50 protein-coding genes and 1 riboswitch are annotated in these 48882 nt (G+C 40.3%); of the genes, 16 read left to right on the forward strand and 34 right to left on the reverse strand.

Annotated features, from left to right (window positions below; all coding sequences use genetic code 11):
• The first annotated feature begins 5 nt into the window (after positions 1-5).
• Positions 6-1361, forward strand: a complete 1356-nt coding sequence (locus tag ACEQ1T_RS04015; protein WP_370221841.1) for a hemolysin family protein — start codon at positions 6-8, stop codon at positions 1359-1361.
• A gap of 45 nt (positions 1362-1406) precedes the next feature.
• Here ACEQ1T_RS04015 and ACEQ1T_RS04020 read toward each other — a convergent pair whose 3' ends face one another.
• Both ACEQ1T_RS04020 and ACEQ1T_RS04025 read right to left on the reverse strand, forming a co-directional pair.
• The gene (locus tag ACEQ1T_RS04020; RefSeq protein ID WP_206834905.1) at positions 1407-2828 is read right to left on the reverse strand and encodes a cell wall metabolism sensor histidine kinase WalK; all 1422 of its coding nucleotides are present in this window, start codon (positions 2826-2828) and stop codon (positions 1407-1409) included.
• The gene (locus ACEQ1T_RS04025) at positions 2818-3519 is read right to left on the reverse strand and encodes a response regulator transcription factor (protein WP_206834903.1); all 702 of its coding nucleotides are present in this window, start codon (positions 3517-3519) and stop codon (positions 2818-2820) included. Before ACEQ1T_RS04025 ends, ACEQ1T_RS04020 begins: the two co-directional genes overlap by 11 nt.
• Before the next feature lie 183 nt (positions 3520-3702).
• On the opposite strand from ACEQ1T_RS04025, the gene ACEQ1T_RS04030 reads away from it, so the two are divergent.
• Positions 3703-4341 carry a hypothetical protein gene (locus ACEQ1T_RS04030; protein ID WP_206834901.1) on the forward strand — a complete coding sequence of 213 codons (639 nt, stop codon included), beginning with the start codon at positions 3703-3705 and terminating at the stop codon, positions 4339-4341.
• An 82-nt stretch (positions 4342-4423) separates the two neighbouring features.
• Positions 4424-4741 (forward strand): helix-turn-helix transcriptional regulator, encoded by a 318-nt coding sequence (locus tag ACEQ1T_RS04035; RefSeq protein WP_206834900.1) that lies wholly within the window; start codon positions 4424-4426, stop codon positions 4739-4741.
• Between the two features lie 244 nt (positions 4742-4985).
• Here the strand turns inward: ACEQ1T_RS04035 and ACEQ1T_RS04040 are convergent, their stop codons facing one another.
• The gene (locus ACEQ1T_RS04040) at positions 4986-5909 is read right to left on the reverse strand and encodes a cation diffusion facilitator family transporter (RefSeq protein WP_206834899.1); all 924 of its coding nucleotides are present in this window, start codon (positions 5907-5909) and stop codon (positions 4986-4988) included.
• Between the two features lie 209 nt (positions 5910-6118).
• Positions 6119-7414 carry an NCS2 family permease gene (locus ACEQ1T_RS04045; RefSeq protein WP_206834898.1) on the reverse strand — a complete coding sequence of 432 codons (1296 nt, stop codon included), beginning with the start codon at positions 7412-7414 and terminating at the stop codon, positions 6119-6121.
• 318 nt (positions 7415-7732) lie between these two features.
• Positions 7733-7834, reverse strand: a riboswitch (purine riboswitch).
• Positions 7835-8124: 290 nt separating this feature from the next.
• Between ACEQ1T_RS04045 and ACEQ1T_RS04050 the strand changes: the two genes are divergently transcribed.
• Positions 8125-8439, forward strand: coding sequence for a DUF948 domain-containing protein (locus ACEQ1T_RS04050; RefSeq protein ID WP_282142010.1), 315 nt, complete (start codon positions 8125-8127; stop codon positions 8437-8439).
• Positions 8440-8471: 32 nt separating this feature from the next.
• Here ACEQ1T_RS04050 and ACEQ1T_RS04055 read toward each other — a convergent pair whose 3' ends face one another.
• Positions 8472-9374 carry a YihY/virulence factor BrkB family protein gene (locus ACEQ1T_RS04055; protein WP_221877258.1) on the reverse strand — a complete coding sequence of 301 codons (903 nt, stop codon included), beginning with the start codon at positions 9372-9374 and terminating at the stop codon, positions 8472-8474.
• 351 nt (positions 9375-9725) lie between these two features.
• Here ACEQ1T_RS04055 and ACEQ1T_RS04060 point away from each other — a divergent pair, with 351 nt between their 5' ends.
• Positions 9726-10619 (forward strand): YitT family protein, encoded by an 894-nt coding sequence (locus tag ACEQ1T_RS04060; RefSeq protein ID WP_282142008.1) that lies wholly within the window; start codon positions 9726-9728, stop codon positions 10617-10619.
• Between the two features lie 170 nt (positions 10620-10789).
• On the opposite strand, the gene ACEQ1T_RS04065 is transcribed toward ACEQ1T_RS04060, so the two are convergent.
• The 14 genes from ACEQ1T_RS04065 to ACEQ1T_RS04130 form a co-directional block, all read right to left on the reverse strand.
• Positions 10790-11566 carry a sulfite exporter TauE/SafE family protein gene (locus tag ACEQ1T_RS04065; RefSeq protein WP_370221816.1) on the reverse strand — a complete coding sequence of 259 codons (777 nt, stop codon included), beginning with the start codon at positions 11564-11566 and terminating at the stop codon, positions 10790-10792.
• Positions 11567-11628: 62 nt separating this feature from the next.
• Positions 11629-11856, reverse strand: a complete 228-nt coding sequence (locus tag ACEQ1T_RS04070; protein WP_206834891.1) for a sulfurtransferase TusA family protein — start codon at positions 11854-11856, stop codon at positions 11629-11631.
• Between the two features lie 57 nt (positions 11857-11913).
• Complete coding sequence (locus ACEQ1T_RS04075; RefSeq protein WP_206834887.1) at positions 11914-13035, reverse strand: MBL fold metallo-hydrolase; 1122 nt, start codon at positions 13033-13035, stop codon at positions 11914-11916.
• Between the two features lie 40 nt (positions 13036-13075).
• Positions 13076-13654, reverse strand: a complete 579-nt coding sequence (locus tag ACEQ1T_RS04080) for a sulfurtransferase TusA family protein (RefSeq protein ID WP_370221817.1) — start codon at positions 13652-13654, stop codon at positions 13076-13078.
• A gap of 30 nt (positions 13655-13684) precedes the next feature.
• Positions 13685-14161, reverse strand: a complete 477-nt coding sequence (locus ACEQ1T_RS04085; protein ID WP_206834881.1) for a DsrE/DsrF/DrsH-like family protein — start codon at positions 14159-14161, stop codon at positions 13685-13687.
• A gap of 153 nt (positions 14162-14314) precedes the next feature.
• The gene (locus tag ACEQ1T_RS04090; protein WP_370221818.1) at positions 14315-14608 is read right to left on the reverse strand and encodes a rhodanese-like domain-containing protein; all 294 of its coding nucleotides are present in this window, start codon (positions 14606-14608) and stop codon (positions 14315-14317) included.
• 15 nt (positions 14609-14623) lie between these two features.
• Entirely contained in the window at positions 14624-14983 is a 360-nt protein-coding gene (locus tag ACEQ1T_RS04095; protein WP_206834876.1) for a rhodanese-like domain-containing protein, read from the reverse strand.
• Between the two features lie 81 nt (positions 14984-15064).
• Positions 15065-15295, reverse strand: a complete 231-nt coding sequence (locus tag ACEQ1T_RS04100; RefSeq protein WP_370221843.1) for a metal-sensitive transcriptional regulator — start codon at positions 15293-15295, stop codon at positions 15065-15067.
• Positions 15296-16036: 741 nt separating this feature from the next.
• Positions 16037-17449 (reverse strand): SpoVR family protein, encoded by a 1413-nt coding sequence (locus ACEQ1T_RS04105; RefSeq protein ID WP_206834872.1) that lies wholly within the window; start codon positions 17447-17449, stop codon positions 16037-16039.
• Positions 17450-17577: 128 nt separating this feature from the next.
• Positions 17578-18123: a PepSY domain-containing protein gene (locus tag ACEQ1T_RS04110; protein ID WP_370221820.1), complete on the reverse strand. Its 546-nt coding sequence runs from the start codon at positions 18121-18123 to the stop codon at positions 17578-17580.
• A 95-nt stretch (positions 18124-18218) separates the two neighbouring features.
• A complete protein-coding gene (locus ACEQ1T_RS04115; protein ID WP_370221821.1) occupies positions 18219-18911 on the reverse strand; it encodes a PepSY domain-containing protein in 693 nt (230 codons plus the stop codon).
• A gap of 70 nt (positions 18912-18981) precedes the next feature.
• On the reverse strand, positions 18982-20334 hold the full coding sequence (locus ACEQ1T_RS04120) for a HAMP domain-containing histidine kinase (RefSeq protein WP_206834865.1): 1353 nt from the start codon (positions 20332-20334) through the stop codon (positions 18982-18984).
• Positions 20331-21026: a response regulator transcription factor gene (locus tag ACEQ1T_RS04125; protein WP_206834862.1), complete on the reverse strand. Its 696-nt coding sequence runs from the start codon at positions 21024-21026 to the stop codon at positions 20331-20333. The genes ACEQ1T_RS04120 and ACEQ1T_RS04125 overlap by 4 nt, the downstream gene beginning before the upstream one ends.
• 126 nt (positions 21027-21152) lie before the next feature.
• A complete protein-coding gene (locus tag ACEQ1T_RS04130) occupies positions 21153-21470 on the reverse strand; it encodes a DUF3889 domain-containing protein (protein ID WP_206834861.1) in 318 nt (105 codons plus the stop codon).
• Between the two features lie 204 nt (positions 21471-21674).
• Here ACEQ1T_RS04130 and ACEQ1T_RS04135 point away from each other — a divergent pair, with 204 nt between their 5' ends.
• Positions 21675-21929 carry a YhdB family protein gene (locus ACEQ1T_RS04135; protein WP_206834859.1) on the forward strand — a complete coding sequence of 85 codons (255 nt, stop codon included), beginning with the start codon at positions 21675-21677 and terminating at the stop codon, positions 21927-21929.
• Positions 21930-21987: 58 nt separating this feature from the next.
• Here ACEQ1T_RS04135 and ACEQ1T_RS04140 read toward each other — a convergent pair whose 3' ends face one another.
• The 6 genes from ACEQ1T_RS04140 to ACEQ1T_RS04165 form a co-directional block, all read right to left on the reverse strand.
• On the reverse strand, positions 21988-22524 hold the full coding sequence (locus ACEQ1T_RS04140) for an NADPH-dependent FMN reductase (protein ID WP_370221824.1): 537 nt from the start codon (positions 22522-22524) through the stop codon (positions 21988-21990).
• Positions 22525-22664: 140 nt separating this feature from the next.
• A complete protein-coding gene (locus tag ACEQ1T_RS04145) occupies positions 22665-23312 on the reverse strand; it encodes a response regulator (RefSeq protein ID WP_370221825.1) in 648 nt (215 codons plus the stop codon).
• Positions 23313-24446 (reverse strand): GAF domain-containing sensor histidine kinase, encoded by a 1134-nt coding sequence (locus ACEQ1T_RS04150; RefSeq protein WP_370221826.1) that lies wholly within the window; start codon positions 24444-24446, stop codon positions 23313-23315.
• 145 nt (positions 24447-24591) lie between these two features.
• Positions 24592-25314, reverse strand: coding sequence for an SDR family oxidoreductase (locus ACEQ1T_RS04155; RefSeq protein ID WP_370221828.1), 723 nt, complete (start codon positions 25312-25314; stop codon positions 24592-24594).
• Positions 25315-25356: 42 nt separating this feature from the next.
• Positions 25357-27102 carry a phospho-sugar mutase gene (locus ACEQ1T_RS04160; protein ID WP_370221829.1) on the reverse strand — a complete coding sequence of 582 codons (1746 nt, stop codon included), beginning with the start codon at positions 27100-27102 and terminating at the stop codon, positions 25357-25359.
• A 168-nt stretch (positions 27103-27270) separates the two neighbouring features.
• On the reverse strand, positions 27271-28773 hold the full coding sequence (locus ACEQ1T_RS04165; protein WP_009331513.1) for a bifunctional GNAT family N-acetyltransferase/carbon-nitrogen hydrolase family protein: 1503 nt from the start codon (positions 28771-28773) through the stop codon (positions 27271-27273).
• Between the two features lie 371 nt (positions 28774-29144).
• Between ACEQ1T_RS04165 and ACEQ1T_RS04170 the strand changes: the two genes are divergently transcribed.
• The gene (locus ACEQ1T_RS04170; RefSeq protein WP_009331514.1) at positions 29145-29585 is read left to right on the forward strand and encodes a disulfide oxidoreductase; all 441 of its coding nucleotides are present in this window, start codon (positions 29145-29147) and stop codon (positions 29583-29585) included.
• Complete coding sequence (locus tag ACEQ1T_RS04175; RefSeq protein ID WP_370221830.1) at positions 29585-30055, forward strand: thioredoxin family protein; 471 nt, start codon at positions 29585-29587, stop codon at positions 30053-30055. Before ACEQ1T_RS04170 ends, ACEQ1T_RS04175 begins: the two co-directional genes overlap by 1 nt.
• A 39-nt stretch (positions 30056-30094) precedes the next feature.
• Here the strand turns inward: ACEQ1T_RS04175 and ACEQ1T_RS04180 are convergent, their stop codons facing one another.
• A complete protein-coding gene (locus tag ACEQ1T_RS04180; protein WP_206834842.1) occupies positions 30095-30493 on the reverse strand; it encodes a YhcU family protein in 399 nt (132 codons plus the stop codon).
• 342 nt (positions 30494-30835) lie between these two features.
• Here ACEQ1T_RS04180 and ACEQ1T_RS04185 point away from each other — a divergent pair, with 342 nt between their 5' ends.
• Positions 30836-31756, forward strand: coding sequence for an RluA family pseudouridine synthase (locus ACEQ1T_RS04185; protein ID WP_370221832.1), 921 nt, complete (start codon positions 30836-30838; stop codon positions 31754-31756).
• A 113-nt stretch (positions 31757-31869) separates the two neighbouring features.
• On the opposite strand, the gene ACEQ1T_RS04190 is transcribed toward ACEQ1T_RS04185, so the two are convergent.
• The 3 genes from ACEQ1T_RS04190 to helD all read right to left on the reverse strand — a co-directional run bounded on the left by ACEQ1T_RS04190 (position 31870) and on the right by helD (position 35720).
• Positions 31870-32130 (reverse strand): GlsB/YeaQ/YmgE family stress response membrane protein, encoded by a 261-nt coding sequence (locus ACEQ1T_RS04190; RefSeq protein ID WP_206834835.1) that lies wholly within the window; start codon positions 32128-32130, stop codon positions 31870-31872.
• Positions 32131-32337: 207 nt separating this feature from the next.
• The gene (locus ACEQ1T_RS04195; RefSeq protein WP_280516049.1) at positions 32338-33165 is read right to left on the reverse strand and encodes an aldo/keto reductase; all 828 of its coding nucleotides are present in this window, start codon (positions 33163-33165) and stop codon (positions 32338-32340) included.
• 287 nt (positions 33166-33452) lie between these two features.
• The gene (gene helD / locus ACEQ1T_RS04200; RefSeq protein WP_370221833.1) at positions 33453-35720 is read right to left on the reverse strand and encodes an RNA polymerase recycling motor HelD; all 2268 of its coding nucleotides are present in this window, start codon (positions 35718-35720) and stop codon (positions 33453-33455) included.
• Between the two features lie 387 nt (positions 35721-36107).
• On the opposite strand from helD, the gene ACEQ1T_RS04205 reads away from it, so the two are divergent.
• The 4 genes from ACEQ1T_RS04205 to ACEQ1T_RS04220 all read left to right on the forward strand — a co-directional run bounded on the left by ACEQ1T_RS04205 (position 36108) and on the right by ACEQ1T_RS04220 (position 38968).
• Positions 36108-36371: a CD3324 family protein gene (locus ACEQ1T_RS04205; protein ID WP_206834829.1), complete on the forward strand. Its 264-nt coding sequence runs from the start codon at positions 36108-36110 to the stop codon at positions 36369-36371.
• Positions 36372-36511: 140 nt separating this feature from the next.
• Positions 36512-37150, forward strand: a complete 639-nt coding sequence (locus ACEQ1T_RS04210; protein WP_206834827.1) for a FusB/FusC family EF-G-binding protein — start codon at positions 36512-36514, stop codon at positions 37148-37150.
• Between the two features lie 189 nt (positions 37151-37339).
• Complete coding sequence (locus ACEQ1T_RS04215) at positions 37340-37957, forward strand: DUF47 domain-containing protein (protein ID WP_206834824.1); 618 nt, start codon at positions 37340-37342, stop codon at positions 37955-37957.
• 12 nt (positions 37958-37969) lie between these two features.
• A complete protein-coding gene (locus ACEQ1T_RS04220; RefSeq protein WP_206834821.1) occupies positions 37970-38968 on the forward strand; it encodes an inorganic phosphate transporter in 999 nt (332 codons plus the stop codon).
• Between the two features lie 42 nt (positions 38969-39010).
• On the opposite strand, the gene gntK is transcribed toward ACEQ1T_RS04220, so the two are convergent.
• The 3 genes from gntK to gnd form a co-directional block, all read right to left on the reverse strand.
• Positions 39011-40555: a gluconokinase gene (gene gntK, locus ACEQ1T_RS04225; protein WP_206834819.1), complete on the reverse strand. Its 1545-nt coding sequence runs from the start codon at positions 40553-40555 to the stop codon at positions 39011-39013.
• Positions 40556-40657: 102 nt separating this feature from the next.
• Positions 40658-42001: a GntP family permease gene (locus tag ACEQ1T_RS04230; RefSeq protein WP_370221836.1), complete on the reverse strand. Its 1344-nt coding sequence runs from the start codon at positions 41999-42001 to the stop codon at positions 40658-40660.
• A gap of 106 nt (positions 42002-42107) precedes the next feature.
• Entirely contained in the window at positions 42108-43004 is an 897-nt protein-coding gene (gnd, locus tag ACEQ1T_RS04235) for a phosphogluconate dehydrogenase (NAD(+)-dependent, decarboxylating) (RefSeq protein ID WP_370221837.1), read from the reverse strand.
• A 195-nt stretch (positions 43005-43199) separates the two neighbouring features.
• Between gnd and ACEQ1T_RS04240 the strand changes: the two genes are divergently transcribed.
• Positions 43200-44054, forward strand: coding sequence for a MurR/RpiR family transcriptional regulator (locus tag ACEQ1T_RS04240; protein WP_370221838.1), 855 nt, complete (start codon positions 43200-43202; stop codon positions 44052-44054).
• 12 nt (positions 44055-44066) lie between these two features.
• On the opposite strand, the gene ACEQ1T_RS04245 is transcribed toward ACEQ1T_RS04240, so the two are convergent.
• A complete protein-coding gene (locus tag ACEQ1T_RS04245; RefSeq protein ID WP_206834808.1) occupies positions 44067-44726 on the reverse strand; it encodes an HAD family phosphatase in 660 nt (219 codons plus the stop codon).
• A gap of 82 nt (positions 44727-44808) precedes the next feature.
• Positions 44809-46479, reverse strand: coding sequence for a M20 family metallopeptidase (locus ACEQ1T_RS04250; protein ID WP_370221839.1), 1671 nt, complete (start codon positions 46477-46479; stop codon positions 44809-44811).
• Positions 46480-46759: 280 nt separating this feature from the next.
• On the opposite strand from ACEQ1T_RS04250, the gene ACEQ1T_RS04255 reads away from it, so the two are divergent.
• Together ACEQ1T_RS04255 and ACEQ1T_RS04260 are read left to right on the forward strand one after the other, a co-directional pair.
• A complete protein-coding gene (locus ACEQ1T_RS04255; RefSeq protein ID WP_370221840.1) occupies positions 46760-48061 on the forward strand; it encodes an NCS2 family permease in 1302 nt (433 codons plus the stop codon).
• Positions 48062-48195: 134 nt separating this feature from the next.
• On the forward strand, positions 48196-48777 hold the full coding sequence (locus ACEQ1T_RS04260; protein ID WP_206834799.1) for a YitT family protein: 582 nt from the start codon (positions 48196-48198) through the stop codon (positions 48775-48777).
• The last annotated feature ends 105 nt before the right edge of the window (positions 48778-48882 follow it).

A 48882-nucleotide genomic window follows, 5' to 3' on the forward strand; every position in this document is an offset into this window, starting at 1 on the left:
CTTATTTGGACATATTAAACTTGGTTTTTATAGCCATTTTAATTGCTTTAACGGCTTTTTTCGTTACATCGGAATTTGCCATTGTTAAAATACGAAGTTCCAGGATTGATCAGCTAATTGAAGAAGGCAATAAAAATGCAATTGCTGCGAAGAAAGTCATTTCGAATTTGGATGAATACCTTTCAGCCTGCCAGCTGGGAATTACCATTACAGCCCTCGGCCTTGGCTGGCTGGGTGAACCGACAATTGAACACCTGCTGCGGCCAGTGATCAACAGTATCGGATTGCCCTCTTCCATTTCGCATATTATCTCATTCAGCATTGCTTTTGCTTTTATCACATTCCTGCACGTAGTTGTGGGGGAATTGGCTCCAAAAACCCTGGCGATACAAAAGGCAGAAGCGGTTACACTCTTAACAACACGTCCTTTAATCTGGTTTTACCGGGTTATGTATCCGATTATCTGGGCGCTGAATGGTTCTGCCCGCCTATTGACCAGCATGTTTGGATTAAAGCCTGCTTCTGAACACGAACTGGCACATTCTGAAGAAGAACTTCGCATTATTTTATCAGAAAGCTATGAAAGCGGCGAAATCAACCAATCTGAGTTTAAGTATGTAAATAAAATCTTTGAGTTTGATAATCGCATCGCGAAAGAAATAATGGTTCCGCGTACAGAAATTGTCTCTCTCTCAAAAGATGATACACTTGAAGACTTCCTGCAAATCGTTCAGGAAGAGAAATTCACACGATATCCCATTATAGATGGAGATAAAGATCATATCATTGGCATGGTCAATATTAAAGAAGTCATGACAGATCTCATTATGAACAGGGAATTATCATCAAGCACCCTTGAATCTTACATTCGTCCCATCATCAGGGTCATTGACAGCATACCTATCCATGAGCTGCTGCTTAAAATGCAGAAAGAACGCATTCACATGGCCATCTTAATGGATGAATACGGCGGAACCTCAGGCTTAGTCACTGTTGAGGATATCATTGAAGAGATTGTTGGTGAAATCCGTGATGAGTTCGATATGGATGAAGTGCCCATGGTCAGAAAGACGGAAGAAGGCCAATATATCATCGATTCCAAAGTTCTTGTCAGCGAAGTTAACGACTTGCTGGGTACCGATATCAATGATGAAGATGTCGATACCATCGGCGGATGGATATTGACTGAAAACTACGAAGCCAAACAAGGCGACATGATTGAACACGAAAAATACCGGTTCAAAATTCTGGATATGGAAGAACACCATATTAAGTATATTGAAGTAACAGCAGTACCAGAAACAGAAGAGCCGGCACCCGCAAAAGAAGTGCCTTTTACTGAAACAGAGGTATTGTCATAAATGATTAAAAGGAACAGCCTATCAGAGTGCTGTTCCTTTTTTGCCTTATTGCAAAGATTGTTTTTTCCGGGGAAACCTAATCGTAAATTTAGTCCCTTCCCCTCTATCACTGCTGACAGCAATCTCTCCGCTGTGCAGCTGAACAAGCTGTTTAACAATGGAAAGCCCAATGCCAAATTCACCAAATGAATGATTGGTCCTGGATAGATCAGCTTTATAAAAACGCAGCCAGATAGACTCGATTTCTTGAGGATCGATGCCAATTCCCGTGTCTTCTATTTCGATCACTGTTTGGTCAGGATCTTCCCTTCCCCTTAAAAAGATGGAGCCTTGATCGGTGAATTGTATGCTATTCTTTACAATATTAACTAAGATTTGAATAAGCCGGTCATAATCTGCATGAACTGAAACCCCTTCTTCAGCCTCAAGATAAATCCTGTTGCCTTTTTCTCCTGCCTGAATTTCCAGCTGGTCCTTAACAATTTCAAAGGCTTCCATGAGATCAATATCCATTTTATTCAGCTGCAGCTGATTGGACCGGATCTTTTCATAATCCAGATTTTCGTTTACCAGACGAATAAGTCTTTTTGCTTCCCTGTCAATCAGGACCATCCCTTTTTCTTTTTCCGCCTCCGGGATCAGCCCCCCTTTAATGCCTTCAGCCAAACCGCTGATGGTGGTCAAAGGAGTCCGCAGCTCGTGCGAGACATCAGCAATGAATTTCCTCCTTCTATTCTCCAGTCTTTTAATTTCTTCATTAGATTCCCTCAATCTGGCTGCCATATCGTTAAAGTCTTTAGCCAGTTCGCCGATTTCATCCATATAGGTGTATGGAACATTTACATCATAATTCCCGGATGAAATCATAGAAGCAGCATTCCTGAGGTCCGTTATCCTCTTGATCAGATTTTTAGAGAGAACCAGGCTTAACAGGATGGTCGCAGAGAGCGAAATAAAAATAGTATATAATAAAAATCGATTTAATTGGCTGACAACCTCCATAGCTCCAGTTATAGGAGACAGAAGCAAAACTCCGCCAACCAGAGTGCTCCCCTGCATATAAGGCATTGCAACCAGAGTCACCTCTTGGCCAAAGCGTTCTATATCATGTTTTACAGTTACTTTACTTCCTTTCGAAATTTCTGCCCACTCAGATTTGGTCAGCTGAATCATCGGATCTGATTTAAGCTCCGGATACAAGACCCTCCCTTTATGATCAAAGAGAATATATTTTATATTCCTTGCATCGAGCAGCTGGCTGTATTCTGTTAAAAATTGTTCATCCCCCTCTATCCTGACTGTTAAATCAGTCAGGATCTGTTCCCCATAGGAATCGAGCTCTTCCACTTTATTTTCAAAAATATAATTCTCAACAAACTGGGAGAAAAGAAGGCTTAATAGCAGGAATGCCAGAATGAGGATGCTGACATGGCTAATCAGCAGCTGATAAAAATATTTAACTTTCATTTTCAGCTGCCGTTTCATCAAATTTATAGCCCACGCCCCATACCGTATGGATAAAAGGCTGCTCATCCGTACCTATTTTTTTCCTGAGCCTTTTTATATGTACATCGACCGTTCTTTCATCTCCATAAAACTGATAACCCCATACACTATCAAGCAGCTGCTCTCTTGTAAAAACCTGTTTTGGATGTTTTACAAGATAATACAGCAAGTCAAATTCCTTTGGGGTCAAATTCTTGAGAAGCTGCCCATTGCAATAGGCCTCTCTGGCATCTTTGCTGATTTTGAAGTATTCACTGGCAACATAGTGTGGGTCATCCACTGATCCTGCTTCAGCCTGAAACCTGCGTGTTACCGCTTTGATCCTGGCCATTAGCGTCAGGGGACTGAATGGCTTGGTCACATAATCATCAGCACCCATTTCAAGTCCCAGAACCTGATCGGACTCGCTATCTTTAGCCGTCAGCATAATGATCGGGACCTTGCTCAATTCCCTTATTTTACGGCAGAGAGTCACTCCATCCATGACAGGAAGCATCCAGTCGACGATAATTAAGTCCCATCTTTCTTTATTAAAATGCTCAAACCCCTGCTGTCCATCATGGACAAAGACTCCCTGGTATCCTTCTTTCATAAAGAACATCCCAAGCATTGAACAGACACTTTCATTATCTTCCACAACAAGTATTTTCATTTTCCCATCACCGTCCCCGAACAGTCTTCTTTTCTTAATGTAATCGAAATGAGTGTTTTTTTTCAATGAATATCTCTGTCCTTAATGTTTTCGTGAAAAAGATAGCCAATTTTATTCATGCTTTCGTTATATCTTGGGAAATGCTATATACGAATTATAATTTTGAAAGGAGTGCAGTGCATCATGAATAAAAAATTACTATTAGTATTGTCTTTTTGCATTATTTTAATGGGGGCCGCTATATCCGTTAACGCCGAAACCGCACCAAAGGAACAATCACCGGCACAAGAGCAGAAGCATGAACACCATCACAGAATGATTGATGAATCCCAAATGAAATCCCTTCTGGAGCAAGGATTCACCAAAAAGGAAATCTTCATAGCTGCCCACATTGCAAAGTTTTCAAATAAACAGGTTGCAGACGTATTGGCATTTTATAAAAAAAATAACTCTTCCTGGGAAAAAACAGCACAGCAGTACGGAGTGGATTTAGACAAAATAAAAAAGCATCCTCATCACATGGATAAGTTCCTTGAAACTAATAAGCAAGTTGTTATGCAAAAGGTCTCCGAGTATTCCGGCAAGTCCCCTCAAGTACTGCAGGGGTATCTTGACAAGGGAGTCCCTCTTCGTTTCCTTATTTCCGGTGCAGCCATGGCAAAGGCGGCAAATAAGGATTTAAACGAAATAATTCAAATGAAGGAACAAGGAAAATCAATGCCTGAAATAAAAAAGGAACTGAACCTGGAAAAAGAACAAATCCATGCAGAAATGAAAAAACTGGTTGATGAGATTCACAAGGAAGTCAGAAAGACAAAATAAAATGTTAAAACCGCAGAGGCCACACCTCTGCGGTTTCGTTTTATTTAAAACAGAACTATAATGAAGGGCAGAGGTGAACAAAATGACAGAAGAAAACCCGTCGTACCCAGCCGATCTGGATGAAGAAACCTTATTCATGGTTTCCCAGACATTCAAAGCATTATCAGATCCAACCAGGCTTAGAATTCTTCATTTATTATTTCACGGAGAGTATTCGGTAAATGAGATTGCCGAAAACCTATCACTGCTTCAGTCTACGGTTTCTCACCAGCTGCGCTTTTTGAAAAACCTGCGGCTTGTAAAATTCCGCCGTGAAGGAACCACTCTTTACTACAGCCATGATGATGAACACGTCATTAGTTTATTGAACCAGGCAATCGAACATAGCCAGCATTCATAATAAAAGCGGAAGCGCCTTGCCCACGAAGGAACGCAGACTAAGATCGCCACGTCCTGTGGCAACGTCTGCATGACCCGCATCCTGCGGGCCTCAAGCATAAGACGAGCCTCACGGTAAGGCGTCCTTTGCCTTGCTGGGAGGATTGGCTTATGACCTCGAGGGGGTAGGCTCTAGAGCTAGACAGTTATCGTTGTTAAAGATTAATACTTTCTTATTTCATGAATAAGCTGTCCTTTAGCCCCTATTAATTGCAGCTTTCATTATGGCCGGGGCAGCCCTTTCTTTCTCCTTCCACTTGAATTGTGCTATGCTCAATGCCATATTCATCATGAAGTACCGATTGCGCCGCATGAAGGACTGCATCGTGGCCGCCTTCATGTTCAATCACAAGATGGCAGCTAAGGGAAGGGAACCCAGAAGTAATCGTCCAAATATGAAGATCATGAACATCTTTTACATGTGCAAGGCCAAGGAGTTTCTTTTTTATATCCTCAGGGTTCAGGTGGGAAGGCGTCCCTTCCATTAAAATATGAAAAGACTCTTTTACCACCCTCCATCCGCTTATTAGGATGAGAACTGCTACCATTACACTGGCTATCGGGTCCGCAATGCCCCAGCCGAAGAAATAAATTAGAAGCGCAGCTGTAATAGCTCCAACAGAACCAAGCAAGTCACCAAGCACATGAAGAAAAGCGCTCCTAACATTTAAATTGTGATCCTTATCCCCACTCATTAATATAAATGCTGCTGCGATATTTACGAGAAGTCCGATTGATGAGATTACCAGCATACCCATACTTTGAACAGCCGGTGGTTCAAGAATGCGGTGGTAAGCTTCATAGAAAATATAGAGAGAAATCAAGAGCAGTGTGATTCCATTAATTGAAGCAGCAATAATTTCAAATCGTTTATAGCCAAATGTTTTTGAATTTGTCGCTTTTTTTTCCCCTATTTTGATGGCCAGAAAACTTAAACCAAGCGCAGCTGCATCACTCAGCATGTGTCCGGCATCCGATAGGAGCGCAAGGCTGTTAGTCCATATGCCTCCAATTACTTCTACAATCATAAATGAAGCAATCAAAATAAATGCCCACATTAAAGCCTTTTTATTGCCTGTGTGATGGTGATCATGTGAATGCCCTTGCCCATGGCCATGACTGTGTCCCATTCATTCAACCCCTTTATATGAATATATGCTCATATATATTATGTATGAATTTGGCTTATTGTTCAATGATTTTTTATTGTATTCTTTTTATTTAGACTAAAAGAGTGGAGTCAAACATTTTTTGATGATCTCCAGCAGAAATGCATTTTCTTCAAAGCAACTTTAGGATTCACAAAAAGGCTGCCTGAGTATACAGGCAGCCCTTTTCCTTATGCAAGATAAACAAAATAACCCATAAATGCAATACATAATCCATACATGATCGGATGAATTTCTTTTGGCCTTTTCAATGCCAGCATTGTGATTGGGTATAAGATGAAGCCAAGAGCAATCCCAGTTGCTACACTGAAAGTCAGCGGCATCATTAAGATGGTTACAAATGCCGGAATAGCAATCTCCAGTTTCCCCCAATCTATGTGTTTCACTTCCATAGCCATCAGTGCTCCGACAATGATAAGTGCCGGAGAGGTAACTTCGGCCGTAATGACACCGAGCAATGGAGAAAAGAATAATGCAATAGCGAAGCATGCAGAGATGATAACAGAAGTAAAGCCTGTCCTTCCTCCGGCCGCAATCCCAGAACTGGACTCAATCATGGAGGCAGTTGTAGAAGTTCCTAGCACAGAACCGACTACAGTAGCACTTGAGTCCGCCAGAAGCGCTTTTCCTGCATTAGGGATTTCATTATTCTTCATCAACCCCGCCTGGCTTGCAATGGCTATTAAGGCTCCAGCCGTATCAAAAAAGGCAACAAATAAGAAAGTGAAGATGACTGCCAGCATTTCCGGCGTAAAGATTTGATCAATATTCAGAAAAACTTCACCAAATGTCGGTTCAAGGCTCGGAATGGCCCCAACAATTTTTTCCGGTTTATCAATAAGACCAATTAACATCCCAGCTGCAGCTGAAATGACCATACCATAAAAAATGGCACCTTTAACTCCCCTTACCATTAAAACGATTGTTAAGATAAAACAGAAAACAGCCAGCAGCGTGACTGGGGATTTAAAATCGCCAATCGCAACAAATGTCGCCTCATTACCTACAATCAGGCCTGCATTCTTCAATCCGATAAAAGCAATAAAGAAGCCTATGCCGCCTGCTATAGCATGCTTTAAATCCTTGGGTATAATGTTAATAATTTTTTCCCGTATCTTTAATAAGCTTAAAATCACAAATAAGATCCCTGAAACAAATACACCAGTTAAAGCCGTTTGCCATGGAATGCCCATGCCGATGCAGACAGAAAAAGTGAAAAAAGAATTGAGGCCCATGCTTGGTGCAATCCCAATTGGATAATTGGACAGCAAGCCAATTAATAAAGAGCCAATAATTGCTGACAGCGCCGTAGCCGTAAAGACAGCTCCTTTATCCATTCCAGCCTGGCTAAGTATAATTGGATTTACAATTAATATATATGCCATTGATAAAAATGTCGTTAAACCTGCGATTGTTTCCTGTTTGTACGATGTTTCTCTTTCACGAAAACGGAAAAAAGATGACATGCCATTCCCTCCTTAATTAATAAGACTGTTTTCGCAAGGTTTGTTGCTATTTTTGTATTATTTGCTGAGTTGATTGCAGCGGAAGGTGCGAGGCTCCTGCGGGAGTAGCGGGACAGGTGAGACCCCGCAGACGCGGAGCGTCGAGGAGGCTCACCGCCCGCCCCGCGGAAAGCGAGCAGTCTGGAGCGGAAATCAACGGACAACATTGATAGGCGAAAAACAACAATTTATACGAAAAGAGCCATTAGTAAACAATAAAAAAAGCTCCGCAATGTGCGAAGCTGCCATAAGTTAACAGAAGAAAATAGCATGCCGATTCGAACAAGCTATATCCCCTGTAGTCAAGCTATTTACGGCAGCCCGGTAGAAACGCTCAGACCCTATCTCTGAACATATACAGGTTAAAATGTATGGCCTCAGAAAACCAGTCGATCAATGTCCTGTGCCAACAAAATTATATATTGATATAATGAAAACAATTCTAGCAAACTCAAATATGAAGGTCAATTCTTTAATTTATTCTGAGAATTCCCCTTTATCCTGGAGTTGGTTAAAGGGTTTTAATGTTAATTTTTTGTTGTAATGGGTAAACAATAAGGAAGACATAGGCGCCTTGGTTACCCCGACACCTCGAGGGGAGAGGCGGCGGGACTAGCAGTAATTGCAGTTCGAAAATTTTCTTAAAAACCAGCATGAGGAGGCAGGTCACAATGTTCATTGTATATGCAAGCTTGATTCTTATTGCAGCGTCCCTGATCTTTCTGGGCATCTATGCTTTTAAAGCATACAAGGATGCCAAACCGGCAATTAAGAAACTGACAGCTATAAGCACTGTTATGCAGCTAAAAGCAGATCAATTAAAAAATGGGGTTGACGAACTGACAGCAACCCAGAAAGAAATTCAAAGAGATATCAATTATAAGAAACAGACCTTAAATAATACGATATCCGCTGTAAAAGAAACACCGAAGAAAATAAAGAAATGGTGGAACATCAAAATACCTTTTATCCACCAAATTAAATAAAAACGAGGGCTGAGCCCTCGTTTTATTTTGTCCTATTTTATTGAAAGTGTACGATATGCTTCTGCATCTGTTTGCACCTTGGAATTTTCTTTGTCATCTTTCTTTCCTCTGCCCGGCTTGAATGTATTATTTCTGTGATAGAGGGCACTGATTTCCCCGCCAATAACAAGGGCAAGTCCGGTTAAAAAGAACCATAGCATCAATACAATGACTCCGCCAAGGCTTCCGTATGTGGCGGAATAATTCCCAAAATTGCTTACATAAAATGACAAGCCAAATGATATAAGCTGCCACATAACCGTTGCGGCTATGGCGCCTGGCAAGACCTGTTTGAAAGGAAAATGTTTATTTGGTGCCACCTTATAAAGAATAGCCAGGACTGTAACCATGATTACAAAAGCAATGGCCCATCTCAATACATTGATCAGTATCTGCATCCCATCAGGTATATTAATAAAATTCTCAACAAAGTTCATGATGACTTTTCCGAACACGGGAAGAACCATAGCAATGATGAATGCTGCGAGCAAACCAAGAGTCAAACCTATGGATATTAGTCTTGATTTTATAAATGACCTCGTTTCCTCCACATCGAAGGCGTCATTCATGGCTCTTATGAATGCCTGCATTCCATTAGAAGCGGACCATAAAGTACCTATGATACCGAACGTCAGCAGGCCGCCGTTCGGCTTCGTAATGATATCCACTACATTATCTTCAATAACATTAAATGAATCTGACGGCATTACACTCTGCAAGTATGATAAAGCTTTTTGAGGATCCAGTGAAAGATATGGAACAATGGAGATAAGCAGAATTAACAAAGGAAAAATGGAGAGCATATAATAATATGCTTGTTCGGCTGCAAGCCCGGTTGCCCGATCTTTCTTAAATTCCTTTCCGAGCTTCTTGCCAAATTGAATAACCTTATGCATTTTACTACTCCTCCCTTAATCAGCTTATAGCTTGTATGTGTTTATTTCCCCTAAGACCTTTGAGCTAATCGTATTTTAATAAAATATTCATTCCATTTTGATAGATAAATAAAAAAGATACCTTTCCACGGAACGGAAATTATCCTAATTAAGGGCTCACATCTTATCATTATGAAACTCGATATCCCTCATTTAATATAAGAAATGTTATAATTAGATATAGTTTTTATCAAACTTATCGAATAATTAATTTGAGCTAAATTGGCACAAGCTATCATATTATGTTATTAGCTCATTAAAGATGCTCGTTCAGTTTGACAGATTTTTCATCAATTTAAATGGGGGTCATTTATGAACGTTTCACTTGAGACTGCTGTTGAAGCAAATGTACATAAAGGGTTGACTAAAGGCAAGCTTGCAAAAAGAATTTTCTTCATCATACTTGGAGCCATACTTATGGGGGTCGGAATCGAAGAATTCCTAGTGCCCAATAAAATTCTGGATGGCGGAATAGTAGGAATCTCCATTATCCTCTCCCACATGTCCGGCTGGAAACTCGGCTGGTTTATTTTTATCTTAAATATTCCATTTTTTTACATAGGGTACAAACAGATAGGGAAAACCTTTGCTTTGTCTACATTGCTGGGCATTGCGGTATTATCAGCCACTACCCTCCTCTTGCATGAGGTTCCCGTATTTACAGAGGACTTGCTGTTAGCTACTGTATTTGGCGGTATCGTTCTTGGCGTTGGGGTCGGAATGGTGATTAGGTATGGAGGATCTTTAGATGGGACAGAGATACTGGCCATTCTGGTAAATAAAAAGCTTCCGTTCTCTGTCGGCGAAATTATTATGTTTTTCAATATCTTCATTTTTGCTACTGCAGGCTTTGTTTTTGGCTGGGACCGTGCCATGTACTCAATCCTTGCATATTTCATTGCTTTCAAGACTATTGATGTTGTCATCAGCGGGCTGGATGAATCCAAATCCGCCTGGATCATCAGCGACCAGCACAAGGTTATAGGCGAAGCGATTCTGGCCCGGCTTGGACGAGGCGTAACCTACTTAAATGGGGAAGGTGCATACACTGGGGATGACAAAAAAGTAATTTTTTGCGTCATAACCAGACTTGAAGAAGCAAAATTAAAATCAATTGTCGAAGAATTAGATCCGAGTGCTTTCTTAGCAGTAGCTGATATTGCTGAAGTCAGAGGCGGCAGATTTAAAAAGAAAGCCATTCACTAAGAATGGTTTTAATGGTCTTATGAAAACCTCTCTTCAGTAATATCCTTTGTTGCTAAACCGGCTGGATGCGGCAGTTAAATCAAATAACAAATAAATATGTTAGCAATACGATAAATATCAAAGAGGTTAAAATTAAAAGGGAACAGCACCCGCTGCCCCCTCCCTCTTAATTATAAAATATCCATCCAGATTTTGATTGATGTTGTCAGAATTAAAACAGCCAATATGACTTGGAGGATTTTTGTATTCACTCTCTTTCCTGCAGCTGCTCCTAATGGTGAAGCAATTAAGCTGGCAATGATCATTATGGCAGCAGGAATATAGTCCACCTGTCCGGTTGCCAATTTGCCAGCTGTAGATCCAATCGATGAAATAAATGTAATGGCCAGTGATGTCGCAATCGTCATCCTTGTAGGGATCTTCAATACAACCAGCATAATAGGAACCAGTAAAAACGCACCTGCTGCACCTACGATTCCAGCTCCGATGCCGACGATCAAAGCAAAGAAGGCTGCAAGCCATTTATTGAACTTTACTTGATCCAAGGGTATATCATCCAAGCCTTTTTTCGGCACGAACATCATGACTGCCGCAATTAAAGCCAATACTCCATATACAAGATTGATGCCGCCTTCAGTCAAAAACCTTGAACCGTAGCTTCCGATTAAACTTCCGATTAGTATTGCTGAACCCATATAAATAATAAGTTTTTTATTCAGGTATCCTCCTTTTCTGTAAGCCCAGACACCCCCGATTGTTGCAAAAAACACCTGTACTGCACTGATTCCGGATACTTCGTGAGCAGAAAAAGCAGCTAATCCAAATAATGGCGGAATGTATAAGAGCATAGGATATTTAATGATTGAGCCTCCAATTCCTACCATGCCGGAAATGTAAGACCCGATAAAACCAATTAAAAATATAACGAGTAAAAAGGTCAAATCCATGTGGCTATCTCCTCCTTTTAGCGATAAAAGGGAGTAGAAACCCCCTTTTACCTTTCAATAGATTAGCCCTTTTTTATCCAGAACTTTAAAATTCCGTTGTCATCCTCATGTTTTAAAAGTTCATGTCCTGTTGACTCTGTCCAGGCAGCCAAGTCTTTGACTGCGCCTTTGTCGGTTGTATGAACTTCAAGCACCTGGCCTGATTCGATTTCCCCTATCGCTTTCTTTGTTTTTACGATTGGCATTGGACAAGCTAAACCTTTTGCATCCAGTACTTTTGCCGTGTTCATGTTTTCATTCCTCCAGTTTTTTAAATTATCTATGCTAAAGTTTTTGAATTCAGGTAATTATCTTACAGCACAGCGGTTAGGACCGATTTCCATCTCTCTCTGTTTTTCTTCATCGGGGCTGATTTTCCCCATATTTGTTTCGCGGATTTCCTGATAAGCATTTGGCTGAGGTGGAAGATTTTCAGAAACTAATTTTCTGAACTCTCCTTCGTCATCAATATTTAAACCATGATTTTCAGCAAATAATGTGCCAAGTTTCCCAGAAACACTGCCATCTTCATTCAACTCATCAATGATCATGAAGTGTGCAGGCATAACAACTAATTCACTTGATAGCTCCTTATAGCGCTTATAAAGTGTCTCTCTTAAATCGCCAGCCCAGTCACCGGCTTTTCCTGCAAGGTCCGGTCGGCCAATTGAATCGATGAATAGAATATCGCCTGATAGAAGGTACTGATCATCTACCACAAATGATGTTGATCCAATTGTATGGCCTGGTGAATAAACAGCTTGAATGCTGATCTTAGCAGAACCAATCATTACCTCATTTTCATCTTCAAGACGGCTGAATTCAAATGTTACTTCTTCTGCATCCTTAGGAGGAAGCCAGTAAGAAGCACCCGTTTTTTCAGCAATTTTGCGTCCGCCTGAAATATGATCTGCATGCAGGTGTGTATCAAAGACATGCTTGATCTCCGCATTCTTTTCGGCAGCAAAATCAGTAAATACGTCTGTCATTCTTGTTGCATCCACGATTGCAGCTTCACCGTTTGAAATCACCATGTAAGATAGGCAGCCTTTTCCGATGCGGACGAATTGATAGATTTCTCCGCCACCCTTCAAATCGCCCACTTTAACTGGCTCAAGGTGCTCACTCCATGATTTCATCCCGCCTGTCAGATAGGAAGCATCGCGTCCTGCTTCTTCAAGCATTTCTGCGACCATTACGGAAGAACCTTCTTTTGCACACACTACTAAAATCTCTTTATCAGCTGGAATTTTATCAAGAATAGGCTCTACTCCATCAAGAAGATCGAAGTAAGGAATGTTAAGATGTTCGAAATGTTTACCTTCGATTTTCCAATCATTAAAGTCACTTTCATTGCGCACATCTAGTATAAATAGCTCTTCATTTTGAATAACCTTCCTTGTTACTTCTTTAGCAGTCATTGCTTTCATAAACTTATACCCCCTGATGTATATTTTATTATAAAATTTTTTAATTCACTTTAGTTTCTGTCGGTCCATTCCAGCCAGACATTCCCGGCACTACATTAATTATGTTCGAGAAGCCTTTTTTGGTTAATGCCTGTGAAGCCATATCACTGCGGCTGCCTGTACGGCATACTACATATATCTTTTTATCTTTATCCAGCTCGCCTATTCGTTCTTCAAGTTCGCCAAAAGGAATGGAAACAGCGTTTGGAATATGTCCAAATGCATATTCAGCGGGTTCCCTTACATCAAGTACAACAATCTCTGAATTTGATTCAAGTTCTTTTTTAAGATCTTCGTTAGAAGCAATAGTCTCAAAATTTGCTGCTTCTCGCTCTTCATTTTCACTTGCTTTGCGGATATAGTGCATAAGTACATCACCTTCTTCGATTGTCCCAAGATATTGATGTCCCGAACTTTTTGACCAGGCCAGAATATCTACCTTTGAACCTTTATCCGTTGCTAGTACCTCAAGTACTTCACCAGGGTTTAGATTATTAATTGCCTTTTTTGTTCTTACAATTGGCATTGGGCAAGCAAGGCCTTTTGCATCTACCGTAAAGTTTGCTTTTAATGTTTTCATTTAGATATCCCCCTATTTTAAAAATTTGGTTTAGATGAATAAATTTACATTTCCATCTTCTGCATCTGCCAGGTACGCTGCTACACCAGCATATTCAACGCCATCAATAATTTCATCTGGTTTAAAGCCCAGAAGATCCACTGTCATCTGACAGGCTACCAGCTTAATATCCTGTTCTTTTGCCATATCAATCAAATCTTTTACTGGCATCGTGTTGTGCTTTTTCATTATATCTTTAATCATTTTTGGACCCATGCCTCCCATATTCATTTTTGAAAGACCCATTTTTTCAGGGCCCCTAGGCATCATTTTTCCAAACATTTTTTCCAAAAATGATTTTTTCACTTGAATAGGCTCATCTTTCCTTAGAGCATTCAGTCCCCAAAAAGTGTGAAAAATTGTTACCTCATGGTCATAAGCAGCTGCTCCGTTCGCAATGATATAAGCTGCCATCACCTTGTCATAATCTCCGCTGAATAGAACAATCGTTGTCTTCTTCTTATCCATTCTTCTTCCTCCTTTTACCCTAATGGGTATTCATATAATCAAAAAAAATAAAGTTTATATTGTTATTGGTAACCATGTCTACATACCTTGTGGGGTATATATTAAAGTATGCTTTACTTTCTGTCAATACCCCTTTTCTTTTCGAACATCAAGTTATTCTATGGGACCTTCCCAGTTCATCATACCGCCGCTCATATTGATCACGCTAAAACCCTGGCTTTCAAGAAAACGGGCAGCTAGTCCACTGCGGCTGCCTGATCTGCAAACCATTACATATTCTTTATTATCCAGTTCATGCATGCGGAATTCAATTAATCCAAGCGGAATATGAATGGCTAATGGAATCTTCCCTTCCTTAATTTCATCCACCTCACGCACATCGATTAAATTCAAAGGTTTCCCGGCAGCTATTTTCTGCTCAGCATCCTTTGCAGTCATAGTTTTCATATGAAATATCCTCCCTTATCTCCAGGCGCTCAGTCCGCCTCTGATATTTGTTATATTTTTAAAGCCTTCTTTCTTCAGGATTTTGCTCGCTTTGCTGCTTCTCATTCCACTTTGGCACATGACAACTACTTCCTGATCCTTTGATAGCTGGCTCTTTTTCTGGTGAAGCTGATGAAGAGGCATATTGACAAATCCCGGAACATGGAATCGTTTATACTCTGCAGGTGTTCTCACATCAATATATTGCTTGTTATTATCCTTTTGTTCGTTTTGCAGCTGAGCAGGTGTCATCTGCCTGACTCCTTTAACTGGAATCATTTTTCGAACTAAAAAGATAATAAGAAGAGCAATAATAACTCCATTTACAATGGTCATTTGATAACCTCCAATTACAGATTTCATTAATACCCCACAGGGTATATACTAACTAAAAAAAATGAGGAAGTCAACAGTCTTTTATCTGCTTTTAACAAGTAAGTTGACGGCCTCTTCAATAATACTTGAGTTTGCTGTACCCTTTTCAGCATTTTCTATAATGCACTGTTCAAGATTTTGACTGACAATAACCGCGATTGCTTTATCAATCGCAGAACGGGAAGCATTTAGTTGAGTAGTAACAGATTTGCAATCCTTCTCATCTTCCATCATTTTTAAAATACCCCTAAGCTGCCCCTCAGCTCTTTTGATTCGGTTTTTTTATCCTTCATCGTATACCATATTTTTCACCCCATTTATTTGGTGGAATGACAATCAGGGATTGAGAATGACTACTTATTCAAAACCCTTTTTGCGCAGCAACCTCGTAATATCATCTGCAATATTAATTCATTACAACTCACACTATATACCCCAAAAGGTATATAGTCAATATTTGAATTTTTTCAAAAGAAAAACACCCAAACGGGTGTCTTTTGTTTTTGCCTTAGCAGCAGTCGCTTTCATTGCCTAACAAAACCAGTCTTTCATTTTCCTTATCATGGTCCAGAATCATACTTACTGTATGCGGCTTGATTTCCGGGTCAAATGCAACCTGGATTTCACTGATTGTTTCGATTATATCGTCTGCTTCCGGCTCATCCAGAGCCAGTCCAATTTGTGGGCCTCCTCAGCCATAGCCCGCGAAGTATACTCTAATGCCGGCCGCATCTTTCTCTTGAAACACTTGCTTCAATAGGTCCCGAGCTGAATCTGTAATTTTCAAGATTATCACCCTTCCTGCAGTTTCTGAATGGATCCAAGCTAAATATCAGTAACTGGGAATTCAACAAATAGCCTATTCCCAATACCCCCGCTTGTACTCGTTAATATTACTGCAATACTCCCCAGGAAGAAAGTATTTAGTTTATATCGTTCCCATTTCTTTATAAACATGTTTATTTTAAATACCCAAAAAAACGAACCACTTCAGATGTGGTTCGTCCTCCATTATTATAAGTATTTTCTATGAATGCTCTTCCCATCGTAAGTGAAAAGCATATTCTTGCCTTCAACAATGGTTTCCATATGGACTCCTCTTCCCCAAAGCTGGTATACGTATGGGAGTACTTTTTCAAGATATTTAAGATCCAGCTCAACTCCTTCAAACCAGTGCTTAAGGTAAAGCTCTCCATTCTTCATATAGTCGCCGTCATTAACCGTTAAATATGGGAATCCTCCATTTACACGCATGCTGACAAGCTGATCGCGAACATGCTCCCACTGTTTATCAACAATTTTATAATCCTTCCCCTGCTTTTGGAAAAGGTACATATCTTCTCTCATGACAAGGTCTTTTGTTAAATAATTTCTCAAAAATGAAATGTCTGATTCGATTTCACGTACCTCAAACATTTTTTCCCTGCCTGAACCTGGCACTACACCGCGTCTCTTCATTTCCTCCGACGGATTGTTATACCTCTCTTCAATATCCTCAAAAATTTTCAGTCCCAGATAATATGGATTGATTCCTGTTCTGGACGGCTGAACCACTCCTGCATTCAATTTGGCAAATTCAAGAGCTTCTGCAGATGTCAAATCCATTTCCCTTAAAATACGCTGATGCCAATAGGAAGCCCAGCCCTCATTCATGATTTTTGTTTCGAGCTGCGGCCAAAAATAGAGCATTTCTTCCCGCATCATAGTTAATATATCCCGCTGCCAGTCGGTGAGCTCCCTGCTGTAGCTTTCAATGAATAACAGTAAATCCTTTTCGGGTTTTGGAGGGAATTTCTTTTTCTTCTTCTTTGGCTCATGCTTTTTGTTCCTTTCATCCAACCCCCATAAATCATCATAAGGGCTAGACGCTGCCGTATCACCGCTGCTTTCATATTCATCTTCCGTACTCCATGAGAGCTTCGGCCTCATAAGAGACGGATCAATATGTTCTTCAATTGCCAGAACTGCATCAAGGAAAGTTTCCACTTCCTTCTTCCCAAACTCAATTTCATATTGCCTGATTCTTTCGGCAGTTGCAGCCATGCTCTCTACCATGTCCCTCTTTGTGTTTTGAAAACGGACATTATTTTTAAAGAAATCGCAGTGTGCTAAAACATGTGCAACAATTAATTTGTTCTGAATAAGGGCATTGGAATCGAGCAAAAACGCGTAGCAAGGATCCGAATTGATTACAAGCTCATAAATTTTTGATAATCCTAAATCATAATGCAGCTTCATCTTATGAAACTGTTTTCCAAAGCTCCAATGCGAAAACCTGGTCGGCATGCCATAAGCCCCGAATGTATAAATGATTTCTGCAGGACAGATTTCATACCTCATCGGGTAATAGTCCAAGCCAAACCCATTTGCAATTTCAGTAATTTCCTGAATGGCATATTCCAATGACTTATTTTCTTCTTCTCGCATTGCCACTCCCCCTTTTAGTCCTTACCATAATCTATGAACCAACAAGAGGATTGATGAGTAGTCTCTTCATAAGCTTGTTACAAATTACAGCAAAAAGCGGAGCATTCCGCCCCGCTTTCCACTTAGAATTAGTCACCCAATTCGACTTTTAATACTTTTCCTGTTTCAGCATCAATATCAACATCTGCTTCGCCTTTTTTTGTTTGCAGTTCAACTTCATATAGGATTTGACCATCGTCTTCATCTATTTCAATTTCTTTCATCGTTCCATTAACCTCTTTTTCAGCTATTTCAATAGCCTTTTGTTCGGAGATTATATTTTCCCCATATACCTCTTTTTCAGACTGATCATTGTCATCATCTCGCTCTTTATTAAATGATATAACTTTTCCATCTAAGGCATTAATCTTAATATCGAAATCTTCTGTCCCGTTCTCAATATCAATTTCATAATACTGATTGCCATTTGCTCTTTCCAATTCAATGCTCTCTACTCTTCCCTCTGCTTCAGAAAGAGCAATCTTCTTCGCTTCTTCTACAGTAATCAAATCCTGTACTGCTTCTATTTTACTCCCGGTGCTTCCTTTTCCATTCGTATCTGCTGCACCTGCTGCAACAGCACCACCCAGCAATACAGCTCCTGCCAAAGAAATAACTGCAAATTTTTTGTTCATTTTATTCTTCCTCCTTTTTCTTTTCTACATGTTCAATATAACCGGTGAAAATGAGAGAAAAAGGATAAGAAAATTAAAATTTGATGAGAAAGGGATTAATCATCCCAGGTAACCGACAACACTTTTCCTGTAATAGCATGGATCTGGACAGCTGCTTCCCTGCCATCATCCTTTTCTATCTCAATAAGATAATAAGATCCCTTGTCTGTTTCTCCAAAGCTGATATCATCCACTTCCCCAGGTTCATTTTTTAGAGCAATCTGGACGGCTTCCTCTTCGGTTAGATTTTTGACAGGGACCTTAGTTTTCTCAGCAGCACGAGATAAAATTTCACCATTCAGAGCATCAACAATAATCTTAATCTTCTCTTCATCTTTCTGAACGATTGCCTCAAAGGCTGGCTTTTCTTTCTGAGTCACTTTTTTCAGGGAGAGTAATTCACCAGATTCTTCTGCCTGAATAATTCCCTTTATTTTTTCTTCATCAAGCTGTTTCTGTTCACCATTAGAAGTCTGATCCTTTTTTTCAAATGAAAGAATTTCTCCCCTGTTTTCACTCAGCATTATTTCATAGAACCCTTCTCCTCTTTTCATTTCAATCAAATAAGTGCTATTCACTTTTTTCAAATTCAGAATTTCTCCCTGATATCGGTCTTTTATTAATTCCCTGGCTTCACTTTCAGTGATGGATTCAGAAGCAGAGACATTAATGAATTGTATTACAGCAAATACAAGGAGCGCAGCAAGCAGAAGCCCCGAAGCTGAAATTATTATAAGTTTATGCTTCATTTCCTTACACCTCTTTACTTATCTTATTTCTCCATTATCTGATAATAAAATGAGAAAATGATGAGAATGGTTAAGTTATTTTGATGCTTATGGATGCTGCAGTTCCTAATCCTTCAGTACTTTCGAGTCTGATCTCAACCCCTAGAGCATCAGCGATTTCTTTGGCAAGAGCCAGTCCCAGTCCCGATCCTCCTGTTTTTCTGTTTCTTGCCTCATCTACCCGGTAAAAACGGTCAAACACCCTTGACAGATCCTTCTGGGGAATACCCATACCGCGATCTTCAATCCGGATATAAACTTCACTTTTCTCTATCCCAGCATTAACCCTTATGACATCATCACTGTATTTCCTGGCATTATCCAGAAAAATAAACAGGAGCTGCCTTAACTTATTTTCATCCGTTTGAATAAAGGTATTATCAGCCAATCTGAATTCCAACTGTATAGTCCTTTTAAAAGCATCTCCGTAAGTCCGAATAACTTGGGTTAAAAAACTGTTAAGATCTATCAATTTCAAATCGAGCATCCACTGGTCATCATGCCGTGCAAGCAAAAGAAGCTGTTCTGTCATTTCCTTCATTCTTAATGCCTCTGAATGAATGGCTTCTATTGATTCATTAAATAATTCAGGTTCTTTCAATCCTCTTCTCTTAAGCAGGCTTGAATAACTCTCAATAACAGTTAATGGGGTTTTTAACTCATGGGAAGCATTTGATATAAAAAGTTTTTGCTTTTCATAATTGGATTCAAGAAGATCTATCATATGGTTGAAGGTTTCACCCATTTGATGCAGCTCATCCTGAGATTTTTCCTCCAGTTCAAGACGTTTGAATTGGCCGCTTTTTCTAATTTCTTTCATGGTGGCTGTCATTGTTGCAACAGGCCTTGTAATAAACTTACTAAGGATAGCGCTGGAGATTAGAACGGGAATCATTGCCAGGACTGTGACAATCCCTAGAACGAAGCGTAGAGTCCTTAATATTTTTTCTGCACTTTCCATGCTTCTGGTCAGCTGAAAGCTCCCTATTTCACCATCTGGAAGGATCACTGGTGCAGACGCAAACATATAGGCCTTCTTATCACTTTCCATTGTTTTTATCAATTCATTGCTGATATACTCTGCAGGAATTTCACTGAGCGCCTTTTCATCCGCAGATGTTGAGGTTACTGCCTTTTTATCCGGCTGAACCAGTCTTACCATCCCACTTGAAGGAACAAGGGCCCTAAGCAGTTCAGCTTCCGGAACATTCCCGATTGAACTTTGTGCAATTTTTGTTATATTAGCCATTTCATTTGAAATGGCCGCCTGCTCATTTTCATATATTAATTTGCTGAAAACAGCATACACAGCGATATTCATGACAAGCAGCAATACGGCAAAGAGAACGGTTGTATACAAATAAATTTTCTTCCTAAGATTCATTTCGTCTCCTTTAATACATACCCTACTCCGCGGATTGTATGGATAAGAGAAGGCATCTCAGGCAAGTCTATTTTCTTGCGCAAATATCTGATATAGACATCCACGACATTTGTGTCCCCCAAAAAGTCATATCCCCAGACGGCCTCCAAAATCTGTTCCCTGTTCAGGACCTGTTTTTTATTTGTCATTAAATACACAAGTAAATCAAATTCTCTGGGCGTCAGTTCTATGAACTGATCTCCCCTGCTGACTTCTCTTGTTTTTTCATTGAGCTTTAAATTTGACACTTCCAGACAATCATTAGCTGCCGTTTCTTTGGCAGCCGCTGACTTAACCCTTAATGCCGCCCGAATCCTCGCAAGCAGTTCCTCAATTTGGAAAGGTTTTGTTATGTAATCATTCGCACCCAAATCTAAACCAGATACTTTATCTTCCACTGAGCTTTTAGCCGTCAGCAGCAAAATGGGGGTCTGTTTATCCTTGCTGCGAATTCTTCGCAGAATTTCAATTCCGCTAAATCCCGGCAGCATGATATCCAGAATAATTAAGTCCCAGCTGCCAGTTCGATAAAACTCCATTGCCTGAAAACCATCCATTGCCTTTGTCACTTGATAGCCCTCGAATTCAAGTTCAATTTCCAGAAGCCTGGCGATCTTAGCTTCATCTTCCGCAACAAGAATTGATTCCTTCATAAAACTCACTCCCCATATTTGACGCTTATATTCATAATCCAAGATTATCAGAAAGATTTGTTTTTATCATTATTTTAAATAAGGGGTTTGCTGGCCAAATTCAATGAAAAAAGCCCCCGAAGGAGCTTACTGAGTCTTTCTCTCTACAGATAGGCTAACCGCTTTGTTATCCTTGAGATTATGTGTGACCAAAACCAGCACAGTTACAGGCTTCCCATCTTCTTTTACTGTAAATGTGAAGGTGTCTGTCACATCTGTTTCGGTAACTTTTTTCCTTCCTCCGTACTGATAATCCACTACCTCTTCCCCAGGATAATCTTCCTTTACAACTGCGATGGCAATTCTTCCATACTTTTCATAATCCGGTTTTTGGACAGCTCCTGCTAAGGAGCCTCCCCCGGCTAATAAACAAACCAGCATAAACATCGTTAAATACTTTTTCATATATCCTCCAAAGCATGTGTCGTTAATTATATTTTTGGCTCAGTTTTCAATTTTATGTATGGGATTGTGTTATAAATGCATGTGGCCAATATACAGGTAAATGATGATAACCCTTTGAAATCAACAAGTCCAAGATTTACTTCGAAATAAAATTCTGCATCATCATAAACTATAATCAACTCCTGAAAGAGGAGGAGAGGATAAATGAATAAAGTGGATTATGACCGTGCGCTATATTACACGCACCGGTCAGAATGGGATAACCTGCTGATCCTGATGGTCAGAACAGATGATCAATTTCTTTCGAAGAAGATCGAACATTTCCTTCATGCCTACAACTTCGAAAAAGACTATTCTGTTATTGAGAAACATTTATATTCACTCTTGAGATATATTGACCATGCCAATGAATTATCGGAAAAACTGCTGCCAAACACAGTATTTTATGAACTAACTTAAAAAAGAATTCCACCAATAATAAAACACGGATTTTTGGGTCCGTGTTTTTGTATTTGTTTTATTTTAATTCCTGCTTAATTTGACCATACGCCTTCATATAAAGCTGAAGTTCTTTCATTAATCCCTCAACAAGCTGGGCAGGTTCCTCAAAAAGGCCATCATTTTCATAATCGAAACAATGCGGGTCCAGGACCAGCTGCTTAGGAATGACATTGGCGTATACACCCCTGCCCGCAATTCTCAAATTATTAAGGGCATTGATGCCGCCTTTTCCGCCTCCTGCCACAACCAGCAAGCCGACTGGCTTATGGGCAAATTGCTCGCTTCCGAGAAAATCCAGCGCATTTTTTAGAGCTCCGCTCATAGCACTGTGATACTCAGGGGAAGCAAGAATAACCCCATCAGAATCTGCAATCTGCTGGCGCAGCTTTTTAACGGCAGACAGCTGATATTGATCTTCTGTTCCATTATATAAAGGAATTTCTCCAAGACTTAAATCGATCAGTTCAGCATTATATTTCCTTGCAATATAACGAGAGGCTATTCCCGTTCTTCCCTTAGCTCGCGGGCTTCCATTAATAATCGTAAGCTTCATTCTAAACTCTCCTTTTAGTTCCTATATTCTTTAGTATATAGAAATATGCGCTTTTAAACATCGTCAGTATGGCTGAGTTTTATAAAGCTTATCTTAGGACTAATTCAGTAAATATCTTCTGCAACTTTAGGATGATTTTTTCAATTTGAATCTGCAATACCATGACGCACTGCATATAGTGCTGCCTGTGTTCTGTCAGCAAGTTCCAATTTGGACAATAAGTTGGAAACATGTGTTTTGACTGTCTTTTCTGTTATATAAAGGGATGAAGCAATTTCTTTATTGCTTTTCCCTTTTGCAATTTCCCGCAGAACCTCCAGTTCTCTTTTTGTCAGTTCTTCCAGCGGCTGCCTTTCTATACTGTTTTTATTCGTTAAATGTGTGAGCAGATGGGAGGTGGCTTTTGGATGCAGCTGGTTCTCCCCTTTCATCAGCTGGATAATTGCCTGAACAAGAATATCCGGCTCAATGTCCTTGAGCTGATACCCTGAGGCCCCCGCCTCAATTGCCGGAATCACATGATCCTGGTCTGAAAAGCTTGTGAGTATCATGATCTTCACTTCAGGGCAGCTCGCTTTAATTTGCTTTGTGGCTTCAATACCATTCATAACAGGCATATCCAAGTCCATTAATACAACATCAGGCTGGTTTGTTTGCATCATCTCTACAGCTTCACGGCCGTTTTTTGCTTCTCCGATAATTTCTATTTCCGGCTGTGTTTTCAGAAAGAATACAAGACCCCTTCTTACAACATGATGATCGTCCGCTATTAAAACCTTGATGGCCATCTATTTCATCCCTCCCTTTTTCAAAGGAATGATAATTTCAATTTTCGTTCCTTTGTTTGGCTCTGTTTTTATTTTAAATAAACCATTCAGTGCTTCCGTCCTTTTCTTCATGCTTTTGAGCCCGAGAGAAGGGATATCATTTTCACGATAATGAAACCCTCTGCCGCAATCGGAAATCACCATTTCAACTGTTTTTTCATCCACTGTCAGTTCTAAATCTGCTGTTGATCCACCAGAGTGTTTTTTGCAATTGGCCAGTGCTTCCTGGCCAATTCTCCATAGTGTCTCTTCCACTTTTCCGGGCAGACAGATCACACCATTTACTTTTGAATTGAGCTTCAGGCCAAGCATTTGGCTGTAGGTCTGCATAGCACATACAATCCCATTTTCCAGGCCGCGGGGTTTCAGCTGCCAGATAAGTGCCCTCATCTCGCTTAAAGCTTCCTGTGCGAGATCCTGCATGTAAGAAAAGGTCTCTTTAATTTCAGGGCTATCAGTCATTTCAGCCCCTCCTCTTGCCGTTAAGCTTAAGGAGAATAATAGCTGGTTAACTGAATCATGCAGGTCCCTTGCCAGCCTATTTCTTTCCGCAGCAAGAGCCGTCTCCTGTTCCAGCTGCGTCAGTTTGATTCGTTTTATAGCCGTTCCAATTTGAAAAGCTACCGATTCCAGCAATGCCAATTCTTCAGGTGAAAAATGGGTTTTATCAGGTGAGCCGATATTAAGGATCCCAAACTTTTCTTCCCCTGCTCTCAGCGGTACGGAGGCATGATGGGTAAGCCCGTTGGTATCCTTTCTTTGCTCGGCAATGGCATCTTCTATTCTTTTGCATTCAATAATGTTCGAAGCTTTGTTTAATCTGCCGTCATTATAGCGGTCAATACACCAGCAGTCTCCCTTGCACATCGGTCTGCAGTTATCCGCTGAAAGAGCAGGCGGCAGTTTCTCTTCTGCTGCCAGGCGAAACTCCCCTTGGCTATCGATTAGAAATACCCATCCCGTTTCAAGACTGGTAATATGAAGCAATTTCTGCAGAACCTCTTTTAAAAGGGAATCAATTTCTGTTCCTTCATTCAACAGTTCTGCTATTTCTTTTAAAATTCTGATTTCAGATTGCCTTTTTTCCCCTAACACCCTTATCCCCCTTGGAACTTTCATATTATGTACTTTTATTATATAACTTTTATTCCCTTTCTTCCTTGGCATTTTGGAGGAAGCGGCCTGCGACTAAAGTTGTAGACAGAAAAACACCGAAGAGGAGGCCTCTCCGGTGCATATATTATGCAATTGGATAGTTTTGAACAAATGGATGAAGGACGATTTCGTCTATCAGCATGTGTTTCGGCGCAGACGCCATGTAAACAACAGCATTGGCGATATCTTCGACCTTTAGCCAATCTCTTTTCTCTTCAAGCCCCTGCTTAGATTCCGCAAAAAACGTATCTACCATGCCGGGATTAATGGTTCCGACGCGGATACCGTATTCTCTGACTTCCTGAGCTAAAGATCCCGAAAAGCCCTGCACTGCATATTTTGTAGCTGTATAGGCTGATCCATTGGGGATGGTGTATCTGGCTACGTCTGAAGAAATGGTAATGATTGTACCGGATTTACGCTCTTTCATGTACGGCAGTACTGCCTTGCATCCGAGGAAGACTCCCTGCACATTTACTTCAAAGACCTTTTTCCACTCGTCCAGTGTTGTTTCATCAACCTGCTTAAAAAAGCCCACCCCTGCATTGTTCACCAGAAGATCAAGCTGTTTGTACTTCTGAAGAGTTTTTTCAACTGCATCCTTTACTTGGGCTTCATCTGAAATATCTGCTTGAATGGGCAGTACATCTGCAAATCCCATTTTCTTGAGATCTTCAGCAGATTTATGAACTTCCCCTGAGCTTCCAATCAGGGTAAGCTTCATGCCCTGCTTGGCCAGTTTAACAGCAATTTCCTTGCCGATCCCTCTTGATGCACCTGTTACGATTGCCGCTTGTCCCTTTAACATCGAATCTTCCTTTCCGGATAATAACTTTCTGGATATTAAAAGCTATTTTAATACTGAACTGCCCATTCTTTCTTCTACGATTTGCATAAAGTCTTTTTGAACAGATTCCAGTTTTTCCTTGCTGCTGACTAATGAGGAGGCACTGATTCCAAAGTAGAATTTAATTTTCGGTTCTGTACCTGATGGCCTTAGGCAGATCCAGGTCCCATCTTCGAAGAAATACTTAATAACATTGGACTTCGGCAGGTCTATTACTTTCTCCATTCCATCTTCTTCTGTTCTTATTCCTGTTAAGTAATCTTCAACTGCCTGGACCTTCATTCCTTGAAGGTCTTTTATCGGATTGGCACGGAAGGATGCCAGGGTCTGCTGGATTTTTTCTGCTCCTTCAATTCCCTTTAGAGTCATTGATTTTAACCCTTCAAGAAAATAGCCATACTCGTCAAATAAGCTGAGCAATGCATCATAAAGGGACATGTCTTTCTTTTTATAAAAAGCAGCCATTTCCGCAGAAAGCAAAGCTGCCTGGATAGCATCTTTATCCCTTGCAAAGTCGCCGATAAGATAGCCATAGCTTTCCTCATATCCAAACAGGAAGCTGTATTCTCCAGTCTCCTCGTATTCCTTGATTTTTTCTGCAATAAACTTAAAGCCTGTTAAAACATCGATGGTTTCTACACCAAAAGATGAAGCAACCTTGCGTCCAAATTCAGATGTAACGATCGTTTTTAGCATAATGCCATTGTCGGGCAGTGTATTCTTCTCTTTCTTCTGAGAAAGTATATAGTGAAGCAGCAATGCACCTGTCTGATTTCCTGTCAAAAGGACATACTCACCATCTTTGTTTTTTGCAGCAATGCCAAGACGATCAGCATCTGGGTCTGTAGCAATTAAAATATCTGCATTTGTCTCTTTTCCATCTCTCATGGCCAGCTCAAATGCAATTTTCTCCTCTGGATTAGGACTCTTTACTGTTGAAAACTCAGGATCCGGGAGCTCCTGTTCCTTTACTACATGCACATGTTCATAACCCAAAGCAGCCAAAGCCTCTCTAATTGGCTTATTGGCTGTACCGTGCAGAGGTGTGAAAACCACATGAACATCTGTTTCATTTGCAGCATCAGGGTTTTCGGAAATGGTAAGGAGCTGCTTCTGATAGGCCTGATCAACTGTAGTTCCAATCATTGTGATAAGCCCTTTTTCCTTTAAATTGTTCTCGTCCATCACTTCAATAAGCAGTTCGTTTTCTATTTCATTTACTTTGCCGATAACAATGTCAGCTTCGGCAGGAGTCAGCTGAGCACCGTCCGATCCATACACCTTATAGCCATTGTATTCCGGTGGATTATGGCTTGCTGTCACGACTATCCCAGCATACGCATGCAGGTACCGGACTGCGAATGAAAGTTCAGGTGTTGGGCGGAGTTCGTCAAATACATATGTCTGAATGCCCCTGCTGGCAAGCGTTTTAGCCGCTTCCATTGCAAATTCAGGGGACATGCGGCGTGAATCATATGCAATTGCCACCCCTCTGTTCTTTGCTTCCAATCCTTTTTCTTCTATGTATGCGGCAAGTCCCGCAGATGCCTTACGGACTGTATATATATTCATGCGGTTTGTTCCAGGTCCTATCTCCCCGCGCATACCGCCTGTTCCAAATTCCAGTCCCTTATAAAACGCTTCTTCAAGGAGCTTTTCATTTCCCTGCAGACCTTTCAGCTGTTCCAGTAATTCACTGTCCAAATTCTCATGTTTTATCCATCGTTCTGCCGCTGTCTTCCATTCCATCGTATGACCTCCTAAAAAAAGCTTCTTCATATTCCTTTTCGAGTCCCAGGCGATTTTCCCTCTTAAAAACATCCGAGTTTTTTTGACAAAATTCACCCTAAAATTATGTATGCTTCCGCTGAAAAGCATTGAGCGCCAGGTGAAAGGCGCTCAATCTGCAACTATATATTACTTCTTATATTTAATGCTGTAAATATCATGCCTGCGGTCTTTTAGCTGGCGCACTGTGCCATCCTGTCTTTGCCGGCGGAGAATTTCCAGATCAACATCACCAATCAGGACCATTTCAATATTTGGATTGGTCTCTCCCACAATGCCATCCCTTGCAAACTCAAAATCAGATGGTGCAAATATGGCAGACTGTGCATACTGAATATCCATATTCTCAGTTTGCGGAAGATTGCCCACCGTTCCTGAAATTACCGTGTATATCTGATTTTCAACAGCGCGGGCCTGAGCACAATAGCGCACCCGCAAATATCCTTGGCGATCTTCAGTACAAAAAGGTGTAAATATAATTTTTGCACCTTTATCAGTGGCAATTCTCGCCAGCTCAGGGAATTCGATATCATAGCAAATTTGGATGGCTATTTTTCCGCAATCCGTATCAAATACTTTCACTTCGTCCCCGCGGCTGATTCCCCACCATTTGCGCTCATTTGGCGTAATATGGAGCTTATACTGCTTTTCAATCGTCCCATCGCGGCGGAAAAGATAAGCAATATTATAAATCTCATCATCATCTTCTTTAACAAAATGAGAACCGCCAATTATATTGATATTATACCTGACTGCCAAATCCGTAAATAACTCGATATATTGCTCAGTGTATTCCGTCAGCTTCCTGACCGCAAGGCTTGGTGACCGTTCGTCCAGAAATGACATTAACTGGGTGGTAAATAGCTCGGGAAATACAGCAAAGTCAGAACCGGAATCAGAAGCAACATCTGTAAAGTATTCCACCTGATGGGCAAATTCATCGAAGGATTTAATCTGCCGCATTAAATATTGCACCACACATATACGGACCGGGTAGCTTGTTTTATAAAAACGCTTAGTCATTGGCCTGTAATCAACATTATTCCATTCCATCAGCGTTGCATATTTATTTGACTGAACATCATCAGGCAAATAGTTCGGGTTAATCCTCATCAGAGTAAATCCATTCAGGAGCTGAAAGGATAATACCGGGTCATAGATTTTATGAAGAGAGACCTCGTTCACATACTCACGGGGGTTCATTTCTTTCGCGTATTTATGATAATTCGGAATGCGCCCCCCTATGATGATACTTTTTAAATTTAAAGATCTAACAAGCTCTTTTCTCTCCTCATACAGGCGATGGCCAATTTTCATTCTGCGGTAATCCGGATGAACCATGACTTCTATCCCGTAAAGGTTATAGCCTTCCGGATTATGGTTCGTTATGTATCCTTTATCTGTTACATCATCCCAGGAATGACGATCATCATACTCATCAAAATTGATTATAAGGCTCGAACACGAACCAATGATTTCCCCATCATATTCTGCAACAAACTGGCCTTCTGGGAAAATATCCAGATGGCTTTCAAGCTGATCCTTCTTCCAGGGTATCATGCCGGGGAAACAGAGCTCCTGAAGTGCAATGATATGATCTATATCTGAATGCCGTGTATTTCTGATAATCATTTTTTTCTCAAACTTCTTTAAATCAAGCTTTGTCAATGGTGGTGCACTCCTTTTGGAAATAATAATTATCCTGGGGGCTGATAAAAAGTTCATCCTCTCCAGTGATATACAGGTCTTTTCCCTTTTTTACTGTATTCATAACACCCTCTGAATTTTCTCAGCCAATTTCCCCCTTATGCTTATCTTGCGTCTTTTCCTTTATATATATTTCTATAAAGGGGCTGAATGTCTTCTTTTAATTTCCGTAATGATGCTAATACCATTTCAATATTACAATTGCCCTATTTCTGATGGTCGTTTGAACATGTTAATTTACAAGGCATGTCCAATAGCTTTATAATTTTAGAGTACATATTAATAAGGAGATTATTATGGAGAAAACACAAACAGACCGACGGGAGAATTTGCTGTTTATTGCCTGGGCAGCATCGATTCTAGCCATGTTCGGCAGCCTTTATTTTTCGGAAATCAGGCAATACGAGCCTTGCGAGCTTTGCTGGTATCAAAGGATTGTCATGTACCCATTTGCTGTCATATTAGGCTTGGCTGTTATTAAAAAAGATTATCGCATCAGCCTTTATACAATGGTGTTATCTGCAGTTGGAGCAGGGATTTCCATATACCACTATTCCATTCAGAAAATTTCATTTATGGCAGACCATGCAGCAGCATGCGGGAGAGTTCCCTGTACAGGGCAATATATTAATTGGCTTGGATTCATCACGATTCCGTTTTTAGCATTGACAGCTTTTATAATTATTTTTATTTGCAGTTATCTTGTCTGGAAGAAAACCAAGGAGGTAGCAGAATAATGAAAAAGGTCATTATTTTTCTTGCCATTATCGTTGCGTTATTCGCAGCTGTTGGAATCTTAACTAAAATGCAAAATGAAGAAAAAGTTTCTGGGAATAATCCATATGAAAAGGATTCACTTCATCCTGAAACAGTCAAACAGCTTGAAGACCCAAATTATCAAAATCTGATTCTTCCTGAAGAATTGGACAAAAAGTTAAATGAAAATGAAGATGTAACTGTGTATTTTTATAGCCCGACATGCCCTCATTGCCAGAGGACAACTCCTATTGTGTCTCCGCTCACAGAAGATATGGGCATTGACCTGGTTCAATTCAACCTGCTTGAATTTGAAGACGGCTGGGATAATTATGGAATTAAGGAGACTCCAACAATTGTTCAATTCAAAGACGGCAAGGAGGTTAACAGAATTACTGGTTACCAGGAAAAAGAAGTCTTTGAACAATGGTTTAATGAGAATTCGAAATAACCAAAAACGCCTGCGGCTCAGTCAGCTGCAGGCGTTTTTTTATACAAGCATTTCATTTGCGGCTTTGGCGTAGACACTGAACAAACTATTCCGCGGCATCCTTTCTCCGCAAAAATGACTGTAGTCAAATGGGAATGACAAACCGAATTCTTGAAGTATTTGAACATTTTTGACGAAAATCATCTCATATTTGTCATTCATTTGCCGGGATTCCAGAATAGCCATTAGCGTCTGCAGCCCTGCTATAACCTGGTAAGCCTCCTTTAATGTTCCAAAATATTCAAAGTGCCGTGTAGAAGTATGTAAAATCTTCTGCTGTTCAAATTCTCTTATGTCATCATCTGTGAAATAAAGAGGAAACACATTTGAATAGAATTTTCTAATTAACTCTTGAATTTTTTGTTCCTGATCAGGAGTTGATGCAAATACAACTTTCACTGATAACCCACCTTTGTAATCCTTGTAATCAGTTCGTAATATATAATTTAGAATATCATATTCTGAAAGCCCTTTAGGGTGGTAATTATACCCATGGAGAAGGGATTTGTTGACATTTATTCCTCCTGAGGAAATAGATGGCACAGGTTTAATGCTTTATAATTGGTTCTAAAGTTCTATATTAACTCCATTTTCAGCAAAATAAAAGGTGTTATTAAATATTACAATAATATTTTGTAAACACCTATTCCTTTTATCAGCTGTTTTTAAAGGCTAATATATTATTGTAATTAATTTATATGTATGAAAGTCACGATTATTCAATCAGGATAGGAGTAATTTATGGTAAAAATACAAAGGTTTGGCGAATGGTGTGAAATAGAGGTGCCTGTTAAATGGCAAGGATATACCGTCCAATATATAGTCCGGACATTATGGGGAGCACCCAAAAAACAGACACACAATATGAGGATGAACAAGCAGGTATTAATCAATGATGAACCTGCCAATTGGACAAAGCCGCTAAATGCAGGGACTAAATTAAAATTCCACTTCTTTGAAGAGGAAAATTTAGGCATTCTACCCTATTATTATGACATCGAAGTACTCTTTGAAGATGATCATTTACTTGTTTTGAATAAGCCTGCAGGCATGGACACGCATCCTAATTCTCCAGAGCAAAATAATACATTAGCAAACGCTGCTGCCTTTCATATACAGATGCAGGGCGAATGCAGAAGCATAAAACATATTCATCGCCTGGATCGAGATACGACCGGTGCCATTTTGTTTGCCAAACATGCCTTGGCAGGAGCAATCCTGGATAAAGAACTGGAAGACAGAAAAATTAAGCGTACATATTTAGCATTGGTTCATGGCAGGGTTTCAAAGATCAAAGGAACCATCAGCGAGCCAATTGGGCGGGACAGGCATCATCCAACCAGAAGAAGAGTATCTCCCAGCGGCCAGCCTGCTGTCACAAACTATGAACTGATCGAGTACTTTCCTAAGCTAAATCTTTCACTTATTAAGTGCCAGCTGGATACAGGCAGAACACATCAGATCCGTGTTCATCTCAGCTATATCGGACATCCTCTAGCAGGGGATATTTTATATGGCGGGAAACCGGCTTTTCCCCGGCAGGCACTGCACGCCGTAAAACTTGAGATTCCACACCCTTTCTTAGAGGAAACTATAGTCTGTCATGCACCTTTTTTAGATGATCATGAGGTTTTTAAGGGAATTGATCCGTATGCCTTTTAATAACGATTTAAGCTGCCCTTTCAGGGGCAGCTTTTAATTCACTAAAACAAAGAAGTTGTGGCTATCAGCTCAAAAAAAGAAGCCCCATATAGGACTTCTTTCAGATGATTCTATTAGTCATGAGATTTGCGCATAGCCTTCATAATGAAGCCTACAATGAATACAAGCACGATAGCACCAATTAAAGCAGGAATAATAGCAAAGTCAGCTACTACTGGACCCCAATCACCAAGAATTAATGAACCTAACCATGCACCAATGAAACCAGCGATGATGTTACCAATTACGCCTCCTGGAATATCTCTTCCCACAATCATACCTGCTAACCAACCAATGATACCACCTATAATTAATGCCCATAAAAAGCTTAACATTGAAAATCACTCCTCGTTTTGATTTAATTTAGTTTCTGTTCAGATTAAGAATTTCATTCAGCAGCTGCGCAGCTTTTGGTGATCTTATCTGCTTGTACAATTAAATTACCCAGGATTCACTATCTAAAACCAAAAAATAAAAAACTATTCTTCTGGAAAAATTTTATATAAAAAAAGCACCCCTTAGGATGCTTTTAAATAGCTTAATTAAAAATCAAATTTGTCCGGGTCGGCCCCAAATCGCTGATTTTTATTTAATGTATTCATTTGTCTCATATCTTCTTCCGTTAATTCAAAATCAAAAATATTTGCATTTTCCCTTAATCGTTCTTCTTTAACTGATTTGGGTATTACGATAATACCATTTTGGAGATGCCACCTTAATATAACTTGGGCTGATGATTTGCTGTGATGTTCGGCAATTTCTTTTATTGCAGGGTCCTCCAGCACTCTGCCCCTTGCAATTGGAGACCAGGCCTCCACTTTTATATTGTGCTCATCACAAAATACCCTTATTTCTTCCTGAGATAGCAGAGGATGAAGCTCAACCTGATTGACTGCAGGCTTTTCACCTGAGTTTTCCATTATGTCCTTTAAATGATGAATTTGAAAATTGCTCACGCCGATGGCTCTTACCTTTCCATCCCTATAAAGCTTTTCAAGCGCTCGCCAGGTTTCCAGGTATTTCTCCTTAACTGGCCAATGGATTAGATATAAATCGATGTACTCTAAACCCAATTTCATTAAACTCTTATCAAAGGCACCTAAAGTTTGCTCATATCCCTGTTCCGTATTCCACACCTTTGTCGTTATGAAAAGATCTTCCCTGGGAACACCGCTTTCTTTTATTGCCCTTCCAACACCCTCTTCATTGTCATAAAAGGCAGCGGTATCAATTAGTCTGTAGCCTATGTTTATTGCATTTTTCACCGTGTCTTCAACCTGCTGGCCCTCTTCTACTTTATATACTCCCAGCCCGAATTGGGGCATTTCAACTCCATTATGCAATGTTAAAGTGCTCCTGATATCCTTCAAGATGAAATCATCTCCTTTATGTTTTTACTTCATTTTACCATTTGCATGAAAAGGAGACCTACTCTTTACACTGCCAAAACAAAAGCGATTGCCCTGGGATGCAATAGCCGATCTATATAAACGGCAAATGCCGGGATTGTTATATCGCGGTTTTTCGCCATCCCTTCATATGTAAGATTGATTTTCCCGGAGAAAAAATGTCCTAAACAATGGACTATAAATTTTTTTTGAATTACGAAGCAATCTAATCAAAAAAAAGCAGCCTGAAAAATCAGCTGCTAAAAGTACTATCCTATAATAAAATTGTTTTTTTCCAGTCCATAGAAATATAATCGATGCAGAGGCCTTGTCATGGCAACATAAAGAAGCTTAATATCCAATTCATATTCTTTGGAAAATTCTTCTTCAAGTGACAGAATCATGACCGCATCAAATTCGAGGCCCTTTGCCAAGTAGGAAGGTACGATGACGATCTCATCCTTTGGTATACTTTCCTGCTCCTGCAGCAGTTTAAAAGGGAGTTTGGCATGCTCTTCAAAAAGGCCATGAATGAGCAGGCAGTCTTTCATCGTTTTCCCGATCACTGCAAACGTTTTATAATTTTCTTTTTTTAATGAAATTACCTGTTCCTCAAGCTGCTGTACAAGCCCATGGCCATTCTCTCTCTTGATAAATTCAGGACTTTTCCCATGGCGGACAACCGGCTCCACTTCGGGGAATGAATAGGGAAGAAGCTTGAGCAATTCATTTGCCTTTTCCATGATTTCCACTGTAGTACGATAGCTTTTTTGAAGCTCTGTATATGTTGCACGCGGAAAAATAAAGTCTAGAACCTCCTGCCAGCTTGTTAATCCCCTGTAAGAATGAATTCCCTGTGCAAGATCACCCACTAATGTGAACATATCCGTATCAAGTGACTTCTTTAAAGAGAGGAGCTCCATAAAGCTGTAATCCTGTGCTTCATCAATGACGATATTTTTTGCCTTCAGCTCTTTAGGAATGCCAAAAAGGCTTTCCTGCAGGTAAAGCATTAAAGCTAAGTCTTCTCTCTCATAAACTTTTTTTCTGAACAACTTCCGGCAATATTCACATAGCAGTTCTGCATCTCTTACAGGCAATTTCCCGCCTGATAATCTTGAAAGACGGATGGAGTCTTCAAACAGGTCTTTATAGTAACGGACCAGGCTTTTTTTCGGAAATTGTTTCATGTATTTTGGCACAGCAGTTCTGAAGCTTTTCTTTAATTCTTCCAGTCTGGCTGCTTTTTTATCAAGCGCATCTGAAACATATTGCCTTCTTTTTTCAGGGTCTTTCCCTCTGTAAAGTGCCCTTTCGATCCTCTCGTCATAATACGCTTCCATTTTCTTTATGATATTTTTCTTTTTCTTAGCAAGATCGTTTTGAAGCACAGCCTTTAATTTTTCGAGCCTTCGATAAAGAGGGAGATAATTGTAATCCACCAAAAAAAGCTGGAAGAATTTCTTATGGCTGAACAGCCTGAATTTATCTACCATAAAATCATCACTTGGGCAAAAGCTATTATAAATTTCTTTTAGGTAATTGGCGAGGATTACCTGAAAAACAGGCGATCCTTTAATGGAAGATGCCCAGGCTGCAAGGTTTGCTTCTTCACTGCCATGGCCTTCGAGCAAATTCACCAATTTACTGTCATCATCCATTTTAAGTTTTTCACCAAGACATGCCAGCACAAATTCCTGGTAGGTAGTCTGGCGGACTCTTTCTACCCCAAGCTCTGGAAGAGCTTCTGAAATATAATCAATGAATAGCCTGCTCGGTGCCAGAATCATAAGCTGTTCAGGCGCAAAATTTTCTTTGTACTGGTAAATGAAATAACTTATCCTGTGCAGGGCAATTGTTGTCTTGCCGCTGCCTGCTGCCCCCTGAACAATAATGGGCTTATTCAAATCAGCGCGTATTATTTTGTTCTGTTCTTCCTGTATGGTTGAAATAATGTCTGTGAGGCGGTTGCTTGAGCTTTTAGACAGTGATTCCTGAAGTAATTCATCTGTAGTCGTGAGGTCTATATCCCGGATCTCATCCAGAACCCCGTCTTCAATCATATATTGCCGTTTCAATGAGAGATGGCCTGTAAAGCTTTCTTCATAGGAATGGTATTGAACCTTACCCAGCCTGCCTTCATAGTATAAATTGGCTATCGGAGATCGCCAGTCAACAATAATCTGCTCCTGGTTCTCCCTTGAATACAATGAAGTTTTGCCTATGTATAAAATCTCTTTTTCATTTAAATCTTCCCTTAGGAAATCTATTCTGGCGAAATAAGGCTTTTTCCGTGCTTTTTTCAATTGTTTTAATTCATCTTTGGACATCTCAAAAAAACGGGCATTTGTCAGTAAAGAAGAGTAACTTAAACTTGATTCAAGCCAATCAACGTCTTCGAAAGCTTCTTTCATATTCTCCTGAAATTTATCTTTGCTGGATTCTGATGTTTTAATTACGACATCAATATAACGTTTCGTAAATTCCAGCCGCTGAATTTCCTGCTGAAAATCGGGGTGTTCGAATTCAGATGGCATATGTTTCTCCTTTCAATTGTTTTTCAGCCGCAATGGAGAAATACATATGAGCGTACGCGTGGGCAGAAAAATATATTATCAGAAAAATCTGCAAGAAGCAAGGGTCAGGAACTGATTTGGCTTTGTCGAATTGGGGTGTTAAATGCATTGGGAATCATGTTAATTTATAATATAGAAAAACCCTTTTTAGGAGGTGATGAAAGTGGACATTGCAATTGCAATGCCTGATAATGCAGCGTCTCATGCAAAGCCTGATATTGGTGGCGATACTTTGCATGAGGCGGTAATGGACTAAATATTATCGCCCATTCAGATGAAACCATTTCTGATATCGGCTTTGCACCTTATTCATTTTTTATTGTCAAAAATAATAAGGAGCTGGCAGAAATGAGTTATGTAAAAGCGAATGCCGTTTTACCGGAGAATTTGATAGCAGAAATTCAAAAATATGTTCAGGGTGAGGCCATTTATATCCCCAAGCCTGAAAAAGCCTACCAAAAATGGGGCACCCGCTCTGGAGCAAGAAAGGCACTGGAGGAAAGGAACCATTCTATTAAAGGTGCCTTCCAAAACGGCAAAACAATCAGCCAATTGGCGGAAGAACATTTTCTTTCAGTAGAAACAATCAAGAAAATAGTTTATAAAAAGTGAATTATTCGCACTGAACCTTGTTCAGTGCTTTTTCATATGCCAAGTTCATTTCCTAATCGTTCTATACATTTACATTTTTATGTAATTCTTTTAAAGTGAAGGTGATATATAAAGGTGCTGAAGGTATAGGAGTGGGAATAATGGAACCTTTCATCAGAAATGATCAATATAATTTTATAAAATCTCAGACGCAAGTGTTAATCAATGGCCATGCCTCTGTCAATGATACAGGAGTGCTGAATGCACTGAAATCACTTTCGGCTGAGAAGGTATTAAGCCTTTTTGAAGAAATTAGCGAGGAACAAAAACAGCTTCTTTCCCCAGTTGTTGATATAAAAGAAAGAGATCAGGCTGATGCCTTCTTGGCACAAATAAAAGATTATGTGATACCGTTTCCATCTTTGACAGAACAATCCATCAAAAAGCTGTTCCCTAAAGCAAAAAAATTAAAGATACCAGCACTTGAAGATATTGATTTCAGGGAAATAAGCTACTTGGGATGGGATGACAAAGGCACAAACAGGAAGTATATGATTAGCCTGCTGAATGGCAAACTGACTGGTTTAGTTGGAACATTTAAACCGCTGAGCAAAAAAGGAATCTGTTCCATCTGCAGCAAATTCGAAGAAACAGGCTTGTTCTTAACTGAAATCAAAGGGGCTTCGCTTGGCACCTATACAAAGAAAGGGAATTACATTTGCCGGGACAGCCAGAAATGCAATGAAAATTTGAATTCACAGGAAAAGCTCCAGGATTTTATTGGAAGGCTGAAAGGATAGATAGTTATCCCCATAATTAAGACACCGCCGAGTTTGGCGGTGTCTCTTTCAGTTATAAATGGGCTTTTCGTTTATTCTCCATAATCTAGGGAATATTATTGTAATAAAAAAAACTATCATATTTTGTCGATTTCGTATAAAATAGTTACGTTTGATTGAATTTTTCCTAAAATAATTGGGGGTAAAAAAATGGTTTTTAAGAAGAAGGACAAGTTTAACACATTGTTAAGCAATATTTCTGTGAATTTAAAAGATAGTGCAATTTACTTTGCCGACTATAAGATTAACAATGTCAGTGATTTAAAAACCTTTTCAAAAACAATGAAGGATTATGAAACAAAAGGAGATTCCTATGTTCATGAAGTCATTAAAGAATTAAATAACGCTTTTATTACGCCTATTGAAAGGGAAGATATCCTCCACCTCGCTATGAGCATGGATGATGTGCTGGATGGTTTTGAAGAATGTGCAGATTTATTTGAAATGTATTCAATGACACAGGCAGATGAATTTATGCTGAAGTTCGTTGATGCGATTAAAAACTGTGCAATTGAAATTGAAAAATGTGTGGTACTTCTTTCAACTAAGAAATTACTGCAGATCAGAGAGCATGCAATCAAAATAAAAGATTACGAATCCAAATGTGATGGAGTCCGCCGTCAGTCAATCAAGCATCTTTTTGCCACAGAAAAAGATCCTATTCGAATCATTCAATATAAAGAAATTTATGAAACTTTGGAAGAAATTGCTGACAGCTGCCAAAATGTCGCCAATACGCTTGAAACCATCATTATGAAAAATGCTTAAGGGGCGATCACAATGGATGCAATATTTATTATAACGATCTTAATTGTCATTGGGGCCCTGGCATTTGACTTTATCAATGGTTTTCATGATACAGCAAACGCAATAGCTACCTCGGTCTCCACCAAGGCTCTTAAACCAAGACATGCCATCGTTTTGGCAGCAGTCATGAACTTTGTTGGTGCCATGACATTTACTGGAGTTGCAAAAACCATTACCAAAGATATTGTGGACCCTTTTACCTTGCAGAATGGATCTCTTGTCATTCTAGCCGCTTTAATCGCTGCGATATTCTGGAATCTGCTGACTTGGTATTATGGCATCCCAAGCAGCTCTTCCCATGCGATCATAGGCTCGATAGCCGGTGCTGCGATTGCGGCAGCAGGATTTTCAGCTTTAAATTATCAGGGATTTTTAAAAATTCTTCAAGCACTTATCTTTTCGCCGTTAATTGCATTTGCAGCCGGTTTTATTGTTTACAGCATTTTCAAGATCGTTTTTAAACACAACAACCTCACTAAAACAAACAGGAATTTCAGGCTGTTCCAAATTTTCACTGCCGCACTGCAATCATATACACATGGAACAAATGATGCACAGAAAGCTATGGGTATTATTACAATGGCACTTATTGCAAACAATTATGTCACTTCAACAGATATTCCTTTCTGGGTACAGTTTTCCTGTGCTTTAGCCATGGGGCTTGGGACTTCCATCGGCGGCTGGAAAATTATCAAAACGGTCGGCGGAAAAATTATGAAGATCCGGCCAATAAATGGAGTGGCAGCAGACTTAACAGGTGCAATGATCATTTTTGGCGCTACATATATCCATTTGCCAGTCAGTACTACTCATGTTATCTCCTCTTCTATCCTGGGTGTAGGTTCTGCCCACAGACTTAAGGGAGTAAAATGGGGTACAGCGCAGAGAATGCTTATTACATGGGTAATCACCTTGCCAATATCAGCTACTTTAGCTGGCATTGTCTATTTAATATTGAATGCCATTTTTTAATAATAATTTTAAAAAGGAGCAGGCTGAGCCCGCTCCTTTTTTTCATCCTAAATATTTTCTTTGAAAATCTGAAAGACTTTCATATTCATTTTCAAACAAACGCGATAAGCGTATATAAATCGGCATTAACTCCCTGTATACTTTTGCATCCTCTTCCTTCGGCTGATGGCTAAACGTTGCACCTACCATATCGGAGACAACATTTAAGTCCTCAACCACCCCTAAAGCATATAATCCAAGAATAGCCGCTCCCAGGCAAGAACTTTCATAGCTTTCAGGCACAACAACTTCCTGATTGAAAATATCGGCCATCATTTGGCGCCAAAGATCTGATCTGGCAAATCCTCCCGTTGCCTGAATCCTCTTCGGCTCCCCTGTCAGCTCCTCTAAAGCAAGCAATACAGTATATAAATTATAGATAACCCCTTCAAGCACAGAACGGATCATATGCTCTTTTTTATGGTGAAGGCTCAGACCAAAGAATGACCCCCTTGCGTTGGCATTCCATAAAGGTGCGCGTTCTCCTGTCATATAAGGATGGAAAATCAGGCCATCTGATCCAGGTGCAACTCCTGATGCAATCTTTGTTAATACATCATAAGGATCAATTCCCAGACGCTTGGCCGTTTCAACTTCTGATGCAGCGAATTCATCGCGCACCCAGCGGAAAAGCATGCCTCCATTATTTACCGGTCCTCCAATAACCCAGTGTTTTTCTGTTAGAGCGTAGCAGAAGATCCTTCCTTTTGGATCGGTTACGGGCTTATCGGTTACAGCACGGATCGCTCCGCTGGTTCCGATCGTTACAGCCACCACTCCTGGATCAATCGCATTAACTCCAAGGTTGGAAAGGACTCCGTCACTGGCACCTACAACAAATGGGGTATCCAAGCTTAAACCAGTCAGTTTTCTGAATTCCTCTTTCATCCCTCTTACAGAATAAGTAGTTGGAACAGGCTTCGACAGTTTTTCGGCTGTAATTCCAGCAGACTCTACCGCTTCTTTATCCCAGTCCAGCTTCTTCAAATTAAACATTCCAGTAGCTGATGCTATTGAATAATCAACGATGTACTCACTAAATAATTTGTGAAAAACATACTCTTTAATGGAGATAAATTTGCTGGTGCGCTTGAATATTTCCTCCTGCTCATTTTTCAGCCAAAGGATTTTCGACAGAGGTGACATCGGATGAATAGGCGTTCCAGTCCGTAAGTATATTTCATGGCCATTCATTTCCTTTTTTATCTTTTCAGCCCATTTTGCACTGCGGTTATCAGCCCAGGTAATGCTGTTTGTCAATGGCACCCCATCTGCGTCGACAGCTATGACACTATGCATGGCTGAACTGAAGGACACGCATGTAATATCCTCAGCTCTAACATTTGATTCCTTTATGCAGCCTCTAAGGGTTCCTAGAACAGCTTGAAAAATTTCTTCCGGGTCCTGTTCTGCAGTCGAAGGATTAGGAGTATGAAGAGGATACTCAATTGTGTATTTCCCAAGAACTTTACCGTTATGGTCAAATAATACTGATTTTGTACTTGTTGTTCCAATATCCGTACCGATTACATATTTTGTTGCAGACATTGATAATCTCCTTTCAAAAACAATTCTGAAAAAGCGTCACTTAAAAACTGAAGAAGGAAGCGGCTCTAACAAGTCGCCACTTCCCTTCTTCTTCATTTAATTTTAGGCAATAAAGAAGCCAAGTATAAATACTGTCGCAAACCCGACTAAAGCAATTAATGTTTCCATCACTGTCCATGATTTCAGTGTATCTTTAACGTCAAGGCCGAAATAGCGGTTCACAAGCCAGAAGCCAGAGTCGTTAACATGTGAGAATATCGTTGCGCCGGCCGCAATGGAGATAACAATCAATCCAAGTACCGGACCTTCAAGTCCCATTGTTTCAATAAGCGGAGCCATCAATCCTGCAGCTGTAACCATGGCTACAGTGGCTGAACCTTGGGCAACACGTACAAAAGTAGAAATCAGAAAGGCCAGGAGGATTGGAGGCAGGGCGGAAGCAGCCATCATATCTCCCAATACCTGTCCAACACCTGAATCAATCAGGACCTGTTTGAAAACACCTCCGGCACCAGTAACAAGGATGATAATCCCTGCCGGCTCTAAAGACTTTGTAGCAATATCCTGGACTTCCTGACGGGAGTAACCGCGTTTTGTTCCAAGACTGTAGAATGCCAGTAAAGTAGCCAAAGTCAAGGCAACAAAAGGGTGACCCATAAAGGTGAAGAATGCTCTTAATCCATTTCCTTCTTCCAAAATAACACCTGATACAGTATTTAGAAGGATTAAAACCAGCGGAATGAAAATGATGCTTGCAATTAGCGCAAAGCTCGGAAGCTCTTTGTCATATTCTTTTTCCTCTATTTGCATATAATCTGGAACCGATACATGTATTTTTTTCGCGATATACTTACCAAACAAAGGACCCGCGATAATCATAGAAGGAATACCGGCAATAACACCAAATAAAATTACCCAGCCAAGATCAGCACCAATTAAATCTGCTACAGCTATCGGTCCCGGAGTCGGCGGAATAAAGCTATGTGTAACTGCCAAACCGGCTAAAAGCGGAATCCCGTAGTAAAGCAATGACTTTCCTGTTTTCTTTGCCAGACCATAAACAATCGGCACAAGAATGATAAAACCAACATCAAAAAATACTGGAATTGCGACAATAAAACCTGTAATACCTAGCGCCCATTGAGCTTTATCTTCACCGAATTTCTTGATCATTGTCTGTGCAAGACGTTCAGCACCTCCAGAAACCTCGAGCATACGGCCAAACATTGCACCAAGACCCACAACAACAGCTACGAAACCAAGTGTTCCGCCCATCCCATTCTGGACTGATTGAATTACACCATCAAGCGGCATCCCTGCTGCAATCCCAACTAGCAAACTCACAAGCAATAAAGCTACAAAAGCATGAAGCTTCGTTTTCATAACTAAGAATAATAACAAGAAGATACCAGCCATCGCTACTAATATTAACGTTGAGCCTGACATTTCATTTTCCCCCTTTGTATTTGAAGCGTTTTCATTTTTGATAAAAATATATATCTGCGGGATTTGGAAAGCTGCCATTGGCAGCTAGTCCAGTTCCCAAAAAAGTTTATTTCTTTTCTACTGCATGTCCGCCAAATTCATTTCTTAGTGCAGCGACCACTTTACCCGAGAATGTATCTTCTTCCAGTGAGCGGTATCGCATCATTAATGACATGGTAATGACTGGAGCAGCTGTCTGTAGATCAAGGGCTGTTTCAACCGTCCACTTCCCTTCACCGGATGAATGCATGACACCTTTTAAGCCATCAAGCTTAGCATCCTTCGAGAATGCATTTTCAGTTAGTTCCATTAGCCATGAACGAATTACAGAACCGTTATTCCAAACTTTAGCGACTTTTTCATAATCATAGTCAAACGGGCTCTTTTCAAGGATTTCAAATCCCTCCGCAATTGCCTGCATCATGCCGTACTCAATTCCGTTATGTACCATTTTCAGAAAATGGCCGCTTCCTGTTCTTCCGGCATACATATAGCCGTTTTCCACAGTAATATCCTTAAAAATTGGCTCAATTGTTTTAAAAACTTCCGCATCCCCGCCAATCATTGTGCATGCCCCATTGCGTGCACCTTCCATACCGCCGCTTGTACCGCAATCGAAGAAATAAATTCCTTTTTCCTGCAGCATTTCAGCTCTGCGCAGCGTTTCCTTATAATTGGAGTTGCCTCCATCGATTAATATATCGCCTTCTTCGAGAAGTGCTGATGTCTCCTCAATAACTGCCTCTGTAATATCACCTGCAGGCACCATCATCCATACCACACGCGGCTTTGTAAGATTGTTGACCATTTCCGCAATAGTTGGGACTCCTTTAATCCCTTCAGCAGAAATTTTTTCGATTATATTATTGTCTTTATCAAATGCTGTCACTTCATGTCCATGGTCTTTTAAATTCAGGGATAAGTTGTATCCCATCTTTCCTAGACCGATCATTCCTACTTGCATAATTGCCTCCTGGATGAAGAAAATTTTTTTCGTATGTGACTTTATTATACAAAATATTTTTCTGTTTGCAATCGTTTTCAAAAAAATATTTTTCGATTATAATAGAAATTGAATTTAGAAAGCGCTTTATTCCCTTCTATCTTCTATACCTAATGAAAAAATTTTTTGAAATTTATTTTAGGGAGTTGCCCATAAATGGTTCATGATAACTTATATTGTTTTGCCCGAATTAAAACACATTATGCAAAATTCAGCGATAAAGAAAAAAAGATTGCAGATTATATTCTTGAACACCCTGAAAAAATCGTCCACAGCTCCATTAACCAGCTTGCTGATGACCTTGGCATAGCTGATTCAACTGTATTCCGTTTTTGCAAACGGATTGGCTTTAAAGGCTATCAGGCTCTAAAAATAGCATTGGCGTCGGAAATCGTTACACCTATTAAGGATATTCATGAAACCATTAATGAAGATGATGGAATCCTGACTGTTTCGGAAAAGGTGTTCCGCTCCAATATCAAGACCCTTGAAGATACCCTTGGAATCATTGGCGGGGGGGCTTTTGAAAAAGCCGTCGACCTAATATTGAATGCAAATAAAGTCGAATTTGTCGGGAGCGGCGGATCCAGTATTATCGCGATGGATGCTTACCACAAATTCATCCGCACCGGCATTACTGTGCTGGCAAACAGCGATTCGCATTTGCAGCTAATGTCGGCTTCGCAGCTGACCGAGAATGATGTGGCAGTTTTTATTTCTCACTCCGGAACAACAAAGGATGTCATTCAGGTTCTTAATGTGGCAAAACAAAATAAGGTGAAAACCATTGCCATTACAAATTTTGCAAAATCACCGCTCAGCCAGAATGTTGATATCTCACTTTTCACAGTAGCAGAAGAAACCGATTACCGCTCTGAGGCCCTATCTTCCCGGATTGCGCAGCTAAGTATTATTGACGCGCTATATGTGAACGTCATGATGGCAAGAAAAGAAGATGGCAAAAAAGCACTCCACAAGATGCGGAATGCTATTTCAGTTAAGAGGATATAAAAAGGCAAGGGCTTATCCCTTGTCTTTTTCAGTTATCAATTCATCAATGGGAATTTCAGAGAAAGCTTTATACCGCATAACCTTTTCGTGAAAAGAGAGGAAATGCGTCACATCATTCGGAACAGCCGCACAGTGCATTCCTGCCTGAACAGCTGCGATTGATCCATTTACGGAATCTTCAATGGCCAGACTTTCTCCCGGCTCGACGCCCATTTCTTCTAGTGCTTTTATGTAAAGAGCCGGATCAGGCTTTACTTTTTCAACATCTTCTTTTGTTTTAATCGTTTGAAATTGACCCTCAATTCCAAAATGGTTCAGATAATGCTTAACCCAATCCCTGCCGGAGCTGGATGCAACTCCAAGCTTAAGGCCTTTTTCAATGCACTTTTCTATTAGGTCCTTAATCCCTTCCCTCAGAATTAAAATATCCCTTTGACTATTGAATGCTTTTTCTGTTTTTTCCTGAACAGATTCTCGATTAATTTGAATACCTAATTTACTGTCAATATAATTAAATAGAATATCATCTGTGGTGCCAATGCCCTTCGCAAAATCCTCCAGCCCAAGCTCAAATCCATAATCTTCTGACAGGGTTTGTTTAAAGACCTCATACCATAAAGACTCTGTGTCTACAATGGTTCCATCAAAATCAAAAATTACAGCTCTTATCATTCTGCCACCGCCTCCTGATTCTTTTCCCTTACATTAGACGTTACTGCTATATTAAAGTTACTAGGTTGAAGAAAGCCGGGAACTATTTTCCCGGCTTTTGAAGTATTCTGCTTGTAAGCTTTCGGATGATCTCAGGCAAAACTTTAAACGTATATGGTTTATAGACCCGTTCAGTCCACTTATGGCCAGCCTTCCCATAAACTCCAAGGTTAATGACAGGAATGCTTAAATCTCTCATTGCCTTTAATGGAATGGGAAAAAGGCTTTTTATAGCAGGAAAGTTCTTTTTTAGAGATTGTATATCCTCATCCGAGCCGTCAAAAGATAGGAAGCTTCCGTCAGATAAGTAGGGAAAATATTTGCGGACCCTGAATGCTTCACCTGCTTTCTTAGCCTCTTCAGCAAGCACTTCCTCCAGGCAATTTTTCAAAAAGATTCCTCTTTCTGCATTCACATCAACCGTGTTGGCAGGAAGAAAAGGTGTTCCATAAAATAAAACCACTCTAGGTTTCTTCTCAGGGTCTGATTGGTGTAAAGCTTCTACAATATCAAAAGCAATCATTCTGGCATCGGTTTCTTTAAGCGAGCTTTGCTTCCTTGCTTCTTCCATAACACTCACTGTATCTATGCCCTTCTCTTCAAGGTAAACAAGAAAATCCTCTAAAGGCGTCACCTCTGTTCCCCAATCCAGCTGTCTTTCCGGCAGCTTATTGACAGTCCGAAAATCTTTATAGGCACCTTTCAGCCGGTGCTCTACTGCAATGGCTGCATCTTCGGCAATCATCCCCAGTTCTTTCGAGAGCTGCTTCAGGGGTTTTTCATAGAAAAAGTAATTGAAGTAAACCCTGCAGCCGACTGCCGTCTGAACATCATAGCGTTTTTTATCATCTCTCATATATAAACAGCTTGGAGGAAGCACCAGCTCCCCTTCAAGCTTCTCAGTCAGCTGAAAATTCTGGCTTATACGGGCGGTCAGCTCTGCAGCAATCAAAGTTGGATCAATCCCCGCAAGACTTTCACCTGCATGGGTCTCCCTTCCGAAAATAGAAAAACACGGCAGGATTTTTCCCGCTGTACCGGTGTATATATACTTTGTGGTGTCCCCATCATACAATGGCGAGATAAAATCATTATTAATTGCAGCCAGATATTCCAGGCCCATTTTTTCTTTCAGCCTTAGCAATTCGGACAGGGCGGCTCTGCTTCCTTTATGCTCGCCCTCTTCATCAGCATTAAACATGACAAGCAAATTGCCGTCCAATTCGTCGGGAGTTTCCGAGAAAAACAAGAGATTGGCCAGATGGACAGCAATTCCGCTCTGCATATCCAAGGCTCCTCTGCCAAAAAGCCACTCCTCAGACCGGGCATCTTCCTGCACTTCCGGATCAGAGCCATATTGTACAAAGAACTCCTGCAGCTTATCGGGATCATGGGCCATGCCCTGAATCGGGCCAAAGTCCTCTGTGCCGACCGTGTCTAAATGCGCCAGATATATAATAGTTTTTTTGCCTCTGGAACGCCCCTTGAGGAAGGCAAACACATTCTTGCGGCCCAATTCATCACCAGGTATTTCCTGAGTCCATACTAAATTATCATTATTATAAAAAGATGGGTACGAGTGTATTATTTCTTTTAAAAAGTCAGCTTTATGCTTTTCTCCATCCGAATGATTGTAGCTCTTCATCTGCACAAGGGCCTTTGTTAAATATTCGGCCTGCTGACTCAAGTTCATTGTTTTAAGATTTGCAAACATAGGCCAACCCCATTTCGTTACTGTTTGACAATAGTGTATAAGCATACTCCATTGATAATCAACACATTTTTATATAATAGCTGTTTCATGGAAAGCAAGTTTCCGTATCCAAGCTTTTTTCTTTATATAAGGATGAAACCGCCAATATATAGAATAATAACATTAAGGTCTTGAAATCTATATCAAAAACGAATATTATATAATTTGTGCTTTCTTAACGTTCGTATTTATTGATAACACATACAAGCTGAAAGAAGTTTTAGTTTATGGGGGACTTTATATGTTCAAATTAAAAGAAAATCAAACAAACGTAAAGACCGAAGTTCTGGCAGGCATCACCACTTTCTTAACTATGGTTTATATAGTGGTTGTTAACCCTGTCATATTATCTGATGCAGGTGTACCTTTTGAGCAAGTTTTTTCCGCAACCATTATCGCAACCGTTGCAGGTACTCTTTGGATGGCACTGTTCGCCAATTATCCGATTGCCATCGCACCGGGAATGGGCCTGAACGCCTATTTTGCCTATTCCGTTGTCGGCACACATGGAAATATTGATTACATGACTGCATTCTCAGCAGTATTTATTGCTGGTATTATCTTCATTATATTGTCGCTTACCCCTTTCCGGGAAAAACTGATCATTGCAATACCGGATAATTTAAAGCACGGAATTACTGCTGGAATCGGCTTATTTATTGCATTTATCGGCTTACGGTTAACTGGGCTGATTACAAGCCACCCAACAAATCTTGTTGCACTCGGGGACTTGCATTCTCCACAATCCATTCTTGCTCTGGTCGGTCTTGCTGTGACTTTAATTCTTATGACACTTGGGGTTAATGGGGCTTTATTTTTCGGAATGATTCTCACAGCCTTAATTGCCTTCTTTACCGGCCAGCTCTCTTTTGAACAAGGATTTGTTTCGCTGCCTACGCTTCCGGATGGGATCATCATTTTAAATCCATTCGAAGCAATCGGAGATGTTATCCAGCATAGTTTATACGCAGTAGTTTTCTCCTTCCTGCTTGTAACGATTTTTGATACGACTGGAACGATGATCGGTGTGGCCCAGCAGGCGGGATTAATGAAGGGCAATACGATGCCTAGAGCTCGTGAGGCGCTTTTGTCAGACTCCATCGCTACTTCTATCGGTGCCATGTTTGGTACAAGCCCGACTTCAGCTTATATTGAATCTTCTACAGGTGTGTCAGCGGGCGGAAGAACAGGATTAACAACCTTGACTGTTGCAGGTTTGTTCCTGGCTGCAGCTTTCTTCGGACCGCTTGTCAGTGCGGTATCAGGACTTGCTGCCATTACTGCACCAGCCCTGATCATCGTTGGAAGCCTGATGATGGGCAGCATTTCACATATTAAGTGGAATGAACTTGATGAAGCATTCCCTGCATTTCTGATTATCTTAAGCATGCCGCTGACATCCAGCATTGCAACAGGAATTGCGCTTGGATTCATCGCTTATCCTCTTATGAAAGTGGTAAAAGGCAAATGGAGAGAAGTTCATCCGCTGGTTTATTTATTTGCCGTGCTATTCTTTTATCAGCTCGCATTCCTGCCGCACTAAAAAGAAAAGCGGAATCCCTTATAACAAAAGCTTGTCCAAATCGGACAAGCTTTTTTGTTTTTTAACGCTTCTATTTAATACCCGACCATTCATATTCTATAAGTATAGAATTGGACAAGTTAGGGTGATAGCTTATGTATGAAAAGCTGTTTGCAACTTTAATTGGAAGTTTATTATTAGGGATAGGCATTAACGGTTTCCTTGTCCCTCACCATTTGCTAGATGGGGGCATTATTGGCATTGGGCTGATCCTCCATTATTATTACGAGCTTCCCACTGGATTGAGCATGATTGTCTTAAGCATTCCATTGTATGTACTTGCCTGGTTTTATGAGAAGAAATATTTTTTCTATAGTCTGCACGGACTCCTGATTTCATCCTTCATAATTGATTTGCTTTCTGCTATCCGAGGTCATTTCGATCTTTCCATATTGCCCAGCTCGATTTTAGGCGGCTGCCTGGTCGGTTTTGGGATCGGCCTTATGCTCCGTTATGAAACCAGTACAGGGGGGACTGACCTGCTGGCACAGCTGATGACAAAGCTCCTCCCTATTAATATCGGCGCTTTAATATTTGCAATTGATGGATTGGTCATTTTAAGCGGTTTAAAAATTGTCGGTATTGAAAAGTTCCTGTACTCATTTATCACCATCATATTTGTTGGCGCTATGACATCGCTAACAGTTATAAGAAAAGAGCAGAATATCGTTGAATGAAAAAAGCGACAGATGCCCCCGCACCTGTCGCTTTTCTTATGCTTATGCTTATGCTTCTGCTTCTATTTTTTCATTCATGTCGCTATACAGATTTCCATCAATTTC

Source organism: Cytobacillus sp., assembly GCF_964223445.1.
GTDB lineage: Bacteria > Bacillota > Bacilli > Bacillales > Cytobacillaceae > Cytobacillus.

Coding starts and splice junctions, on each gene's coding strand:
- ACEQ1T_RS04020 (WP_206834905.1), bottom strand. CDS start 2,828: ATGAAAGTTAAATATTTTTATCAGCTGCTGATTAGCCATGTCAGCATC.
- ACEQ1T_RS04025 (WP_206834903.1), bottom strand. CDS start 3,519: ATGAAAATACTTGTTGTGGAAGATAATGAAAGTGTCTGTTCAATGCTT.
- ACEQ1T_RS04030 (WP_206834901.1), top strand. CDS start 3,703: ATGAATAAAAAATTACTATTAGTATTGTCTTTTTGCATTATTTTAATG.
- ACEQ1T_RS04035 (WP_206834900.1), top strand. CDS start 4,424: ATGACAGAAGAAAACCCGTCGTACCCAGCCGATCTGGATGAAGAAACC.
- ACEQ1T_RS04040 (WP_206834899.1), bottom strand. CDS start 5,909: ATGGGACACAGTCATGGCCATGGGCAAGGGCATTCACATGATCACCAT.
- ACEQ1T_RS04045 (WP_206834898.1), bottom strand. CDS start 7,414: ATGTCATCTTTTTTCCGTTTTCGTGAAAGAGAAACATCGTACAAACAG.
- ACEQ1T_RS04050 (WP_282142010.1), top strand. CDS start 8,125: ATGTTCATTGTATATGCAAGCTTGATTCTTATTGCAGCGTCCCTGATC.
- ACEQ1T_RS04055 (WP_221877258.1), bottom strand. CDS start 9,374: ATGCATAAGGTTATTCAATTTGGCAAGAAGCTCGGAAAGGAATTTAAG.
- ACEQ1T_RS04060 (WP_282142008.1), top strand. CDS start 9,726: ATGAACGTTTCACTTGAGACTGCTGTTGAAGCAAATGTACATAAAGGG.
- ACEQ1T_RS04065 (WP_370221816.1), bottom strand. CDS start 11,566: ATGGATTTGACCTTTTTACTCGTTATATTTTTAATTGGTTTTATCGGG.
- ACEQ1T_RS04070 (WP_206834891.1), bottom strand. CDS start 11,856: ATGAACACGGCAAAAGTACTGGATGCAAAAGGTTTAGCTTGTCCAATG.
- ACEQ1T_RS04075 (WP_206834887.1), bottom strand. CDS start 13,035: ATGAAAGCAATGACTGCTAAAGAAGTAACAAGGAAGGTTATTCAAAAT.
- ACEQ1T_RS04080 (WP_370221817.1), bottom strand. CDS start 13,654: ATGAAAACATTAAAAGCAAACTTTACGGTAGATGCAAAAGGCCTTGCT.
- ACEQ1T_RS04085 (WP_206834881.1), bottom strand. CDS start 14,161: ATGGATAAGAAGAAGACAACGATTGTTCTATTCAGCGGAGATTATGAC.
- ACEQ1T_RS04090 (WP_370221818.1), bottom strand. CDS start 14,608: ATGAAAACTATGACTGCAAAGGATGCTGAGCAGAAAATAGCTGCCGGG.
- ACEQ1T_RS04095 (WP_206834876.1), bottom strand. CDS start 14,983: ATGACCATTGTAAATGGAGTTATTATTGCTCTTCTTATTATCTTTTTA.
- ACEQ1T_RS04105 (WP_206834872.1), bottom strand. CDS start 17,449: ATGCGAGAAGAAGAAAATAAGTCATTGGAATATGCCATTCAGGAAATT.
- ACEQ1T_RS04110 (WP_370221820.1), bottom strand. CDS start 18,123: ATGAACAAAAAATTTGCAGTTATTTCTTTGGCAGGAGCTGTATTGCTG.
- ACEQ1T_RS04115 (WP_370221821.1), bottom strand. CDS start 18,911: ATGAAGCATAAACTTATAATAATTTCAGCTTCGGGGCTTCTGCTTGCT.
- ACEQ1T_RS04120 (WP_206834865.1), bottom strand. CDS start 20,334: ATGAATCTTAGGAAGAAAATTTATTTGTATACAACCGTTCTCTTTGCC.
- ACEQ1T_RS04125 (WP_206834862.1), bottom strand. CDS start 21,026: ATGAAGGAATCAATTCTTGTTGCGGAAGATGAAGCTAAGATCGCCAGG.
- ACEQ1T_RS04130 (WP_206834861.1), bottom strand. CDS start 21,470: ATGAAAAAGTATTTAACGATGTTTATGCTGGTTTGTTTATTAGCCGGG.
- ACEQ1T_RS04135 (WP_206834859.1), top strand. CDS start 21,675: ATGAATAAAGTGGATTATGACCGTGCGCTATATTACACGCACCGGTCA.
- ACEQ1T_RS04140 (WP_370221824.1), bottom strand. CDS start 22,524: ATGAAGCTTACGATTATTAATGGAAGCCCGCGAGCTAAGGGAAGAACG.
- ACEQ1T_RS04145 (WP_370221825.1), bottom strand. CDS start 23,312: ATGGCCATCAAGGTTTTAATAGCGGACGATCATCATGTTGTAAGAAGG.
- ACEQ1T_RS04155 (WP_370221828.1), bottom strand. CDS start 25,314: ATGTTAAAGGGACAAGCGGCAATCGTAACAGGTGCATCAAGAGGGATC.
- ACEQ1T_RS04160 (WP_370221829.1), bottom strand. CDS start 27,102: ATGGAATGGAAGACAGCGGCAGAACGATGGATAAAACATGAGAATTTG.
- ACEQ1T_RS04165 (WP_009331513.1), bottom strand. CDS start 28,773: ATGATTATCAGAAATACACGGCATTCAGATATAGATCATATCATTGCA.
- ACEQ1T_RS04170 (WP_009331514.1), top strand. CDS start 29,145: ATGGAGAAAACACAAACAGACCGACGGGAGAATTTGCTGTTTATTGCC.
- ACEQ1T_RS04175 (WP_370221830.1), top strand. CDS start 29,585: ATGAAAAAGGTCATTATTTTTCTTGCCATTATCGTTGCGTTATTCGCA.
- ACEQ1T_RS04185 (WP_370221832.1), top strand. CDS start 30,836: ATGGTAAAAATACAAAGGTTTGGCGAATGGTGTGAAATAGAGGTGCCT.
- ACEQ1T_RS04190 (WP_206834835.1), bottom strand. CDS start 32,130: ATGTTAAGCTTTTTATGGGCATTAATTATAGGTGGTATCATTGGTTGG.
- helD (WP_370221833.1), bottom strand. CDS start 35,720: ATGCCATCTGAATTCGAACACCCCGATTTTCAGCAGGAAATTCAGCGG.
- ACEQ1T_RS04205 (WP_206834829.1), top strand. CDS start 36,108: ATGAGTTATGTAAAAGCGAATGCCGTTTTACCGGAGAATTTGATAGCA.
- ACEQ1T_RS04210 (WP_206834827.1), top strand. CDS start 36,512: ATGGAACCTTTCATCAGAAATGATCAATATAATTTTATAAAATCTCAG.
- ACEQ1T_RS04215 (WP_206834824.1), top strand. CDS start 37,340: ATGGTTTTTAAGAAGAAGGACAAGTTTAACACATTGTTAAGCAATATT.
- ACEQ1T_RS04220 (WP_206834821.1), top strand. CDS start 37,970: ATGGATGCAATATTTATTATAACGATCTTAATTGTCATTGGGGCCCTG.
- gntK (WP_206834819.1), bottom strand. CDS start 40,555: ATGTCTGCAACAAAATATGTAATCGGTACGGATATTGGAACAACAAGT.
- ACEQ1T_RS04230 (WP_370221836.1), bottom strand. CDS start 42,001: ATGTCAGGCTCAACGTTAATATTAGTAGCGATGGCTGGTATCTTCTTG.
- gnd (WP_370221837.1), bottom strand. CDS start 43,004: ATGCAAGTAGGAATGATCGGTCTAGGAAAGATGGGATACAACTTATCC.
- ACEQ1T_RS04240 (WP_370221838.1), top strand. CDS start 43,200: ATGGTTCATGATAACTTATATTGTTTTGCCCGAATTAAAACACATTAT.
- ACEQ1T_RS04245 (WP_206834808.1), bottom strand. CDS start 44,726: ATGATAAGAGCTGTAATTTTTGATTTTGATGGAACCATTGTAGACACA.
- ACEQ1T_RS04250 (WP_370221839.1), bottom strand. CDS start 46,479: ATGTTTGCAAATCTTAAAACAATGAACTTGAGTCAGCAGGCCGAATAT.
- ACEQ1T_RS04255 (WP_370221840.1), top strand. CDS start 46,760: ATGTTCAAATTAAAAGAAAATCAAACAAACGTAAAGACCGAAGTTCTG.
- ACEQ1T_RS04260 (WP_206834799.1), top strand. CDS start 48,196: ATGTATGAAAAGCTGTTTGCAACTTTAATTGGAAGTTTATTATTAGGG.